Below are 56,860 nucleotides of genomic sequence, written 5' to 3' on the forward strand. Positions count from 1 at the left end.
TGCCGCTTCACGAGCAGATACTTCTCCTGGATCTTCTCGCGCGTCGTATCCTTCGGCGCGGGAAACACGTCCTTGATGACTTTGAAGACGTACGGGAAAGAGGGCAGCGTAAACACGACCATCACGAGCCCCTTGATGCCGGGGGCGACGATGAAGTGATCGCTCGAATGCGACAAATGCTTGAGCAGGTCGCGATAGAAGTTGTTCTTGCCTTGCTTTTGCAGGCCTACCGATGTGTAGATTTCGGCCTTCGGCTTGCCGGGCATGATCGTGCCGAGGAAGTCGACGTAGGCCGAGGGCACATCCATGTCGACGAGAAAATACGAGTGCGAGAAGCTGAAGATGATCAGCAACTGTTCGCGCTTGAGCAAGACCGTATCGAGCGCGAGCAGGCCCGGCTTCACGTGGCGGATCGGCACGGCGAACGGCAACAGATGCTCGCCGTTGATGATGCGGCCGATGATGTAGGCGGCTTTGTTGCGGAAGAACAGCGACGACAGCACATGAACCTGGAAGTTGAACGCTTCCGAAAACTCGCCGAACGTTTCGCGGATCGAATCGAGCAGGCAGGCGGCGTCGCGGTGCAAGTCCTCGAACGGCTGCTCGAGCTGAAAATTCGTGACGATCCGCTCGAGCGTGGCGATCAGGCCTTCCTTGCCCGGGTAGTACGCGCGATAGGTCGGCTTGGCCGCGGGCTCTTCATTCTCGAGATATTCCGTCGAGATGGCAGGCCGCACGAAGATGAAGTCGTTGTTGAAATACGAGCGGTGCAGGATCTTGCAGCAGACCGAATTGAAAAACGTTTCCGCGCATTCGGGCTGCAGATGGTGCGTCAGCAAGCCGATGTAATGGAGCTTGATCTGCTGCCAGACCTCGTCGTCGATATGCTCGGCGTCGTATTCGTCTTCGAGCAGGCGCACGCACTCGTCGACGCGGTCGTCGTAAGAAGCGATGCGATCGCGCGCGAGCTTTTGCAGCGCAAGCCAATCGGCCGCTTCGAACAACGTCTTCGCGCGGACGGCCGCCTTACGGAAATTGCTGTAGTGGTGATTGAAGCCGTCGAGCATCGTTTGAGCGACGTCGAAGCCGATCTGCGACGACAGCAGTTTCGGAAAGTGCTTCATGTTCCCTCTGATGACGCGATGCTGCTGCGTTCGATTCCGCTGTCGGTCGGGAGGTGTCCACGATCTACGCCGTTTTCGGCGAGCATCGACCGGCACTGGGCTTCGTACTGCGCAAGATCTTCGAGCGTCGTCGTCAGATCCTCCAATTGGCGCTCGAGCACCTGACGATGTTCGGCGATCGTCGCGAGGAACGCATGCAGTTGCGGCACCGTGTCGGTCGGCGATTCGTACAGGTCGAGCAGGTCCCGTATCTCCGACAGCGTGAAGCCGAGCCGCTTGCCGCGCAGCGTCAGCTTCAGGCGCGTGCGGTCGCGGCTCGAATAGACGCGCCGCAGACCGCTCGCGCCCTCGCGGCTCGGTGCGAGCAGTCCCTGATCCTCGTAAAAGCGGATGGCGCGGGGTGTGACGTCGAATTCGCGCGCGAGTTCAGTGATCGTGAAGTGCTGGGTCATGGTCATCGCGTCGGATAGAAAGCGTCGGCGGGCGGCCGAGGCGAATGCGGTCTGAGATTTTAACGCGGCCGATCGGTTAGAATCGATGCAGGTTTACGTTATCGTCAACTTTGACAAAGCGCAACTGGCCGATCAAGCGGGTTGCCTGCCGGCTCCGCGCTGTTTTCTCGCTGTTTTGTTTGTTTTGACCGACCGAGATTCTCCCGATGAATGCACTGGAACATCAGCTCGACTATCCGTTCGCCGACACCCTGCCCGAAGCCGGCCGCTTGTATGAAGTGTCGCCCGGCGTCTTTTGGGTCCGCATGCCGCTGCCGTTCGCGCTCGATCACATCAATTTGTGGCTGTTGCGGGACGAACTCGACGGCAGGCAGGGCTGGACGATCGTCGATTGCGGGATCGCCGACGAATCGATCAAGGCACATTGGGAGCGCATCTTCGAGCACGAGCTGGGTGGCCTGCCCGTGTTGCGAACGATAGTGACGCATTGCCACCCTGACCATCTGGGGTTGGCCGATTGGATCTGCCGGGGCGGCGCGCGCGAGCGCTGGAACGTGCGGCTGTGGATCACGCTCGGTGAATACATGCTCGGGCGCGTGATGGCGGCCGGCGACGGTTCGAACGCGGGCGGCGAGGGCGCCGCGCGCCATTTCGCGCGGCACGGGTTGGCCGATCCGGCCTCGATCGACAAGCTGCGCAATCGACGCGACTACTACTCGAAGCTCGTGCCGTCGATGCCGTCGCAGTTTCGTCGGCTGCGCGAAGGCGACCGGGTGCGGATCGGCGCGAACGACTGGCGCATCGTGACCGGATACGGCCATTCGCCCGAGCACGCGGCGCTGCATTGCGAGGCGGCCGGTGTGCTGATTTCCGGCGACATGGTGTTGCCCCGGATCTCGACGAACGTGTCGGTGTTCGATATCGAGCCCGAGGGCAATCCGCTCGCGCTTTATCTGGAATCGCTGGGCCGCTACGAAGGCATGCCAGCCGATACGCTCGTGCTGCCCTCGCACGGCAAGCCGTTTCGCGGGCTGCAAACGCGCATCGCGCAGTTGCGCGCCCATCACGACGCGCGGCTCGCGGAAGTGCGCGAGGCATGCGCCGAGCGGCCGATGAGTGCCGCCGACATCGTCCCGTTGATGTTCAAGCGTGCGCTCGATATCCATCAGATGACGTTCGCGATGGGTGAGGCGCTCGCCCACTTGCACCTGCTTTGGCTCGCGGGCGAGCTGGAACGTCATGAAGACGCGGACGGGGTGGTGCGGTTTGCGCTCGGCCAGGGCGCGGCGCGCGCTACCTCCTGATCGATCGCGCTGCCTCGACGGCCGCCGCGGCATCGAGCATGCCGGCGCCGCATGGCGTATCGGCTGCCGTATTCACGCAATTGGACAGGCGCGGATAAGGTCGAGCCGAGGCCACGAGCTTCTCGCGGAGCGCCTGGGGCGAGAGCGTCGGTTCAACGGCCAGCATCAGCGCGAGCGCGGCCGACACATGCGGCGCGGCCATGCTCGTACCGTTCTTGCCGAGGTAGGTGTCTTCGCCCGGCACGGTGAGCCCTGTATTCGCGGTCGACCAAATACCGACGCCCGGTGCGCCCACGTCGATGCGCGTCCCCGAATTGCTGAATGCCGGTTTGCTTCCGTCGGCATCGACGGCCGCCACGGCGATCGCGCCGCGGCAACTTGCCGGTTCGCCCACTTCGAAGCCGCCGTTACCGGCGGCCGCCACGACACTCGCGCCGCGTGCGAGCACATCGTCGATCGCGGCCTGCATCGCGCGGCTGCACGGCTGCGATGTGCCCAGGCTCACGTTCACGATCCTGGCCGGATGTGGGTTGTCGGGCACGCCCGGCACCGGCAGTCCGACGGCCCAGCGCATGCCGTCGATGACGTCGCTCGCCGGTCCGCCGCATTTGCCGAGCACGCGCACCGGCAGGATCCGCGTATGCCAGAGCCCGCCGGCGCCGCCGATCTCGTTGTTCGCGACTGCGCCGATCGTGCCTGCCACGTGCGTGCCGTGCCATGAACTGTTGCTGGTCCAGAGGTCGGTGCCGTCGCACTGCTGCGATTCTTCGGCGGTGACCCAATCGCCGGGGTCCGAGGCGTCGGCGTCGCGGCCATCGCCGTCGTTGGCATTAAACGGATGGGTGATGAAGTCGTAGCCGGGCAGCAGGTGGGCCGCGAGATCGGGGTGGGGGCGATAGCCCGTATCGGCCACGGCGATCACGACATCGTTCGACCCCGTCGTCAGATCCCAGGCCTTCTCGAAGCGGGCGGCGCCGGTTCCGTCGCGATAGGCCCACTGCTTCGCATAGAGCGGGTCCGTCGGTGCGGATTGGCGATGCAGTTGATAGTCGGGTTCGGCATATTCGACTTCGGGCTGCGCTCGCAACCGGTCGGCGATGACGTTGGCCGTATCGTCGGTCATCGGCGCGCCCAGCATGACGACGTGGGCGGCGCCCGACATCGGGCGTGTGTCGCTGACGAGATCGACGCCGCGCCGCCGCCGCGTTTGCAACTTTTCCGCGTTTTCGTGCAGAACGCGCTCGACGACGCGCTGAGCGAGCGCCGTTCCGGCATCGTGTTCGGCGTGGACCGCGTCCGTCGATTGGGGCGTCGCGGGCGGCTTTACTTTCACGATGAACTGCGAGACGAGTTGGCGAGGCGTGGCTGCGCCGTCCGCGGCCGGCGATTGCGCAGCGTCGGCGTTGTGCATGGTCGGTGCGAGCGAGAGCAACGCGAGGGCAAGACGATTCGAAATGCATCGGGCATGGGTCATGAGCGCTCCTATGTGCTCGTGATGAAAGCAAATAGAAAGCTCGAAGAGCACAAATCATTCCTGACGTTAAGCGCGAACGGACGGCAGCCGGTGCCGACGCGAAAATCCGCGCCGAGGCCGACGTTGACGCGCGAGCCCTCGTCAGCCCATCTCCCCGGCTCGCAGCAGCAACAGCTCTCGCTCGCGCGCGTTCTGGGTCATCGACGCCGCGCGTTGGAATTCCGACCGCGCTTCGTCGTGGCGGCCAAGCTTGGCGAGAAAATCGGCGCGCACGCTCGGTAGCCAGTGATAGCGCGCCAGCGCCGGATCGGCGGCGAGCGCTTCGACGATCGCGAAGCCCGCCTGGGGGCCGAAGGCCATGCCGACAGCCACGGCGCGATTGAGCTCGACGACCGGCGAGGGGTGGACCTGCGCAAGCGCGTCGTAAAGCGCGACGATACGCGCCCAATCCGTGTCCTCGGCGCGGTGCGCGCGCGCGTGGCAGGCCGCCAACGCCGCTTGCAACGCATACGGACCGAGCGCGCCGCCGAGCGCCTCGGCGCGCCCGAGCGCAGCCAGCCCGCGTCGAATCAAAAGGGGATCCCAGCGCAAACGATCCTGATCGGCGAGCAGCACCGGACGGCCGTTTGCGTCGGTGCGCGCATGAAGCCGCGACGCCTGCAGCTCCATCAGCGCGACAAGCCCATGCACTTCGCTGTCCTCGCGCGCCAGCTCAGCCAGAATGCGGCCCACGCGCAGCGCTTCATCGCAGAGCGCGGGCCGTATCCAATCGTCGCCGGCCGTCGCCGCATAGCCTTCGTTGAAAATCAAGTAAATGACTTCGAGCACCGAGGCCATGCGCGCTGCGCGCGCGGCGGCGCGCGGCACCTCGAACGGCACGCGCGCTTCTCGCAGCGTCCGCTTGGCCCGCACGATTCGCTGCGCGATCGTGGCTTCGGGCGCGAGAAACGCACGCGCGATCTCGTGCGTCGCGAGCCCGCCGAGCAAGCGCAGCGTCAGTGTCACGCGCGCATCGGTCGAGAGCACCGGATGACATGCCGTAAAAATGAGGCGCAATAGATCGTCGCCGATGTCGTCGGCGCGCGCCGCATCCAGCGCATCGACAAAATCGGGCACGACGTGCGCTTCGAGCGCATCCAAATCCCGCCCCATGGCTTCGTGCTTCTTTGCGTGAAGCGCATCCTGACGAAGCTTATCGAGCGCACGATGCTTGACCGTCGCCATCAGCCAGGCGCCGGGGTTATCGGGTACACCGTCGCGCGGCCAATGCTCGAGCGCCGCGATCAGCGCATCTTGCGCCAGCTCCTCGGCGATGCCGATGTCGCGCACGAGTCGCGCCCCATGGGCGACCACGCGCGCGGCTTCGATGCGCCAGACGGCTTCGATCGCGCGATGGGTGGGATCAGACATGGCTCAGCGTAGCTGCGCGTCGATTTCGCGGTAGCGTTCCACGCTTTCGCTCGGCCCTAACTCGTCGAGCTCGTAAAGCCGCCGCACTTCGATTTCGCAATCGGTCGTGTCGCCGAACGGTGCGGGAAAGCGTCGCGTCCATTCCAAGGCTTCTTCACGCGAGCGCACCTGGATTAGCGTATAGCCGGCGATAAGCTCCTTCGTCTCGGCGTACGGGCCGTCGACGATCGTGCCTTTGCCGCCCGAGTAACGCACGCGCCAGCCTTCCGAACTCGGCCGCAGCCCATTCGCATCGAGCAGCACCCCTGCTTTCGCGAGTTCTTCATGGAAGACCGTCATCGCGGCCATCAGCTTTTCCTCGGGCATCGCACCCGATTCGCTTTGGGCGTTGGCCCGAATCAAGATCATGAATCGCATCGTTTCGCTCCTCTAAGGTGGGTGGAGACCGCTCATCGCTCTCCTGTCTCTACGACGAACGAAACACGCCGCGTTCGACAACGGCGCATCGAACGTCGGGGAAAACCCTCGGAGCTACGATTCGTAGCAGGGGGCGAGGCGCCGCACTTCGACCGTACACCACTGTGCGGCGGGGCACTCGGCGGCGATCGCGAGCGCCTCGTCTTCGCGCTCGCAATTGAGCAAGTAGAAGCCTCCTACCATTTCCTTGGCTTCCGCAAACGGCCCGTCGATGAAACGGCGTTCGCCGCCGCGCACCTCGACGCGTACGGCTTCCTCGGTGGACGCGAGCGACTGCGACGCGACGAGCAGGCCGCGCGCTTTCAAATCGTCGCCGAAGCGGACCATCGCGTCGTAGGCGGCGTGTCCCGCCTCGAGCGTACGCTCGCTGCGCTGGCCGATCGGCTCCATGATCAACAGCAGGTAAGACATGACGAACTCCAGGAAAAGATGCGCCAGGCGGCGCGACATTCGCCATGAAGGATAGAGCAGCCGCGTCGGCGTTGCTGCGAGGCGAGCACATAGGCGCGCCTGGCGGTGCAAGGTCACGATCGAAATCGCCGGGCAATGCAATGGGCGCGCTCGTTCGTGGTCCCGCTCGCGCCGGCGCTATTCGAACCGTTAGGGCGCAATCGCCTTGGCGTCGGCCTGGCGCAGTGCCGTCATATTGCCGACGAACGCATCGACGATTTGCTGCGCCAGCGCGGCGATGGCCGCATTTCGATCGGCGCGCTCGAACGAGAGCCTGGCCGGAACCACATACGGGCGCCAGTCGTCCGCTGGGATCGACCCGGCGGGCGGCGCGCCCAAGACGGCGAACGGCGTATCGGCGCCATGTTCGAGATCGGCCACAGTGACAGACACGTCGGCGCCGGCAGCTTCTCTTTCGGTCTCGGCGGTGGCCGCATCGGACGCGGCGGCCGTGGCCTCGCTGCGCAGATGAAAGACGCCGCCGAGTAGCCATCCCGTGACGGGCGGTGGCTCGCCGGGGGCAAGATAACGTGCCGCCACACCGGCGTGATTGAGCCGCGCGACGACGGCCTGTGCGACGAGCCCCGCATCTCGGCCCGCCGCATGCGTGTGCAAGGCTGCGCGCAGATGAGCGAGCAAGCCCGAAGGTGGCGCGCCGGCCGGCACGGCGATGAAATGCGTGACGTAGACGGCTTGGGGAATCGCGACCATGGGGGTTGGGCCCTTAGGCGCTGTCGCAATCGGTGCGGCAGGCGCCGTCGTCTCGGCCGAGGGCGCGACGGTCACCTGGCTCACGACCATCGGCGCGACCGAAATCGAAGCGTTTTGCGCCGAATCGAGCGCGGCGTCTTGCGCGCAAGCTGCACTTGCCGCAACAAAAATCGTCAATGCCGCCACAGTGCGGCCGGGATTTCGCATGAGAGTGTTGATCCTGACGGCTGGATGCAGCGTACCGGAAAGCATCTTTTGCCTAAGACAGCAGACGACCGAGCCGCACAGCGAATCCTGGATGTTGACCATGCTGGCCCGCATCGGCGCGAAGGCGCGCAAGCGGTTCCTCACTCGACCGAAACATTGGCGAAGTGCTGCCGGCCGAACGCGCTGACCTTGTAGCCTGCTACGGTATTGCGCGTGATGGCGCTCGCGGTCGGATAGCCGAGCGGAATCCAGAGCGCTTGGTCGTGGATGATCTTCTGCGCCGCTTCGTAGTCTTGCGAGCGTGCAGCTTGATCGGCCGTGGCTCGGCCGTCGGCGATCAGCTTGTCGAGCTTCGCATCGCAATAGCGGGCGAAGTTGATCCCCGATTTGACGCCGTTGCAACTGAACAGCGGCGTCAGATAGTTGTCGGGATCGCCGTTGTCGCCGGCCCAGCCCATGAACAGCATGTCGTGCTGGCCCTGCTTCGCCTGCTTGATCAGTTCGCCCCATTCGATGATTTTGACTTCGGCCTTCACGCCGATCTTGGCGAGATCGGCTTGCAGCAACTCAGCGCCGGCCTTCGGCTTGGGATTGAGCACGCTGCCTTGCGGGCGGACCCAGATCGTCGTCGAGAACCCGTTCGGATAGCCGGCTTGCGCGAGCAGCGTCTTGGCCTTGGCCGGATCGTACGGATAGGCCGCAATGGCCTTGTCGTAGCTCCACGTATTGGACGGGTAGGGATTGGTCGCCGGCGCCGCGGTGTTGTCGAAGACGACTTTCAGATACGTCGCACGATCGAACGCCATGTTGATCGCCTGCCGCACACGCTCGTCGTCGAGCGGCTTGTGTTGCGTATTGAGCGCGACGAACGCGGTCATGAACGCGGGCGTTTGCACGACGGCGAGTGCCTTGTCGCTTTTCGCTTGCGAGACATCGTCCGGTTTCGGCGAAAGCGCGATCTGACATTCGTTCGCCTTGACCTTCTGCATGCGTACCGACGGGTCGGGCGTGATCGCATAGATGAGCCGGTCGACCTTCGGCTTGGGTCCCCAGTAGGTGGGGTTGACGTCGTAACGGATCACGGCGTCTTTCGTGTAGCTTTTGAGCACGAAGGGGCCGGTGCCGATCGGCTTCGCGTTGAGCTCGGCCTGTTTACCGGCTTTGAGCAGTTGATCGGCGTATTGGGCCGAATAGATCGACGCGAAGCCCATCGTCAGCATCGGCAGAAACGTCGCGTTCGGCTCGTTCAGATCGAACTGAACCGTGTGGTCGTCGATCTTTTTGACGGCCTTGACGAGTTTGACGAGCCCCATCGATTGCGCGTGCGGGAAGCCGTTCGCCCCGGCCACCTTGTGCCATGGGTTGGTGTCGTCAAGCATCCGATCGAACGTGAAGACGACGTCGTCGGCGTCCAGCGGGCGCGTCGGCTTGAAGTAGTTGGTGCTTTGGAATGCCACATTGGGACGCAAATGGAACGTGTAGCTGAGCCCGTCGCTGCTCACTTCCCACTTCTCGGCCAGCGACGGCACGACCTTCCTGGCGGCTTCGTCATAGTCGACGAGCGTGTTGAAGATGACGTCGGCCGATGCGTTCGTCGTCACGAGCGAATTGAATTGGACGACGTCGAAGCCGTCGGGGCTCGCCTCGGTGCAAACCGTGAGCGGCTTCGCAAGCGCGAGGGCGGGCAAGACGGCGAACGTGGCGGCGAGCAGTTTGACGCGCATGAGTCCTCCAAGTAAGACGGGGCCGCCTGAGATCGCAACGGTGGCAGGCCGGGCGGTTGAGCTTAGCGCAAGCGCATTGGATCTACAACGAGGCGGCCCGACGCGCAAGCGCCGATCTCACGCTAAATGTTGGGATTTCTTCAACGAGGGCGAGGTGGCTACGATCAGGCATTCGAGCGTCCAAGCGTTCAAGCGTAACGCCCGGCCTCTTCTTCGATCCCCTGCGGCCCGGCCGCTCACCTGGCCTCGGTGGCAAGCAACCGCAGGTAATCGAGTCCCTCGATCGCGCGCGATCCGTACCAGGAGAGCATCTCGCCGTCCACGAGCTGTATGGCCTTGCCGGCGAGCCGTCCATCGGCAGCCAGTTCGACGCAATGCTTCGCGGTGAAGCGGTACGGCTCGGATGCGAGCAAGAACCGCCCCACCGTCGCGAATCCGGGCATGTCGAAGTCGAACGTCGGATAGCGGTCGGCTCCGGCGAAGCCGCCCGTGACGGCCGGCCACGTGCGCCAGTTGACGAGGCTCAGCATGGCCGAGATGTAGGTATCGCGCGCGACGGTCATCCACGGATCGCGCCAGATCACATAAAGCACCTGCTGCTCGGGCCACGATTCAGATGCGATTGCGTCGAGCCGCGAGGACAGTGCATGCGCGAGCGTCTGCGCCTGGGTCTCGCATTTGAAAATCGCGCCGATGAGCTCATAGAGCGCCAGGTTGTCGAGCGGCGTCAGCGGGTGCGTGACGATGACGTTCGGAACGAATTGGGACAGAGCGTCGATGGTCGGCTTTTCGTTTTCGTCGACGTTCACGATTACGTGCGTCGGCGCCAGCGCGCGAACGGCATCGAGCTTGACGGCTTTCGTCCCGCCGACTTTGGGCACCGCCCGCACGGCCTCGCGGGGATGCACGCAAAAGCCGGTGCGCCCGACGATGCGATCGCCGAGTCCCAGCGCGAACAGCAGCTCGGTGATGCTCGGCACAAGCGAAACGATGCGCGCGTGCTCGCCTGCTTGAGGGTGTTCGACGCCTGCAGCATCGACTCGGGACATGGACATGATCGGTATTTCGGCGCGGCAAGGAACGGTTCGATCAGCCGCTAAGCCACGGCTCGCGGCTTGCGCGGCGCTTTCTCGAACAGCCGGTCATACAGCCAGCGGGGCAGGCACGCGAGCAGTGCGGCAACGATCCGCATCGGCCACGGAAACACGGCAAAGCGCACCTTGCGAGCGATCGCGCCGGCGACCTTCTGCGCGAAGCGATCCGCGTCCATCAGGAACGGCATCGGGTAGGGATTATGTGCCGTCATCGGCGTGCGGATGTAGCCTGGCGCGATCGTGACGACAGCCACATCGAACGGGCGCATCTCGACGCGCAGTGATTCGAGATAAGCCAACGCCGCGGCTTTCGATGCGCTGTAGGCGCCCGAGCCCGGCAGCCCGCGTACGCCTGCGACGCTCGCGATGCCGACCAGCGTGCCGCACCGGGCCTCGCTCATTGCTTTCGCGAACGGCTCGAACGTCGCCGCCATGCCGAAGCAGTTCACGTCCATGACTTCGCGAAACGCGGCGAGATCGCCGTGCCCCGTCGCCACGCCCTTGCTGATGCCCGCGTTCGCGATGACGACATCGGGCAGCCCGTGTTCGCCGATGAACTGCGCCGCCGCCCCGGCGATCGCCGCTTCATCGCGCACGTCGGCCTGATAAACCGAGATCGACAGGTGAGAAAAGCGCTGGGCGAATTCGGAGAGCGCATCCAACCGGCGTGCAACGAGGCCGAGCGTCGCACCTTGCCGCGCGTATTCGGCGGCAAGGGCGAGGCCGATGCCGCTCGATGCGCCGGTGATAAACACCTTGAGCGGTGCAGTCATGCCGGTGCGCCGCCGCTTACATTTTCTTCGCGCGAATCTGCGAGATGAGGTAATCGAGCACCTGGATCGTGCCGGGCAGGCTGTCGGTCGCTGCGGGGCCCGTTTCGTACTTGCCTTGCACGGCAAGCGTCGGCACGCCGTCGATCTTGTAGTCCTGGATCAGTTGCTTGTCGCGGCTGATCGCGGTTTGCGTCGAAAACGAGTTATACGCTTCCATGAACTTCTTCGGATCGACGCCCTTCGTCGCGAGGAATTTGGCCTGATCTTCCGGCGTCAGCAGGTAGTTCTTGTTGACATGAATTTCGTGGAAGATGTCCGGCGTCAGCTGCTGCACGAGGCCCAGCGCATCGAGGGCGTGAAGGAGTTTCGAATGCGGGATGAAATCGTCGCGAAAGGCGACGGGCACGCGCTTGAAGACGACGTCGGGTTGCTGCTTCTTGACCCACGCTTCAAGGTACGGATCGAACTCGTTGCAGTGCGGGCAGCCGTACCACATGAATTCGATGACTTCGATCTTGCCGGCCGGGACGTCGGCGGGCTGCGGCGCCTTCAGGACCGTATAGTCCTTGCCGGCCACGGGCGCAGCCGGAGAGGCGTGGGCGGCGCCCGCGCCGACGACGGCGAGGCTGACAGAGAACAACAGCGTGCGGATCAGTTTTTTCATGTTGGATGGGGTACGTGAACGTGGGGCGCCTATCCGGCGTGCCGTGGCGGCTTGCGCACATCGACGGCTGCCGGTTAAGACCGACGCCGCCCGCTCATGGTTCAGCAGCGGACGACGCGGCCCCGCAGCGGCGCTACTGCTTGGCGAAGCGAATCACGGCCGTATCGATGCCGGCGTCGGACAGACGCTGGCGCGTCGCATTCATCTCCTCGAACTTCGAAAACGGTCCGATACGCACCCGGAAGTAAGTCACGCCGCCTGCGTCGCGCTGCGATACCTTCGATTCGAAGCCCTGGAACGCCAGCCGCGCGCGTTGCTGCTCGGCGTCGGCAGCCGTCTTGTAGGCGCCGACTTGCAGGAAGTAGCCTGTGTTGGCCTCGGCCGGCGCGCCCCCTGCACCGTTGTTCGCATGCGTGGCGTTGCCGGCGCCCGGCGTGGCGGCGGGCGGCGCGCCGTTCGCCACTTGCCCCGGCTTCTTCGGCTGCGCCTGGGCTGCGGCGTTCGGTTGCGCCTGCGGCGGCTCGGCGCCCGGAGCGGCGGCGTTGCCGGCAGCGTTGGAGGCGCCCGTAGGCGGCACCTCGACGATTTGCGGTTCCTGCAGCAGGCCGGGCGTTTGCGGTTGCGTGGACGTTTGGCCGGGCGCCGTATTCGGCGGCGGCGTTTGCTGCGCGGACGGGGCGACGGGCTGGCCCGGCGTCTTACCTTGCAGCGCCCGGTTCGGGTCGTACTGCTGTTCGATCGTGCCTGCCTCCGAAGCGCTCGACGGCGCGACCTTCGCGACGAACGGCGTGGGCGCGCGCGTGATATAGAGCGCCACGACGACGGCGATCGCGAGGCCGACGATCAAGCCCAACACGAGGCCGAGGAAAGTCCCCCCGGTTTGCCTGGCGGCCCCGGACGACGACCGATTGCGGGATGGCTTCGACGGGCTGCGTGGCGAAGTACGGCTTGGTTTTGCCATTATCTGAATCACCTGCGAAAAAAACTCGGGGGAGGCGCGTGCTCTGCGCGGATGCCGCGGGGGCGGCATCGCAGCGGCATCGATTATAGCGACGCCGCATGGCGCCGCACGGCGATGGCATGGGGCGTTACATCTTCGCCGGCGCCGAAACGCCGATCATCGCGAGGCCGTTGGCGAGCACTTGGCGCGTGGCCGCCAACAGCGCAATGCGCACATCGCGTTCGGCCTGCACGTCGACGAGCACGCGCTCGGCATTGTAGAACGAGTGAAATTCGCCCGCGAGCTCGCGAAGATAGAACGCAATGGCATGCGGCGCGAGTTCGGACGCCGCGTGCGTCAGCATATCGGGGTATTCGGCGAGCTTGTGCATGAGCGCCATCGCGCGCGTGCTCGTGAGCCCCGACACATCGATCTGCGGCAACGCGGCTTCGTCGCCGCCGAAGCGCGCTTTCCACTCGGACAGGATCGAGCAGATCCGGGCATGCGCATATTGTACGTAGTACACCGGGTTCTCGTCGTTTTGCTTCAGCGCGAGATCGACGTCGAAGACGAATTCGGTATCGGCCTTGCGCGAGATCAGGAAGAAACGCACGGCGTCGCGGCCGCGTTGGATTGTGGCTTCGTCGAGCAGATCGGGTGCGGCTTCTTGTCCCGGCGCGGCGCCGCCCGACCATTCGATCAGGTCGCGCACCGTCACATAGCTGCCGGCGCGCTTGGAGATCTTCACTTCTTGCCCGTTGCGCATCACGGTAACCATCTTGTGCAGCACGTAATCGGGGTAGCCCTTCGGAATGCCGACGCCAAGCGCCTGCAACCCCGCCCGGACGCGGGCGACGGTGCCGTGGTGGTCCGAGCCCTGTACGTTGATGACCTTCGAAAAGCCGCGCTCCCACTTGGTGACGTGATAGGCGACATCGGGCACAAAGTAGGTATAGGTGCCGTCGGACTTGCGCATCACGCGGTCTTTGTCGTCGCCGTAATCGGTCGTGCAGAGCCAGAGCGCTCCTTCATGCTCGAATGTTTTCCCCGTCGCGATCAGCGCGTCGACCGTTTTCGCCACGCGGCCTTCGCTATAAAGCGACGATTCGAGGTAGTACTGGTCGAACTTCACGCCGAAGGCCTGCAGATCCATGTCCTGCTCGTGGCGCAGGTAGGCGACGGCGAATTTGCGGATCGCATCGAGATCGTCGATATCGCCCTTGCCTTTGACGGGCTCGCCGTCTTTGGCCGCGACGGTCTGGCCGGTCATGTAGTCGTGCGCGATGTCGGCAATGTAGTCGCCGTTGTAGGCCGCTTCGGGCCAGCCGGCGTCGCCGGGTTTGAAGCCCTTCGCGCGCGCCTGGGTCGAGGTGGCGAGCGTCTGGATCTGCACACCCGCGTCGTTGTAGTAGAACTCGCGATGGACGGCGTACCCCTGGCTTGCGAGCACGTTGGCGAGCGCATCGCCGAGCGCGGCCTGGCGGCCGTGGCCCAGATGCAGCGGCCCGGTCGGGTTGGCCGAGACGAACTCGACCATCACGCGCTTGCCGGCGCCCTGCGTCGAGAGGCCGAACGCGGCGCCTTCGGCGATGACCGCGCTCACCACGGCCTGCTTCGCTTGCGCGGTCAGGCGCAGATTGATGAAGCCGGGGCCGGCGATTTCGGCCGCTTCGACAAGGCTTTTCGCGGCCGGCTGGGCGAGCAATGCGTCGACGATCCGTTGCGCGAGTTCACGCGGGTTCTTTTGCAGCGGTTTGGCCAATTGCATGGCGATGTTGCACGCTACGTCGCCATGCGCGGCCGCCTTCGGGCGCTCGAGCGAGATGGCGGGCGCATTGGACGTGTTGGCCGCGTCGGCGTTTGCTTCGGCGAGAACTTGCTGGACGCCGGCGGCGAGCAAGGCTTCGAGACTCTGTTTGTGTGCAGGCAGCATGCTGTTTCGATTGGTTCGGCAGTGGCAGTCCGCCGGGCGGACGCGGGTGGTTGGCGCGCGGCGGGAAGGCAACGCCCGTAACGACGACGGGCGCAGGCCGCAAAGGTGCGCGTTTGGGTCTAGGCGGATTTTAGCAGGTGCTAATATGTCTCAATGAGGCGCCCGGCAGGGGCGGCCAGGTCCGCTCGATCCAACGCGATCCATGGCGGGCCGGATGCGCCGGCAGTCGAGGCGGCGGCGCCGTCAAGCGGAAGTAAACAGAACGAAGGAAACGGGTCCATCATGTTGATTACATTCAAGTGTCGCGCCGCGCCGGACGTGGTTATGCTCGAAAATCTGGCTCAATATCTCGTCGGGATCGTGGGCAAGCAACTGGGTGCGCGCGGCGTGATCACGCACGACGAAATGCCCGCGGCCATCTCGAAGCTCGAGGCGGCGATCGTGACCGACAAACAGGAAATCGCCGAGCACGAAGGACACTTCCACGAAGGGGAAGAGGGCCACGAGCGCCACGAACTGCCGATCGGCCTCGCGCAACGCGCTTTCCCATTCCTCGATATGCTGCGCGCCGCCCAGCGCGAAAACGCCGACGTCCTCTGGGGGATCTGACCGGCATCGTCGTCGCGCGTTCGCGCCTCGGTCGAGCGGCAAGGCCGCCGACGCGGCAGCGGCTTTCGTCATACCAAAGCCGCAAAAGGTGCCAGACGCCTCGTTTAACAGCAAGCCCGGTGTGCGCAAGCGCGTACACCGGGCTTTTTGCTGGTCTTTTGCGGTATTGCGCACGAACCGCGCCTCACGTCCCTCGCGCCCAGCGCCGCCGTTCGACCGCGCCTGGCTGTGCCCCTTTTCCGGCGCGCGGCCCCTCCCTGCGGGTCGCGTCGTTCTACAGCAACGGCGCGAGCGCCCGCTCGGCGTCGGCCATGGCCAGCCCGTTGCGGCGTGCGAAATCCTCGACTTGGTCGCGATCGATCTTGCCGACCGAGAAGTAGCGGCTGTCGGGATGGGCGATGTAAAAACCCGAGACGCTTGCGGCCGGCAGCATCGCCAGCGATTCGGTGACCGTCATGCCGACTTCGTCGGCCTTGAGCGTCGCGAACAGGTCGCGCTTGACGAGGTGATCGGGGCAGGCCGGATAACCGGGGGCCGGGCGGATGCCGACGTAGCGCTCGGCGATCAGCGCCTCGTTGTCGAGCGCCTCAGTGCGCGCATAGCCCCAAAACTCGCGGCGTACGCGTGCATGCATGGCTTCGGCGAATGCTTCAGCCAGGCGGTCCGCGAGCGCCTTGAACATGATTGCGCTGTAATCGTCGAGGTCGGCCAGAAACTGCTTCTCTTTGACCTCGACACCCAAGCCGGCCGTCACGGCGAACATGCCGATGTAATCGGCGACGCCCGAGTCTTTCGGTGCGACGAAATCGGCCAGCGAGCGATTGGGCCGCATGACGCCGTCCACGACAGGCCGCACGCTTTGCTGACGCAGGTTGTGCCAGGTCAGCGCCACCTGCGTGCGCGATTCGTCGGTGTAGATTTCGATATCGTCGTCGCCGACCGTATTCGCCGGCAGCAGCGCGATCACCCCGCTTGCCGTCAGCCAACGCCCTTGTATGAGCCGCGCGAGCATCGATTTCGCGTCGGAGAACACGCGTCGTGCCGATTCGCCGACGATCTCGTCATTGAGAATGGCCGGATAGGGTCCGGCCAGGTCCCAAGTCTGAAAGAACGGGCCCCAGTCGATGTACGGTGCGAGTTCGTTCAGATCGTAGTTCTTGAACACGCGCCGGCCGATGAACGCCGGCTTGACGGGGTGATAGGCGGCCCAATCGATCTTGGCCTTGTTCGCGCGCGCCGCAGCCAGCGTGACCATCGGCTGCGCTTTCCGATTGGCGTGCTGCAGGCGAATGCGATCGTAGTCGGCTTTGAGCTCGTCGAGATACCGGGCTGCACCTTCATCCGAGAGCAGGCTTGACGCCACCGAGACCGAGCGCGACGCGTCCGGCACGTAGACCACGGGCCCCTCGTAGTTCGGCGCGATCTTCACTGCCGTATGAACGCGCGAAGTCGTTGCGCCGCCGATCAGGAGCGGGATCTTCTTGATGCGGAAATACTCGTCGCGTTGCATCTCCGACGCGACGTAGGCCATTTCTTCGAGGCTCGGCGTGATGAGGCCCGACAACCCGACGATGTCCGCGCCTTCGACCTTCGCTTTGGCGAGAATCTCGCTGCACGGGACCATGACGCCCATGTTGACGACTTCGAAGTTGTTGCACTGGAGCACGACCGACACGATGTTCTTGCCGATGTCGTGAACGTCGCCCTTGACGGTTGCGATGACGATCTTGCCTTTCGCCCGCACGTCGCCGCCGGCTTCGGCGAGCCGCTTCTTTTCTTCCTCGATGAACGGAATCAGATGCGCGACGGCCTGCTTCATGACGCGTGCGGACTTGACCACCTGCGGCAGGAACATCTTGCCCTGACCGAACAAGTCGCCGACGATGTTCATGCCGTCCATCAGCGGCCCTTCGATCACGTTGATCGGCCGCCCGCCCGCCGCGGCGATCTTCTGGCGCGCCTCTTCGGTATCTTCGACGATGAAGTTCGTGATGCCCAGCACGAGCGCATGGGCGAGCCGCGCCTCGACGGGTTGATTGCGCCATTCGAGGTTCTCTTCCTTCTTCGCGGCGCCCGTCTTGAACTTGTCGGCGATCTCGAGCAGGCGATCGGTGGCATCGGGGCGGCGGTTCAGAATGACGTCTTCGACACGCTCGCGCAGCTCGGGATCGAGATCGGCATAGACGCCGAGCTGCCCCGCGTTGACGATGCCCATGTCCATGCCCGCTTGAATCGCGTGGTAAAGGAACACCGTATGAATCGCTTCGCGCACGGGATCGTTGCCGCGGAACGAGAACGACACGTTGGAGACGCCGCCGCTCACCTTCGCACGCGGCAGGTTCTGCTTGATCCAGCGCGTCGCTTCGATGAAGTCGACGGCGTAGTTGTTGTGCTCGTCGATACCGGTCGCGACAGCGAAAATGTTCGGATCGAAAATGATGTCGTCGGGCTCGAAGCCCACTTCGTCGACGAGGATCCGGTACGAGCGCTGGCAGATCAGCGTCTTGCGCTCGAAGGTATCGGCCTGGCCGGTCTCGTCGAAGGCCATGACGACAGCTGCGGCACCGTAGCGGCGAATGAGTCGCGCGTGATGGCGAAACGCATCTTCGCCTTCCTTCAGCGAGATCGAGTTGACGATGGCCTTGCCTTGGACGCACTTGAGCCCGGCTTCGATCACCTCCCATTTGGACGAGTCGATCATGATCGGCACGCGCGCGATATCGGGCTCGGAGGCAATCAGATTCAGAAAGCGCACCATGGCCGCTTTCGAATCGAGCATCGCCTCGTCCATGTTGATGTCGATGATCTGGGCGCCGTTCTCCACCTGCTGACGCGCCACGGCGAGCGCTTCGTCGAACTGGCCGTTCAGGATCATGCGTGCGAAGGCCTTCGAACCCGTGACGTTCGTGCGTTCGCCGACGTTGATGAAAAGTGCGTCGGCGCCGACGTTAAACGGCTCGAGGCCGGCGAGGCGCATCATGTGTTCGGTCATGGTTGTCTTCGATGGAAAGCGGGATGGCTCGAAGTGGGCAGACTGGCGTGCGCCGCGTCAGGCTGCGTCGCGATAGTTCGCCCACGCACGGGGCTTCACGCCGTTCAGCGCCTTGGCGATCGCCGCGATATGTTCGGGCGTCGTGCCGCAACAGCCGCCCGCGAGATTCACGAGCCCTGCTTGCGCAAATTCCTCGAGCTGTCGCGACGTGTCTTCGGGTGTCTCGTCGAAGCCCGTGTCGCTCATCGGATTGGGCAGGCCCGCGTTCGGGTAGCACGACACGTAGGTATCGCAGAGCTTGGCGAGTTCGGCGATATACGGGCGCATCAGCGCGGCGCCGAGCGCGCAGTTCAAGCCGAACGTCAGCGGCTTCGCATGGCGCAGCGAATTCCAAAACGCTTCGACCGTCTGCCCCGACAAGATGCGACCCGATGCGTCCGTCACCGTGCCCGAAATCATGATCGGCAAGACTTCGCCTGTGTTCTCGAACAATTCGTCGAGCGCGAACAGTGCGGCCTTCGCGTTGAGCGTATCGAAGATCGTTTCGACGAGGAACAAATCCGCGCCGCCGTCGAGCAGGGCTTGTGCTTGCTCGTAGTAGGCCGCGCGCAGTTCGTCGAACGTGACGTTGCGCGCCCCGGGATCGTTGACGTCGGGCGAAATGCTGGCCGTTTTCGGCGTCGGCCCGATCGCACCCGCGACGAAGCGAGGCTTGTCGGGCGTCGAGTATTTGTCGCAGGCTGCGCGCGCGAGCCTCGCTGACTCGAGATTCATCTCCCGCGCCAGCGATTCCATGCCGTAGTCGGCCTGCGCGACCGACGTGGCGCCGAAGGTATTGGTTTCGATAATATCGGCGCCCGCGGCCAGGTACTGCTCGTGGATCTCGCTGATGATCTGCGGCTGCGTGAGCGAGAGCAACTCGTTGTTGCCCTTGACGTCGCGTGCAAAATCCTTGAACCGCTCGCCGCGGTAGCGCGCTTCGTCGAGCTTGTAGCGCTGAATCATCGTGCCCATCGCGCCGTCCAGAATCAGGATGCGCGACGCAAGCAGCGCGGGCAGCTGCGCGCCTCGCGTGTAGTGCGTGCCGGAGGCAGGGGTTCCGGCGGCGGGCGATCCCGCTTGAGCGGCGGCGGACGAATTCATGGCGGGCAAGCGCGGGGCGCGGTTCGGAAAAGAGGGAAAACCGTCATTGTAGCGGCTGCCGGCCAACGCCGCCGGAGGCCGCCGGCCTCGGGACGCTTGGGCCGGACCCAAAACAAAACCCCGTCCGGCAAGCCGGACGGGGTTCGATGGGCGCTGTCGTGCCGCCGTGCGCGCCTGCAGCCAGTTAGTGCAGGACGACCGGTTGTGTCATCAGACTGTCAAATTGGCCAAGGAACTCGTCGACTTCATCGAGTGTGGGTTCTTCTTCGATCAGCTTGCGGACGTGTTCGCGGAATTGGGCCGCCATCGCGCCGTCGATGAAGATCTCGCGCTGCGTGTTCTTATCTACGATTTCGTAGCCACCCGCGTTCATCGCCAGATGGCCAGCCTGCGGCGCGAATTCGACGACACAATAATTGGGGCTGTTGTAGATCATTTGCATGGCGACACTCCTTTATTCCGTTAGGCTCCTGGCCTGTTTCGCCTGGTACGTGGAGCTTGTTGCATGGAATTTCAAGGGTTGGGTCTTAAACGACGCTTAAAACGGGTTCGAACATTGCAACCAAACATTGCCACATTGCCGCTCTGTCCACTGCTTTCATCGTCGACCTCATCGTCCACCTTAAGGTTAGACCTCAACCGGATAAAACGTTCGAACGGTGGCCGAAAACATCGAGGTTCGTCCATGCGCCCCGATTACTCTTGATTACGGCACGCGCGAGCCTTTGGTTTAGGGGTTTTCGCGCGCTCGAATCGGCGTCGTGTCGGCGGTCCCGGTTTCGGACGCATCATCGGCTGTCTTTGTCTCCGAGGACGCATTTTTCGCGCCCGGAGGCACGACCGGGCCGCGCCAGACCAGTTCGAATTGCGAGCCGTTCGGCTCCGTTTGCACAATGCGGGCGGGCAACCAGCCCAGCGACGGTGCGAGCCAGACGTCGATGCGGCGCCGATCGCCGTCATGCCGCGGCAGTCTCATAAAGTGGCGCGCCTCTATAAATCCTTCAGCAGTCCGAATCGATTCGTCGCCGATCGTCTCGATCGGCCACAGTTCCGCACTGTCGTCGTCCGCCACGTAGAACGCGCGCGTGACGCCGCTCTTGTAGGCGTCAGGGTTTCCGCGCACGAGGCTTGCAAGCTGCATGACCATGCTGAACCGATCCTGTGCGCCATCGGGCAGCGACAGCGTCGCGCTCGTGCGCGTGAAGCCGATGCGCCTGGCCGCGCGATCGAAGGTTGTCACGTCTTCGGGGCGGCGGCCGCGCTTTTCGATGTAGTGCTCGGGCGCCAGCCCGAATGCATCGATGCGGCCGCGGCTTTGGTACGAAAAGGTGCCGACGAATGGCAGCGGTACCGAGACGATCATCTCGTAGCTGTCGCGCTCGCTCGCCCAGTGGATCGTGCCCGGCGCATTTTCCACCCCGTTGTAAAAGGTGTTGTAGTGCAAATCCCCCGACGGCGGTACCGAAAACCGTACGCCGGCGCTTGTTATGCTCGCCGCGTCGGCCGGGGCGGCGAGCGCGTTGCTCGCAGCGGAAGCGCTGGCGGCGCTTGCCCCGCCCGGCTTCGTTGCGTTTGCATCGGTTTTGCCGGCTGCCTCGGTTGCAGCGGGTGCGCTCGGGCGCGGCGCAAGCGCATGCAGCACCGGCGCTTGCCGATGCGGCTGGCCTTGCCGGGGGGCGGTGGGGGCGGTGACGGCGCGGCTCGGGCCTGCCTCGCGGGCGATCGGTTGCGGGGCCAAGAGCGCGACCTGGATCGGCGGCCTCACCGAAGCGAGCGCAAAGGTGTCCCGGTGTCGGGCGAACCATACGAATGCGGCGCCGTGGAGCGCAACCGTGGTCGCGAACACCGCGCTCCAGCGCCAGAGGCGCTTGTGCGGTTCGCCGCTGCGCGCAAGAACGGCGCGCGCGGCATCGGAAGCGAATACGTACGACATGGCATCAGGCTCGGGCGTCGACCGGGACGGCGATGCATCGCGCGGTATTTTTGAGCGAAGGGCGGCACGAGAATCGCCATGATGCCTGCAAACGGCGCGCCTTGCCGGCGGCGCTTGCGATTGACTGATGTGGCGCACGCCCGGGACAGCACGGCGTCCCGCTCAGCGCGGCGTCTCGCTGTAGCCGAGTTCGTACGATAGTTTGCGTGCGCAGTCCTTTAACTCGACGGCGATCCGGCCATCCCAGGACAAGTCGAATGCGCCCTCATGTCCGAGTGCAATGAGACCCAGCGCGAGGTCGCCCGCTGCGTCGAACACGGGCATGCAGAAAGCATGGATCGTCGGCAGCAGCATGCCGGCCACGCGCGCCGCGCCGTTCGCACGAATTTCTTCGAGCGCGCTGTCCAGTTGCGCTTCGCTGCGCGGGCCGCTCGCATGGGCCGCGCGACGCGAATCGTCGAGTTCGCGATCGATCATCGCCTGCGTCTTACTGCGCGGCAAATAGGCGGCGAACAGCAGGCCGGTGGCCGAACCCAGCAACGGCATGACGTCGCCGAGCTTGAGCGAGGCTTTGACCGGGTGGCTCGACTCCGTCCAGTGCACGACAGTCGGGCCAAGATTGCCCCATACCGCGATCCCGACCGTAATGTCGAGGCGATCGCGCAAATCGGCGAGCGCAACCCGCGCGAGCTTGACCCCATCAACGCGCGCGAGCCGCGCGAGTCCCAGTTGCAGCGCAAAGCCGCCGAGCTCATAACGTCCCGAGTCCGGATCCTGCGCGACGACGCCAAGCCGCAGGAAGCTGACGAGATAACGATGGGCCTTGGCCGGGCTCATTTGGGCGCGCTTGGCGAGGTCGCGCAACATCATCGCGCGCGGCTCGTTCGTCAGGACTTCGAGCAGGCGGAAGCCCACTTCGATCGATTGGATGCCCGAGCGGACCTTCTCTTCGCCGTCGCCGTCGACGGCGTCGTCGAGCGGATCGCCGAGCGTGGGATCGAACGTGTCGGGGGAAGGGGGTGAGGACGCGGACATGAGAGAGAGCAATACCGACGAAAGGCCAAAAGCGATGGAAGGCTGGGCGCAAAGGATGAAACCACCGATCCTCGGGCGCGGCCGGACGACACGTTGGATGAAGTGGGGCGGCGCCCGGGATTCGCCATCGTAAAATAGATTCCTTCTATCGTCATCACACGGCTTCGATCCTTTACATGAAACTCGCCACGCTCAAAGACGGTTCGCGCGACGGTCAACTGATCGTCGTCTCGCGCGACTTGCGCATGGCCGCGATCGCCGATGCGATTGCGCCGACGCTGCAGCGCGCGCTCGACGACTGGCCCTTCTATGCGCCGCAGCTTGTCGAACTCTACGATGCGCTCAATCAAGGCCGCGCCCGAAACGCTTTCGCATTCGATGCGAACGACTGCATGGCCCCGCTGCCGCGCGCGTTTCAGTGGGCTGACGGCTCCGCCTACGTGAACCATGTCGAGCTCGTGCGCCGCGCGCGCGGCGCCGACATGCCGCCCGAGTTCTGGACCGATCCGCTGATGTACCAGGGCGGCAGCGACGATTTTCTGGGCCCGCGCGAGGACATCGTCTGCGCCTCGGAGGCGTTCGGCATCGACTTCGAGGCTGAAGTGGCTGTCATCACCGCCGACGTGCCGATGGCCGCGACGCCCGAAGCCGCGCTCAAGGCCGTGCGCCTCGTCATGCTCGCCAACGACGTGTCGCTGCGCAATCTGATTCCGGCCGAACTCGCGAAAGGCTTCGGTTTCTTTCAAAGCAAGCCGGCTACCGCGTTTTCGCCTGTGGCCGTGACGCCGGACGAACTCGGCGAATATTGGCGCGAGGGCCGTGTCTCGCGGCCCATGATCGTGCATTGGAACGGGAAGAAGGTCGGGCAGCCCGATGCCGGCGTCGATATGGTGTTCCACTTCGGTCAGCTGATCGCCCATGCCGCCAAGACGCGCAATCTGCGCGCAGGCTCCATCGTCGGTTCGGGCACTGTCTCGAACAAGGACGAGAAACGCGGCTACTGCTGTATCGCCGAGAAGCGCTGCCTGGAGACAATCGCGAACGGCGCGCCGCAAACGGAGTTCATGAAGTACGGCGACACGGTCAAGATCGAGATGTTCGACGAGGCCGGCAAGTCGATCTTCGGCGCCATCGAGCAATCGGTCGCGCCGCTCGAGCGCATCCAGCGATGACGCGGCGCGCGCGCCGGGTTTGGCCCGATGCGGGGCCGTCGGTGCGCGCCTACACTGACACGATCGGGCGGCCCGGGCATTCGGCCTCCCACGCTTTCTCAAGCCTCCTTTTTGCCACGAACACGAGCCGACCGGATGAACGACATCACGCCTCCCGACGATTTGACGGCTTACGCGCACTACCGATCGCTGCGGTTGCGGCGTCATCCGCACGGTGTGCTCGAAATCGTCATGAGCGGCGAAGGGATGAACAAGAGCGGTCTTGCCGCGGCCGACGAGCGCATGCATCGCGAGCTCGCGGAGATCTGGCGCGACGTCGACCGCGATCCGCTTACGCGCGTGGCCGTCATCCGCGGCGAAGGCAAAGGCTTCTCGGCGGGCGGCGACCTTGGCCTCGTCGAACAGATGGCCGATCGCTTCGACGTGCGTTCGCGCGTCTGGCGCGAGGCGCGCGATCTCGTCTATAACGTCATCAATTGCAGCAAGCCGATCGTCTCGGCCATGCACGGGCCCGCGGTCGGGGCCGGGCTCGTCGCCGGGCTCCTGGCCGACATCTCGATTGCGGCCAACGATGCGCGCATCATCGACGGACACACGCGTCTGGGCGTCGCAGCCGGCGATCATGCGGCCATCGTATGGCCGTTGCTGTGCGGGATGGCCAAGGCGAAGTATTACCTGCTGTTGTGCGAGGCGGTGAGCGGAGCCGAAGCCGAGCGCATCGGACTCGTGTCATTGGTCGTCGATCAGGCGGACCTGCTGCCGAAGGCGTTCGAGGTGGCCACGCGGCTCGCGCAAGGTTCGCAAAGCGCGATTCGCTGGACCAAGTACGCGCTGAACAACTGGCTGCGCATGGCCGGACCGACGTTCGATACGTCGCTCGCGCTCGAATTCATGGGCTTCTCGGGGCCGGACGTGCGCGAAGGCATTCGTTCGCTGCGCGAACGTCGCGCACCTGATTTCCCGGGCGGCGACGAACTTTCCTGACGCCTTGCGCGTCTCTACGACTTTTCCTGTTCACCCCATCGAAAGGAGCAATCGATGACCGATACCGCCGGCGACAAGCCTTTCCCGGGTTTCCCGGGTTTTCCGCCCGCCGAAATGCTCGACAAGATGTGGGACATGATGCGCCTGACGCCGTTCGGCGCAGCCTTTCCCGGCACGCAGCCCGGCGCCGCGCAAGGTTTTCCTTCCCCGCTCACGGCCATGTCGGACATGATGTCGCCGCTGATGAGCGTGGAGGATCTCGATAAGCGCATCACCGACATGCGCGCCGTCGAGCAATGGCTCAAGCTCAATCTGAACATGCTGCAATCGGCCATCCAGGCGCTGGAGGTGCAGCGCGCGACACTGGCGACGCTACGCGCATTCGGTGCGTTCGCGCAGGCGTCGATGACGCAGCCGGCCGAAGGCGCGAGCCCTGCGAATGCACCTTCGAGCGCGTTTTCGTCATGGGGCGCGTCGCCCGGTTCGGCGCACGCCGGGAGCGGTGCGGGGGCGAGCGCTGGCGCTGACGCCAGCGCCAACGAGAACAAGAACGCCGATTCGGCCGGCGATGCCGAGTCGCCCGGCTCGTCGGCCGGCGAGGCCGGAAACCCCGCGTTCGATCCGTCCGGCTGGTGGAACATGTTGCAGTCTCAGTTCAATCAGCTCGCGGCGTTCGCCATGACGCAGCCGGGCGCGCAGGCCGGTGCGAACGGCGGGGGCGACGCTGAATCCGAGGCCGAATCGCCGAAGAAGCGCGCAAGCGCCGGCGCGCACGGCGGCAGGCGCGCTGCCTCTGGCGCTGCGGGCGCGGGCGCCGCGAGCGCCAAGCCGGCGGCCAAGCGCGCGAGCACGGGCAAGAGCAGTGCCAAACCTGCCGGCGGGCCGGGCAGCGGCGTTCGGCGCGGAGAAAAATGAGCCGCGTTCGTTACTACGCCGTTGGCCGCCAGGCGCGAAGCCCGCTCCCGGCGCGCTCGCCGCGCGGGGCGCGTTGGATCGTTCTCTTTGACGACGGCTCGCCGTGCGACTCGCGCTGGTTCTGATGGGGGGCGGCGCACGCGCCGCATACCAGGTCGGTGCGCTCAAGGCGCTGGCGCAGATTTCGCGCGAGCTGGCGCCGGGCCGGCGGGGCACGCCGTTCACGATCGTCTGCGGCACGTCGGCAGGCGCGATCAACGCTGCCTCGATCGCTTGCCATGCGGACGACTTCGCGGTCGGCGCGGGGCGACTCATCGACTTCTGGTCGAACATTCACGCGCAGCAGGTCTATCGTACCGATTGGGGCGGCGTGGCAGCGGCCGGGGCGCGCTGGTTGGCGGCGATGTCGTTCGGCTGGGCCGTGCGGCGCGCGCCGCGAGCGCTATTTGACAATCATCCGCTTGCCGACCTGTTGCACGAAGCGCTCGACTTCACGCGGATCGGGGAAATGCTCGACGGGCATGCGCTGCACGCGCTGTCGATCACGGCGCTCAGCTACTCGAGCGGTCGGCATCTGACGTTCTACCAGGCGGCAGAGCCGATTCAATCGTGGCGGCGGGCGCAGCGCGGGGCGCGCATGGTGGCATTGACGCCGGCGCATCTGCTCGCTTCGGCGGCGATCCCCTATCTTTTTCCGGCCGTGCCGCTCGAACTCGACGGCTGCATCGAGTATTTCGGCGACGGCTCGATACGCCAAACGGCGCCGCTGAGTCCGGCGATTCACTTCGGCGCGCATCGCATCATCGTGCTGGGCGCGTCGACGCCGCGTCCCGAGGTGCCCGCGGCGGCCGGGATCGAGCGCGGCTACCCGTCGCTCGCGCAGATCGGCCAGCAGGTTCTGGCCAGCGTCTTTCTCGACTCGATCGGCGCCGACATCGAGCGGATCGAGAACATCAACCGCATGATTTCCTACCTGCCCGAGCATGTGGAGCCCGAGAGCAGCTGGCGCCACGTCGAGGTGCTGCCGATCGCGCCCAGCGAGCGCATCGAAATTCTGGCGGCGCGGCATTTGAAGCGTCTGCCGCTTTCCGTGCGAGGTCTGCTTGGCGCGGTCGGCGGCAATCGCGCGGCGGGCGCGTCATTTGCCAGCTACCTGCTGTTCGAGGCGGAGTTCGCCGCCGAACTGATCAACCTCGGTTTTCGAGACGCGCTTGCGCAACGCGAGCAGCTGACCGAGTGGATCGGCGCGACGATGGCGGAGGAGGAGGCGGTTGCCGCCTATCCGGCGGCGGGCTCGAATGCACGCGCAGCGGCCGGCGAGACGACCCGGAACATCGGCTGAGCGAGCACGGCGGGGCGTTGCGGCGGCGCGTCGGGGCCGGCCGAAGGCCCGGCGCAGTAAGCGGCGCATGCTATCATTTCAAAGATTTCGATCCGTGGGCGGATAGCAGAAAACCCGGCAGGAACTGCGGTTGGAACTGCGGTAGGAACCCACGCCAAAAAACATGATCGCGGCCGGTCGTTGCATTGCCGTCCGCCATACCCCAAAAGGCTCGGCGCGCGGTCAGCCAGCGCGCTCGATGGTAGCCCGGGGCGGCCGATGCGGGTAGACGCCTTCACGCGCAAGTGCACTGCTGCGTGGCGGCTTTGAGGTCGATCAATAAACGGGCGCGATGACCTGGTAAGATCGTCGGTTTTCGTCGCCGCGGCGAGCTTGCCGTGCAAGCGCGATAATAGTCATACGAGTTGCAATGGTAGACCAGGGGCGGGACTTATGAACACCATGCTGTATCCGGAACTTTACAAATCGCTCGAATCGGTTCGATGGGACATGGAGAAGGACATTCCCTGGGACAAGTTCGACGCCTCGCTGCTGACCGACGAGCAGGCGACGACGATCAAGATGAACGCCATCACCGAATGGTCGGCGCTGCCGGCTACGGAGATGTTCCTGCGCGACAACCATCACGACAGCGATTTTTCGGCGTTCATGAGCGTTTGGTTCTTCGAGGAACAAAAGCATTCGCTGGTGTTGATGGAGTATCTGCGCCGTTTTCGGCCTGAGATGGTGCCCACCGAGGCCGAACTGCACGCAGTTCGCTTCGAATTCGATCCGGCGCCGCCGCTCGAAACGCTGATGCTCCACTTTTGCGGCGAAATCCGCCTGAATCACTGGTATCGCCGTGCGGCTGAATGGCACACCGAGCCCGTCATCAAGCACATCTACGAAACGATCTCGCGCGACGAAGCGCGCCATGGCGGCGCTTATCTGCGCTACATGAAGAAGGCGTTGACGAACTTCGGCGATGTCGCGCGCGCCGCCTTCGCGAAGATCGGCGTGCTGATGGCGTCGGCGCGTCGCACGGAAAAGCCGTTGCATCCCACGAACCTGCACGTCAATCGCGATCTCTTCCCGCGTGACACGATTCAATCGCGGCTGCCCGATCCCGAATGGCTCGAACGTTGGCTCGACGAGCAAATCCGTTTCGACGATGGCTGGGAGAAGAAGGTCGTCGAACGCATTCTTCACAATCTGTCGCTGCTGTTCGAGCGCACGTTCACGACGGCCCAGGAACTCAACCGCTATCGCAAGGAAGTGGCGGCGCGTGTGCAGCCGCCGGGTTCTGCTGAGCACCAGGCGGCTTGACCGGCATGTCCGCGGTAGCGTTCGAGCGCAAGATCGTCACGCGCGAAGCACTGGTTGCCAGACGCGCAACGTTGGCGGGGCCCGTGGTCTTCACGAACGGCGTTTTCGACATCCTTCACCGTGGGCACGTGACTTACCTCGCGCGCGCCAAGGCGCTCGGCGCGTCTCTGATCGTCGGGGTCAACAGCGACGCGTCGGTCCGCATGCTCGGCAAGGGGGAGGACCGGCCGATCAATCGCGAGGACGATCGGATGGCGCTGCTCGCGGCGCTCGAAAGCGTTGATTGGGTGGTCCTATTCGAGGAGCGTACGCCCGTCGAACTGATCGCGGCCGTCCGCCCCGACGTGCTCGTCAAAGGCGGCGATTACGACATGGACACGTTGCCCGAATCGGCGCTTGTTCGCGGTTGGGGTGGGCGCGCGCTGGCAATTGCATTCGAGCATCAGCGCTCCACCACGGCATTGCTCGAAAAAGTCCGCTCGCAGGCGGGGGCGACGGAGTCGGGCCACTGAGGCTGTCGCCAAGGTTCCCGCTGAGGCGCTTTCTTGGCGCCGCTGCGTAGCCCTTGCTGCGCGGGCACCCAGCCAGCACCTAGTCGCCGAGCGGCGCGGCTGCCACCTTCGGGACCGGATCCGGCCCGCCGATGACCGGTTGCTCGGCCGCTTCCGCCTCCGAGATCGGCCGGGTCTTCAGCCACTCGGGATGGACCTGGCGCTCGAGATGGTGAGGCTCACGGGGCCCCGATGCCGGTAATGGGCCTGCCATGCCACTCGCCAAAGCCAAGGCGACCAGGTTGGCGAGAAACAAAATGGCGATCAGCCAACGCAACATCGTTCCATCTCCTCTTTGACCCGGTTATCCCCGCGCCGCATTGTCGTCGATCGCGATCAGCGCGAGGCCCGACAGCACGAGCATATCGTGCCGCGTGTGCGGCACACTGAGCGCGCCAGCCACCGGCTCGGCCGCGCCGCCGCCGAGTACGAGGCGCACATCCATTCCCCAGGCGCGGCAAAGCTCGCGCCACGCCCGTTCGATGAGCCCGGCCTGGGCCAGCAGCGATCCTGCCGTGATGGCGTGCCGTGTATCGGTGGCGAACCAGTGACGCGCGAGCGCATCGCCAGCGGCCGCGTCGGCTTCGAGCGTAGGCAACTGCGCCGTATGCTCGCCGAGCGAACGCATCATCAACGACCACCCCGGCGCGATCATGCCGCCGACGAAGTGGCCGTCGGCGGTCAGCGCTTCCAGCGTCGTCGCCGTGCCGAGCGTGGCGATCAGAAGCGGCTGCGCGGGAAACGCCGCGTGGGCGCCGATGAGGCCGGCCCAACGGTCGCTGCCGAGGCGCTCCGGCGTTGCGTAGCCATTGACGACGCCGCACTGCTGCGCGCAAGCGCGCACGAACGTTCGAGACAGTCCCGGCCAGCATGCGTCGAGCCACCCCTGGATCCGGTTGACGACAGCTTCTCCCGCGACATTCGAAATCCAGGCACCGCGTGGCGTGGGCAGCGTGGCCCAATCGGCGGGAACATTCGCCGCGTTGGCCGCATCGGCCGCAGGCACGTCTCGCGCGCGAGATCGATCCCCGTCAGGACCTTGTGGACCACCGGCATCCGGTTGTTCGGGCGCATGCGCAACAAAGCCGCTGCGTACGAGCGCGCCGGCCGCATCGGCAAGTGCCCATTTCACGCGGCTGTTGCCTGCATCGATCAGCAAATACGGCGCATCGCCCGTCATGGCGCGTCTGCCGCGAGCCGCAGCGAGACGTCGCCCGTCGCAATCGCCCGCACGCCCGAGTCGGTCAGCAGCAGCAATTGCCCCGAGCTGTCGACGCCCGTGGCGATGCCGCGCGCGAATTCGACGCCTTTCTCGAGCAGCACGACGTCCCGGTTCGTATGGGCGTGACAGGCATTCCAGCGGTCGACGAACGCGGCGAAGCCTTGCTTGCCGAAGCGGTCGATCATCTCCGTCAGCGCTTTTACCACGACGGCCAGCGTGTCGGTCAGGTTCGCATTCGGCAGCACCTGTGAGAGCGCCGCGGGCGCCGCCGCCCGGGTGCCAGCGGGCAACGTTGCGGCTGCGGCGCCCAGTTCGGCTTCGAGCGCCGGGTCGCGGCGCACGTTGATGCCCACGCCGATCACGACCGCGCTAGCCGTGTCCGTGCTCCAGGCGGTCTCGATGAGGATGCCGGCCACTTTGCCGCCGTCGAGCAGCACGTCGTTGGGCCACTTCAGCGCAAACCGGGAGGCTTCGCCGGGCGCGAGGCGAGCGAGACCATCGACGACGGCCACGCCGGTGGCGAGGCTCAGTCCGGCCAGACCCGCAAGCGGCCGCGGCAAGACGCAGGCGAACGAGAACGTGAGCGCATGCCCGGGCGTCGTGCGCCAACTGCGGCCCTGACGTCCGCGCCCCGCCGTCTGCCGGTAGGCGGCGCGCACGGCATGGACGCCGAATGCGACGCGCTCGCGCGGCAGCGCCTTCATTCGCGCCATGAGGTCGGTGTTCGTCGAAGCCGTTTCGTCGACGATTTCGAGCGCCTCGGGCGGGATCGCGCCGGCGCCCCCGGCGCGCGCACGGTCGCGGTCGATGCGCCAGTCGTCCGGACGGCCGTTGCCTGCCGGGTCCGGGCTCGAAGGAGGAAGGAGGGTATCGGTCATGGTCGTATTGTAGTGAAGCCCGCGCGAGGTGGCGCGCAAAGCAGGCTTCGCAGCTTTGTACCCCGGCTGGCCTGGGTTTCTCTTTGTGAACGGTATCGGCGTGCCGACCGCTACAATGGGCGCAATTGCATTCAACGTGTGGACATCGCCTTCCTTGGACTTCGAAACTCCGCCCCGCTTGCGGATCGAAAAGAGCAGCAGGGGGCCCCTGGTCAAGCTGTCCGGACAGTGGACCGCGCTCGCGCTGGCCCGCGATCGGGCTCGCGCGGGCGCGACTTCGCGCTTGGCCGCCCTGGCGCGCAGCGCGCCGGCGCAATGGGATTTATCGGCCGTCGAACGCATGGACCATGTCGGCGGACAGGCGCTCTGGCGCGTCTGGGGCCGAAAACTGCCGGACGAGGTGGCGCTGACCGACACCCAGCGCGACATCTTCGCGCGGATCGCATTGCTCGAGACGCAACGAGAAACACCGGAGGCGCTCGAGCGCATCGGCTTCGTCACGGCGCTGGGCCGCTCGGTGCTCGGCTTTGCCGATCACGCCTACGGCGGCATGGCGATGTTCGGCCGCTTCGTGCTCGATACGCTCGCCGTGCTGCGCCGTCCGGCGCGCGCGCCGTGGACCGAGATTTCGGCGAACGTCTACAACGCAGGCGCCAAAGCGCTGCCGATCACGGCGCTCGTCGCGTTCCTGATCGGCATCGTGCTCAGCTATTTGTCTGCGCAGCAGCTGCGGCTGTTCGGCGCAAACCAGTACATCGTCAACATTCTCGGGCTGTCCGTGATTCGCGAGCTGGGGCCGGTGCTGTCGGCCATCCTCGTCGCCGGACGGTCGGGATCGGCCATCACTGCGCAGATCGGCGTCATGCGCGTGACCGAGGAACTCGACGCCATGCTCGTGATGGGCATCCCGCACGGCTTGCGGCTCGTGCTGCCGCGTGTGATCGCGCTATCGGTGGCGATGCCGCTGCTCGTCATGTGGACCAACATCATCGCGTTGGCCGGCGGCGCGCTCGCAGCGCAACTCGTGCTCGGCATCGACATGGTCTACTTCGCGCGTGCGTTGCCGAGCGTCGTGCCGATCGCCAATCTCTGGATCGGGCTTGGCAAGGGCGTCGCATTCGGCATGCTGATCGCGCTCGTTGCGTGCCACTTCGGTTTTCGGATCAAGCCCAATTCGCAGAGCCTCGGCGTAGGGACGACCGCGTCGGTCGTCTCGTCGATCACCGTCGTCATCCTGGCCGACGCGATCTTCGCCATCCTGTTTCAGAACGTCGGTTTATGAAACCCGCGACATGACTGCGCCTCTTTCCGCCGCTGTGCGCAACCGTCCGCCGCCCGTGATCGCCGAGCGCGTGATCGAGGTGCGCGATCTGACCAAGCGCTACGGCCCGATGATCGTGCATGAGCACCTCGACTTCGAGGTGCGGCGCGGCGAAATCGTCTCGGTCGTCGGCGGCTCGGGCTCGGGCAAGACGTCGCTGATCCGCCAGATTCTCGGGCTCGAGGCGCCCACGTCGGGCACGATCGAAGTGTTCGGGCGCGATACGTCGACAATCGACGAGGCCACGGTACGCGTCATGCGCAGCCGTATGGGCATGCTGTTTCAGCAAGGGGCGCTGTTTTCGTCGATGTCGGTCTTCGACAACATCGCGCAGCCGATCCGCGAGCTCGGCCGCGTGCCGGCCCCGCTGCTGCAGGATATCGTCATGCTCAAGCTCGAGATGGTGGGGCTGCCCTGCAAGCACGCGTCGAAGATGCCGGCTGCGCTGTCGGGCGGGATGATCAAGCGCGTCGGTATCGCGCGGGCGCTCGCGCTCGAACCGGAGCTGTTGTTTCTCGATGAGCCGACCGCGGGGCTCGATCCGCAGGCGTCGGAGGATTTCGTCGAACTGATCGCTACGCTTCATCGCGCGCTCGACTTGACCGTGGTGATGGTCACGCACGATCTCGACACGATGACGGCGCTGTCGACGCGGGTGGCCGTCATTGCCGATCGACGCGTGCTCGTCGCTGCGCCGATCGAGGACGCGGCTGCGGTGGACCATCCGTTCATCCGCGAGTTTTTCCTCGGCCGACGCGGCCGCCGTGCGCTGCAGGCGCTGCCGCCCGAGCGCCGGGCGCGGTTGCCGGCGGCTGCGCTCGCGTCCGCGTCCGCCGAAGTGCAGATATGACGTGAGCGAGCGCCGCATATCGACGCATCGCGCAACGAAGGGAACCCAAGCGAATGGAAAACAAATCGCATGCATTCTGGGCTGGGCTGTTCACGATCGGACTTGGCGCCGCCATTGCGCTCGCCGTGTTCTGGTTCAACTTCGACCGCACGGTGCGCATACCGTATGACCTGATTTCGCACACGAACGTGACGGGGCTTTCGACCGATGCCGACGTGCGCTATCGCGGTCTCGCGGTCGGCAAGGTGCAGTCGATCCGGTTCGATCACGCTCATCCGGGCACGATCGTGATCCGCATTCTGGTCGACAAGAATGCGCCGATCACGCGCTCGACATTCGCCAGTCTCGGCTTGCAAGGGGTGACCGGCATCGCGTTCGTGCAGCTCGACGATACGGGCACCGACCTGACGCCCGTGCCGACCTCGAACAAGCAGGTCGCGCAATTGCCGATGCGGCCCGGTTTGTTCGATCAGTTGCAACAGCGGGGCGACGCGCTGCTCAGCGAACTGCAAAACGTCGCGGCGCGCGCCGACGCATTGCTGTCGGATCAATCGCGCCTCCAGCTGATGGCAACGGCGGCGAGTCTGCAGCACGCGGCCGATGCCGTCACGACGCTGGCGCAATCGGCCGCGCCGGCCGCCGCGCAACTGCCGGCTGCGATGAACGAACTGACGCGCACGCTCGCTTCGACGAACGCGCTCGTCGCGACGCTGTCGTCGTCCAATGGCCCGCTTGTCGCGAACCTGAACAAGATCGGCGTAGCGGCCGATCGCGCCGGCGGCGCCCTTGCGACGATGGATGCGTCGGTGCAGGAGATGACCGCGCGCATCGACTACGAGACGCTGCCGCGCGTGAATGCGCTCGCGACCGACATGAGCGGCGCGGCACGCTCGTTCGATCGCGCCGCCAACACCTTCAGCACGAGCCCGGGGAGCGTGTTGTTCGGCGTGGCGCGCGCGCGTCCCGGACCCGGCGAGCCGGGCTTCGCGTGGCCCACCGGTGCGGCCGCCGACGAGCATCGTTGAATCGAAGAAGAAGCAAACAGGAAGCGAACCTCATGGCATGTTCAATCGATACGACCACGCGGGCAAAAGCGGACCGACCGCAGCTCCCGGCGGTGGCTGATTTTCATCATCGCGATCGCGCAGATTGCTGCGACGGTTCGATGCGCTCGATGCGCTCGACATCTTCGCTTCGTTCCTTACATCGTTCTTCGCTGCCGACGCGGATGTTCACCCGCATGCTGACGGCGGTGTGCGTCCTGGTGGGCGGCGCGGGTTGGCTCGGATCGATCGGCGGTTGCACGCTCGGTTTGCCCGCGGCAGTCTCGAACATCCGCTATGACCTGGGACCTTCGCCGGAGCCGTCAGCGCCTTATTCAGGGGATCTGCCCACGTTGCGACTGTTCGACGTGCGGGCGCCGCGCGCGCTCGAGACCGACGACATCCTGTACCGCATGAATTACGCGGACCCGCGACGCAGCGCGGCCTATGCGAACAGTCACTGGACGATGCGGCCCGCGCAGTTGTTGACCGAGCGGGTGCGGCATGCCCTTGCTGCGCACGGGGAAGTCGTCGGCGGCGGGCAGGCGGTGCAGGCGCCGTTGTTGACGATCGATCTGGAGCAGTTCGAGCAGGTGTTCGATGGCGAGGGACAGAGCCACGGCGCCTTGACGGCGAGGGCGACGCTCACGCGCGACGGCAAGGTGCTCGCGCAGCAGACGTTTCTGGCGCGCGCGCCCGCGAGCATGCCGGACGCGGCTGGCGGCGTGCATGCGCTGGCCGCCGCCAGCGACGACTTCGTGGCCCAGCTCGTGGCGTGGCTCGGCATGCAGACGGGCACGCCCGCGAGGTAAGGCCGCGCAGCCGATATAACGGGCAGTCATGCGACCGGCTGGGCAGCCTTGCGCAGACATTGCGCATGGCGCGGGGCGACGTGTCCGTCCGTTGCGCACACTCCGGGCCCGCGGGGCTTGTGCGCCGATCTGCGCCGCTCGCTATAATCGGCGCGGCTTCTCGATCCCATCCATGCCGGATGCTGCTGCTTGACATGCGGTGCTCACGCGGCAACGCGCGAATGCGCCGGCCGGCACAATTTCCGAACCGAAGACCATGGACTCCTTCTACAAGTACCACGTCTTTTTCTGCCTCAATCAGCGCGAGCCCGATGCCGAGCGCCCCAGTTGCGGCCGCCGCTGTGACGCCGAAAAAATGCTCGATCACACCAAAAAGCGTGTGAAGAAGCTCGGCCTCGCGGGCCCCGGCAACGTGCGCATCAACAAGGCCGGCTGCCTCGATCGATGCGAGCAGGGGCCGGCCGTCGTCATTTATCCCGAAGGCACCTGGTACACCTACTTCGACGAAGCCGACCTCGATGAAATCGTCGAATCGCACTTGAAGGAGGGCAGGATCGTCGAGCGGTTGCTCATCGATCAGCCCAATTGAGTCACCGGGTCCCCGCCGCACCATGAACGTTCACACGAAGAAATATCTGATCGACGGTCCCGTCGGCAAAATCGAAGTCGCGCTCGATGCGCCCGAGGGCGAACCGCGCGGCATCGCGCTCGTTGCGCATCCGCATCCGCTGTTCGGCGGGTCGATGGACAACAAGGTCGCGCAGACGCTCGCCCGCACGCTCGTGCAGCTCGGCTACGTCACCTATCGCTCGAACTTTCGCGGCGTGGGACAGACAGAGGGCCAGCACGACGAAGGCGTGGGCGAGCGCGACGACTTGCTCGCGCTGCTCGCGCATATGCGCGAGCAGCCGCAGCATGCGAGGCTGCCGCTCGTATTGGCGGGTTTCTCGTTCGGCACGGCCGTGATTTCGCATGTCGCGCGCATGCTCGCGGAGCGGGGCGAGCAGGTCGAGCGCATGATCTTCGTCGGCACGGCCGCGAGTCGCTTCGACGTTGCGACCGTGCCCGAGAACACGCTCGTCATTCACGGCGAACAGGACGAAACCGTGCCGATCGGGTCCGTATTCGACTGGGCGCGGCCGCAGGAGCTGCCGGTTGTCGTCATTCCGGGCGCGGAACACTTTCTGCATCGCAAGCTGCATATTCTGAAGCGGATCGTGCTCGACGCCTGGCGCTGATGCCGCGCCCGGTGCGATTGGACTGACGATTACCGGCGACAGGGGGGCGTGCGCACCGTCAAAAAGCGCGTTTTCGTGCAGAAGCGCCGCGTATAATGGGCGAAATTTTTTTCGCGCGCCGTCTCGTCGCTGCGTGGCTGCCGATGTGAGGCATCGGGGGCCGCGTCGTGGCAACGCCATGGGCGCACGGAGCGATCGACGCGAACCGAATCGCGCGCCATGAGTCAAACCGGCGCCGCGCAGGTTGCGTCGCCCGTTCATCGTGCGTCGCGACGGGCGGCGAGAACCGCCAGCCGGCGGCAGGCACTTCCCGCGGGCACGCACTGCGCGCGTCACATTTCTGCACGAATCGATCTATGCGTTCTTCCTCTTTCGGCTTCCCGTCGCTTACCTCGTCTCTCGTTTCTTCATCGTTTCACCGTTCGGCTCCAGCCGCCGCATTGATCGCCGCGACGCTCGTCGCAGCGGCGGCCTATGCGCCGCCGGCGTCGGCCCAGGTGCCGCCGCCGGCGGTTACCGCGCGCTCGTGGGTGCTCGTCGATGCGACGAGCAATCAGGTGCTCGCGTCGGGCAATGCCGACGAGCGCGTCGAGCCCGCGTCGCTGACCAAGCTGATGACGGCCTACCTCGTCTTCGAAGCATTGCAGACGAAGAAGATCTCGATGGATCAGGTGGTCATGCCGAGCCTCGCCGTGCGCCGCGTGAAAAACGACGAATCGCGCATGTTCATCGAGGCGGAGAAGCCCGTCACGGTTCACGACCTCGTCTACGGCATGATCGTGCAGTCGGGTAACGATGCCGCCATCGCGCTGGCCGAACTTGTCGGAGGCAGCGAGGCGCATTTCGTCGAGATGATGAACACCGAAGCGCAGCGGCTCGGCATGAAGGGCACGCACTACGCCGACGTGAACGGCATGCCTTCGCCGGGGCACTACACGACGGCCGGCGATCTTGCGATTCTCTCCGCGCATCTGATTCGCGACTATCCCGAGTACTACAGCATCTTCTCGGTCAAGGAGTTCACGTACAACAAGATCAAGCAGCCGAACCGCAACCGGCTGCTGTGGCTCGACCCGACCGTCGATGGCCTGAAGACGGGCCACACGCAGGCGGCCGGCTACTGCCTCATCGCGTCGGCGAAACGCTCGCTGCCGGGCGTGCCCGATGCGTCGCGCCGCCTCGTCAGCGTGGTGATGGGCGAGGAAAAGGAGCACGAGCGCGTGCAGGACAGCATGAAGATGCTGAACTACGGCTATAGCGCTTACGACACCGTCCGCCTGTTCAAAGCGAACCAGGCCGTGCAGACGCCGCGCGTCTACAAAGGGGTGGCGGACAAGGTGCAGGTCGGTGTGAAGAGCGATCAGTACATCACCGTGCCGCGCGGCATGGGCGATAAGATCAAGCCGCAGTTCGCGCTGACCGAACCGCTCGTCGCGCCGATCGCGAATGGCCAGCAACTGGGCACGGTGCAGATCGTGGCCGACGGCAAGACGCTCACGCAGTTCCCGGTCGTCGCGTTGCAAGCCGTGCCGCAGGCGGGCATCGGCGGGCGCATCTGGGATTCGCTCTTGCTCATGTTCGGCAAGAAGAAGTGACGGAGGCGTGAGATGAGCCCGGTGAACGAATCCCTGTTCGAATTCCCTTGCGATTTCCCGATCAAGGTCATGGGAAAGTCGCATCCCGACTTCACCGAAACGATCATCGCCGTCGTGCAACAGTTCGATGCGGGTTTCGACGTTGCGCGCATCGAAACCCGGCCGTCGAGCGGCGGCAACTACGTCGGCTTGACGGTGACGGTCCGCGCGCTGAGCCGCGAGCATCTCGACGACATCTATCGCGCCCTCACCGGGCATCCGATGGTGTCGGTGGTGCTATGAACTGAGCGCGAAAGCGCTCCACTTCCTCCATCAGCCAGGTGCGAAACGCCTGCACCCGCGCGCTGGCGAGCAACGGCGGCGGGCAGACGAACCAGTAGGCGAACGGGCTCGGCGCGTCGATGTCGAACAGGCGCACGAGCCGGCCGCTGGCCAGTTCCTCCGTCGCGATCGAGCGCCGCAGCATGGCGATCCCCTGCCCATCCATTGCCGCTTGCAGCAGGTTCGACGAATCCTGATAAAGCACGCCGCGTCGCGGCTCGGGGATACCTTTGAGCCCCGCCGCCTTGAACCAGATCGCCCACATTTGATCGTCGGAGCGCAGGAGCCGCGGCGAGGCCGCCAGTTCGGCCGGCGTCTTCGGCAGCGCGCCGGGATGGTAGGTCGGTGCGCAGACGGGAAACGCCACCTCGTCGAGCAGCCGTTCGACATGAAGATCGGGATAGTCGCCCGCGCCGAAGCGAATGCCGACGTCGACGTCATCGCGCGTGAAGTCGGTCAGGGCATTCGTCGACAGCAACTCGACGTCCACTTCGGGATGCCGCTCGATGAAGCGACCGATGCGCGGAGTCATCCAGCGTGCCGAGAACGACGACAGCGACGAGACGACCAGCCGTCGTGCACGCTGACCTTCGCGCACCTCCCGCGTGGCGTCGGCAAGCGCCATGAGCGCCGATCGCACATCCTTCGCATAGCGGCAGCCGGCGTCGCTCAGCCGCACGCGCTTGCCCTCGCGCAGGAACAACGACGTGCCGAGCTCCTCTTCGAGCGCGCGGATTTGATGACTGACAGCGCCATGCGTGACGAACAGCTCGTCGGCCGCGCGCGAAAAGCTCTCGTGGCGGGCGGCGGCTTCGAATGTCTTCAGCGCATTGAGCGCGGGAAGTTGTCGTAGGTCCATAGCGGTGAATGGGCGTGTTCTGTTAGTTTTTCTCACATAAGCGTGAGAATTGATCGTTTTGCCGTAAAGCTTGCTGCGCCTACGATTCTAGTCACGGAGCAACCTTTTGGTGGATACGATCATGCGACAAATTTCTTCAAGCTTCACGTTCGAAATCGTCCCCGGCGAAACCGTGCCGATGATGGTCGCGCACAGTACGCGCGTCTCGGTGCATGGGGCGCCGCTCTGGGTGACGCGCAGCAACGACGTCGAGGACTACTGGCTTGCGCCGGGGCGTTCGTTGCGTCTGCGGCGGGGCGAACGGCTCTGGCTCAGCGTCGACGGGGCGAGCCCGGCCTGTGTCGCGTTCGTTGCGCCGCTGCCGCGGACGGCCGTCTTTGCCGATCTGGTTCAGTCGATGACCGACTGGTGGGCGGCCCGCTTCGGCGGATGGCGCACGGTTTGAGGATGCGGCGGCCATGCGGGCACGAGCCCCGAGTGGCCTAAGCCGTTGATTTCGCTCAAGCGATCGTGGAACGGCTCGGGCGAGCCGGTCCCGATTCCGGTAAACTGCGGCAATCATGTGCGCCGCATCGTCTTTTTCGTCCGTCTCTTCGCTGCCCGTCGGTTCGGGCGCGGCCACGCCGGACGCGGCGCCAGGCTGCGCCGCTGTCGTCGAGGCGCCCGCGGCCGCCGGACCGTCTCCGATCGTCCGGTGGCGTGGGCGCGAGCCTTACGAGGCCGCCTTCGACGCCATGCGTGCCTTCACCGAAGCTCGGACGGCCGACACGCCCGACGAAATCTGGCTCGTCGAACATCCTCCCGTGTTTACGCTTGGCCAGGCGGGCGACCCGGCCCATCTGCTGGCGGCCGATCCGGCCATTCCGCTCGTCAAAGTCGACCGCGGTGGGCAGATCACTTATCACGGACCGGGGCAGGTCGTCGCCTATCTGCTGCTCGATCTGCGCCGCCGCAAGCTGTTCGTGCGCGATCTCGTGGTGCGAATCGAGCAGGCGGTGATCGACACCCTTGCGGCGTATAATCTCGCCGGCGAACGCCGGGCTGGCGCACCGGGCATTTATGTCGCGCCGGGGTCAGCGGCGCACGGGCATGAGGGCGCGAAGATTGCCGCGCTGGGCCTGAAAATCCGCAATGGATGCAGCTATCACGGCGTGAGCCTCAATGTAGAGATGGATCTACGGCCGTTTCTCGCGATCAATCCCTGCGGCTATGCGGGGCTCGAAACGGTCGACATGGCGACGCTGGGCGTCGCCGCCGGCTGGCAGGATGTGGCCGAAACTTTGGCGGCGCGGCTCGCCGCGAACCTCGACGGTGCTACCGAGCATCGCTCATCGACTGGATCACCGAATGACTGACGTTACCGCTCAACCGAGCGGCGCACCCGACGCGCCGCAAGCCGCTCCCGCGCCCTACGATGCCACCGCCAAGCAAAAGGCGCAGGCCAAGACGGCGCGCATTCCGATCAAGGTCGTGCCGATCGAGAAGCTGAAGAAGCCCGAATGGATTCGCGTCCGGGCGGCGACGGGCAGCTCGCGTTTCTCGGAGATCAAGCAGATCCTGCGCGAGCACAACCTGCATACGGTGTGCGAAGAGGCGAGTTGCCCGAACATCGGCGAATGCTTCGGCAAGGGCACGGCCACGTTCATGATCATGGGTGACAAATGCACGCGCCGCTGCCCGTTCTGCGATGTGGGCCACGGCCGTCCCGATCCGCTCGATGCCGATGAGCCTTTGAATCTGGCTCGCACGATCGCGGCGCTCAAGCTCAAATATGTCGTCATCACGAGCGTCGATCGCGACGATTTGCGCGACGGCGGCGCGGCTCACTTCGTCGAATGTATCAAGCACGTGCGCGAGCATTCGCCGCTCACGCGCATCGAAATTCTCACGCCGGACTTCCGCGGCCGCCTCGATCGTGCGCTCGGCATCCTGAACGCAGCGCCGCCCGATGTCATGAACCACAACCTCGAAACGGTACCGCGGTTGTATAAGGAAGCGCGTCCGGGTTCGGACTACGCGCATTCGCTCAAGTTGCTGAAGGACTTCAAGGCGCTTCATCCTGACGTGGCGACGAAGTCGGGCCTCATGGTGGGCCTCGGTGAAACCGAGGAGGAGATCCTGCAGGTGATGCGCGATCTGCGCGCGCATGATGTCGACATGCTGACGATCGGCCAGTACCTGCAACCGTCGGAGCATCACCTGCCCGTGCGCGCTTACGTGCATCCGGACACGTTCAAGATGTATGAGGAAGAGGCCTACAAGATGGGCTTCACGCATGCGGCCGTGGGCGCCATGGTGCGTTCGAGCTACCACGCCGATCAGCAAGCCCATGATGCCGGGGTGGTTTGACGGCTTTGGTGGGAACGGCTGTCGCTGATACGCGATAGCCGTTTTGCGATTTCGCGATGCTGCGCTGCGGCGCGATCGGTCTTGGCGACCGATCGCGCCGCATTCGTTTGTGCGCGCGCAATCAAAGCAATGCCGCGTGCTCGCATAGTCGCGCGGCAGCAAAAAAACAGACGAATTCATCGCTCCGAAAAGCCGGACGCCCGCAGTCCGGATTTCCGGAAACCCGGATTTCAGCCGCTCGCCCTGGCTAATAACTTCAATAAAATCAAAGACTAACGAGAGATCTCACCCTGGCATCGACCTTGCAATCGCTTGGCCCGCGAACGGCCGCCTTTGGCCTATCGACTCTTTTTCCAAGCTGGGAGACACCGATGCGTCCTTTGAAAAAACCCTTTTACCGAATTCTCTATCTGCAGGTGCTTGCCGCGATCATCGCCGGCATCCTGCTCGGTCACTTTTCGAGCGCGCTCGCCATCGACATGAAGCCGCTCGGGGACGCATTCATCAAACTCGTGAAAATGGTCATCGGCCCGATCATTTTCTGTACGGTTGTCTCCGGTATCGCCGGCATGGAGGACATGAAGAAGGTCGGTCGCGTCGGCGGCAAGGCGTTGCTCTACTTCGAAGTGATCTCGACTTTCGCCCTCGTGCTCGGCCTCATCGCCACGCACGTGCTGAAGCCGGGCGCCGGCTTCAACGTCGACGTCAATTCGCTTGACGGCAAAGCCGTGGCCTCTTATGCGGCGAAAGCGCATGGCCAGAGCGCGGTCGACTTCTTCATGCACATCATTCCGCACACGATGATCGATGCGTTCGCGCAGGGCGAGATTCTGCAGATCCTGCTCGTCGCGCTGCTGTTCGGTAGCGTGCTCGCGACGATCGGCGAGCGTGGCAAGCCCGTCACCGATTTCATCGACAGCGTCTCGCAAGTGCTGTTCGGCATCGTGCGCATCGTGACGAAGCTCGCCCCCATCGGTGCGTTCGGCGCGATGGCGTTCACGATCGGCAAGTACGGCCTCGGCTCGCTGCTGCCGCTCATGAAGCTGATCGGCACCTTCTATCTGACCTCGATCGTGTTCGTGCTTGTCGTGCTGGGCACCGTCGCACGCCTCGTCGGCTTCAACATCGTGCGCTTCATCGCCTACATCAAGGAAGAGATGCTGATCGTGCTTGGCACGAGCTCGTCCGAAGCCGCACTCCCGCAACTGATGGCCAAGCTCGAGAAGCTCGGCTGCTCGCGCTCCGTCGTCGGTCTCGTCGTGCCCACGGGTTACTCGTTCAATCTCGACGGCACCAACATCTACATGACGATGGCCGTGCTGTTCATTGCTCAGGCGACGAACACCGACCTCACGCTCATGCAGCAACTCACGCTGATCGCGGTCGCCATGCTGACCTCCAAGGGCGCGAGCGGCGTGACAGGCGCCGGATTCATCACGCTCGCGGCGACGCTTGCCGTGGTCCCGACGATTCCGCTTGCGGGTATGGTGCTGATTCTCGGCATCGATCGCTTCATGAGCGAATGCCGTGCGCTGACGAACCTCGTCGGCAACGGCGTGGCTACTGTCGTCGTCTCCGCCTGGGAGAAGGAGCTCGACCGCTCGAAGCTGCGCGCCGCGCTGGGCCGCAATGGCAGCGCGGGGGAAGCCGAAGCGCAGACGAACGTGGCAGGCGTCTAAGCAGGCCGACATTGTGTGGCACGGCCGGCCGGGCGCGATCGGCTGTGCCACAATAGCTCACTCGCTCAAGCCCGGAATTGCCCACCGTGACGCGCCGTCTCATTGTCGTTCTTGCGCTCGCCGCGGCGCTCGTCGCGCTGTGCAGCGCGACGTGGCATCTTGCCTGGCGGCGCGGGATCGGCGCTTTGCAGCAGCAAGCCACCGTGCGGGCCGACCGTAACGTCAGTGCATTGGCCGACACGCTCGAGCGCTATGAATCGCTGTCCTATCTCGTCGCCAGTCAACCGGTTGTCGGCGAGGCGCTCGAAACCGGCGCGCCCGATGCCATCGAGCGCGCCAATCGGTACCTCTCGGACGCGAACGCACACGCGCACGCCGACGTTACCTACATCATCCGCGCCGACGGCCTCTGCCTGTCGGCCAGCAACTGGGACCGCGCCGACAGCTTCGCGGGGTCGCAGTACCGCTTTCGGCCGTACTTTGTCGACGCGATGGGCGCGCACGTCGGCCGCTTTTTCGGCATCGGCACGGTCTCGCACGTGCCTGGCTACTACATCTCCCAACCCGTCTATCGAGGCGGCCGGATCGTCGGCGTGGCGGTGCTCAAGCTCAATCTCGAATGGTTTGCGGGCGCCGATGCGAACGAGCCTGTGTTTGTCGTCGACAAGCACGGGGTGATCTTCCTGTCGTCGGTGCCGGCGTGGAAGTACCGCACGGTGCGCGACTTGCCGCGCGAAGTCACCGCAGCCATCGAAGAGACGCGCCAATACGCTCAGCAGTCGATTTCGAAGCTGCCGATCACGCCGGTGCGCGCGCTCAATGCGTCGGAGGCGCGCGTTGTGCGCGTCGGCTCGCGACGGTTCTCGCCATATTACCTGCTGACGCAGCGCGGCCTCGGTGTGCCCGACTGGCAGTTGATGACGCTCGCGCCGGTCGACCCGGTTCTCGACGACGCGCGCAATGCGACGGCCGCTGTCGGGTTCGGGTTCGTCTCGCTTTGCTTGCTGGCGTTTTATTGGCGCATGCGACGGGCGCGTTTGCGCGAGATGATGAAGGGGCGCACGTTGTTGCAAAAGGCCTATGCGGAACTGAATCAGCGCGTCGAAGAACGCACGGCAGATTTGCAGGCCGCGAACGCGCAGTTGCAGACCGAAGTAGCCGAGCGCACGCGCGCCGAGAACGAACTGCGCGCGGCGCACGCCGAGCTGCTGCAAACGAGCAAGCTCGCGGCGCTCGGTCAGATGGCCGCCGGCATTACGCATGAGCTCAATCAGCCGCTGACGGCACTGCGCACGTTCTCCGACAACACGCGCGTGCTGATCGAGCGCGGCGCGCTGGCCGACGCGCGCGAGAACCTGGAGGCGATCGGCGCATTGACCGATCGCATGGGCAAGATCACGAATCAGCTGAAGCTGTTCGTCGGCCGCGCGCAGACGCACAATGCGCGCTCGCCGGTCGCACGAGCGCTGCGCAACGCGCTGCAATTGCTGCAAAAGCGGCTGCAACCGGTATCGCTGCAACTGCGCATACGCGAGGTCCGGACGTTGGCCGATCCTCGATCGCAACCGGCGCCGATCGATGCTGGCGGCTACCGGCCGTTCGATGTGACAGCCGAGCACGCCTCGTTGATTGCATATTGCGACGACCTGCGGCTCGAACAGGCGCTCATCAATCTGATTGGCAATGCGCTCGACGCGCTCGATACGGTCGCAAGCCCCCGGCTTTGTATCGACGTCGATGTCGCCGACGAAGCACTGGCGATCGCGGTGCGCGACAATGGCCCGGGGATTGCCGCCGATGTCCTGCCCCGGCTGTTCGAGCCTTTTTTCACGACGAAGCAGACCGGCAAAGGGCTGGGGCTCGGTCTTGCGATCGCCTCGTCGATCGCGCGCGATTGCGGTGGCTCGCTTGGCGCGCACAACGATGCGGGCGGCGGCGCGGTGTTTGTGCTGACGCTGCGCCGTGCGACAACCCTTGCGCCTCAACCTGACCCTGCTGCGCCGCGCTGAGGCGGCTTCCTCTTCAACGCTTACGAATGATTCGGATCGATATGAACGCGACGGCGGCGACGGACAACCCGCAGGTGATCTTCATCGAAGACGACGAACTCGTGCGGCGCGCAAGCGTGCAGAGCTTGCAACTCGCAGGGCTCACCGTGGCGGGGTTCGACTCGGTTGAAGCGGCGCGCCACGTGTTGGAGGCGCCCTTCGATGAATTCGCCGGCGTGATCGTCAGCGACATTCGATTGCCCGGCGCGAGCGGCCTCGATCTGCTCGCGGAGTGTCGCGAGCGCGCGCCTGATGTGCCCGTGGTGCTCGTCACGGGGCACGGCGACATTTCGATGGCGGTTCAGGCGATGCGCGACGGCGCCTACGACTTCGTCGAGAAGCCGTTCGCGGCGGAGCGGCTCATCGACACTGTGCGCCGCGCACTCGAACGTCGTCGGCTACTGCTGGAGAACGTCGCGTTGCGGCGCGAACTCGCCGCTCGCGATGCACTGGTGCCGCGCATCATCGGGCGTAGCGCCGCCATCGACGAGGTACGCCGCCTGATCGTCAACGTTGCGCCGACCGACGCGTCGGTGCTCATCATCGGCGATACCGGCACGGGCAAAGAACTCGTGGCTCGCAGCTTGCATGAACTCTCGGCGCGCAAGGCGGGGGCGTTCGTCGCCATCAATTGCGGCGCGCTGCCCGAGTCGATGTTCGAGTCGGAAATGTTCGGCTATGAAGCGGGTGCTTTCACGGGCGCAATGAAGCGTCGCATCGGCAAGTTCGAGCACGCATCGGGCGGCACCGTCTTTCTCGACGAGATCGAGAGCATGCCGCCCGCGCTGCAGGTAAAGCTGCTGCGTGTGCTGCAAGAGGGCACGCTCGAACGTTTGGGATCGAATCAGCCGGTGCGCGTCGATCTGCGCATCGTCGCGGCGGCCAAGGGCGATATGCAGGCGCTCGTGTCGTCGGGCGTATTTCGGCGCGATCTGCTTTACCGCCTCGATGTCGTGACGATCGCGCTGCCGGCGCTTGCGGAGCGACGTGAAGACATCGTGCCGTTGATCGAACACTTCGTGCTCGATGCCGCGGTGCGCTACGGCCGGCCGGCGCCGATGCTGACGACGCGCCAACGCGCCGATCTCATGGCGCGCGACTGGCCCGGGAACGTCCGCGAGCTGCGCAATGCCGCCGATCGGCTCGTGCTCGGCATCCAGCCCGCGCCAAGCGGCCGTGCCGGTGAAGCGGCGCCGGCGCGATCGCTGAAGGAACGGGTCGAGCAATTCGAGCGGGCGGCAATCGCCGAAGCGCTCGAACGGCATGACGGAGCCGTTTCGAGCGCGGCCGACGAACTGCAGATCGGCAAGGCGACGCTTTACGAGAAGATCAAACGATACGGCCTCGCCGAACGTGGCGAGGCCGGGAAGGATTCAAATCAGGAAGCATGAAGCCTGAGGCCTGAGGCCGCGCAGACCGTGCGTCTCGCGCGCCTGCGCCATGCGCGGTGTCAGGCCGAGCCGAGCGCCTTTTGCAGCAGCTGATCGAGTTCGGCGAACTGCGGCTCGCCGACGTAACGCTTCAGAATCGTGCCGTTCTTGTCGACGACGAATGTCGTCGGCGTCATTTGCACGTTGCCGAATGCTTTGGCGGCGCTGCCGTCGTCCATGGCCACCTTGAACGGCAACTGCCGCGTTTGCGCGTAGTTGACCACGTACATCGGCGCGTCGTACTTCATGGCGACGGCGACGAATTCGAGCCCACGCCCCTTGAAGCGGTTGTAGGTATCGACCATCTGCGGCATCTCTTTGATGCAGGTTTCGCAGTCGGTCGCCCAGAAGTTGACGAGATACACCTTACCCTTCAGATCCGCCGTCGACAGCTTCTGGCTGGACAGCAGCGTGAAGGTGGCATCGGGCACATGCTGGCTGCTGCCGAAGGCGAAGTAGCCGGCGATGGCGATAGCGACCGCTGCGGCGGCGAGCGCGACGTAGCGCACGGGGCTCGCGCGGCGGGCGGGGGAAGCGGGAGTCTGGCTCATGAGTACGACCTCTTGCTGGGCAATCGCGACCGGCTGAAGTCAAGGGGCCACATCAAGGGAAGGCGGCCCGCAGTGCGATTCGGCGCCGCTATTTTAGCCTTAATTGCCCGGTGTGGAGGTTGGGGGGCCGACGCGCAATGCGAAGGCCGGCGGCAGCGGGCGTCGATGAAGGATAATGCCGTTCTCGTGCTGTTGCCCCGTTTCGATCGTTCTCACTTTTCCCGTATGCGTTTTTGTCACCGTGGCTGGCCTCTCAGCCTGCGTTCGACGTTGCCGCGCTCCTTCGCTGCGGCGTTCCTGTCACCTTTGCGCGCACACTGCGCGGCTCCGCGGGCAGTGCTTCGACTGCTCGCATGCGCCGCATTCCTTGCGGCGTGTTCGCCGGCCTATAACTGGCGCACGGTCGCCGACCCCGCGGAGGGCTACGAGATCGATTTGCCGGCGAAGCCGACGGTCGACGAGCGCAGCGTCGATATCGCCGGTCGTCCGCTGCCAATGCACGTTCGCGCGGCGCACACGCAAGGCGCCGTCTTTGCGATTGCGGCGATCGATCTACCGCGCGACGACGCACAACTGCAGCAGTCGGTGATCGACGCATTGCGCAGCGCCCTTGCACGCAACCTGGGCACGTCGCCGCTCGAGCGTGCCGTCCAGGTGCCGCTGTCGGCCGGCGCGACGGCGCCCGGAATCGAGATCGTCGCAACGGGCGCGGCCGGTCCAGCGCACGAGCAACGCACGATCCACGCCTGGATCGTAGGACGAGGACGGCATGTGTATCAGGCCGCCATCGTTGCGGCGCATGCGCCGCCGCAAGAGCAGTCGGATCAATTCTTCGGCTCTTTGAAAGTCCGGTAACGAATGGACGGCGCAACGACGACTGCGGCAAATCGCCACGGCCGGTGATGCGCGGTGGCGGGCGATTCATTGAAATTTCGCCGCGCCAGGCGCGGCGCATCCTCGGATTTTTGGTAGGTTTGTGCTCTATCCACAGCGGATGTGGATAACTCTGTTGAGAACTTGGGGCGAGCCGTACCAATTGCCAACGTGAAATGAGTGGTGCGACCCAATCCGGCAATTCCAAAAATTCAAATACCCTTAAAAATCAACCTGCTGTACCACAACGCTCGTGTGATGCCTTCAAACGGTCGTCAGGTTGGGGCGCTGTCGCATTTGTGTATAAGTCAAGTCTTGACAGCGCTTTTTTGTGCCTATCCAGCGGGAAAGACGCGCCGATATTGGACTGCCTCGGCGATCTGGCCGGCATTGGGCATCATGTCACCGGCAAGATCGGCGATCGAGCGAGCGACCTTCAACACGCGGTAGTAGGCGCGCGCCGACCAGCGAAAACGTTCGCTCGCTTCGCGCAGCAGCGCTTCGCTCGCGGCGTCCAAACGGCAGACATCGTCGGTTTCGCGTCCGGTCAGCTCGCGATTCGTCTTGCCTTGCCGCGCCATTTGCCGCTCACGCGCAGCGGCCACGCGTGCTGCGACAGCCATGCTCGGCTCGCCCTTTTCGCCCTTTTCGCCGGTGCGCACGCTCAATTCGGCGGGTGTCAGGGCCGGCAGTTCGATCTGAATGTCGATCCGGTCGACGAGCGGCCCCGACAATTTGCGCAGATAGCGCGTGGCGACTTCGGGCGTGCAGCGGCAACGGCCGCCCGGATCGCCGCGCCAGCCGCACGGGCATGGGTTCATCGCTGCGACGAGCTGGCAGGCGGCCGGGAAGTCGACCTGCAGCGCGGCGCGCGAGACCGTGATTCGCCCTGCTTCCAGCGGCTCCCGGAGCATTTCCAGCACATGACGATCGAACTCCGGCAGTTCATCGAGAAACAGGACGCCGAGATGCGCGAGCGTGATTTCGCCCGGCTGCGGCGGGTTGCGACCACCGACGAGCGCCGCCGCACTCGAAGAATGATGGGGCGCGCGGAACGGCCGTTGCCGCCACTGCGTCGGTGAGAAACCGAGTGCGCTGGCCGAAAGCAGGGCGGCCGAGCTGAGCGCCTCGTCGTCCGTCATGGGCGGCAACAGGGCCGGCAGCCGCGCTGCGAGCATCGACTTGCCGGCGCCGGGCGGGCCGACCATGAGCACATGATGGCCGCCGGCCGCAGCCACTTCGAGCGCACGACGGGCGCCATGCTGGCCGATCACGTCCGCCATGTCGGGTCCGGGAGCCGGCGCCGCCCTCTGCCCGGGCGCGGGCGGCGCAATGGGGGTGAGCCGCGCCTGTCCGTCTCCGCGCAGATGGGCGCAGAGTTCCGGCAAACCGGCCGCCCCGAATACCGCGACGCCCGGCACGAGTGCCGCCTCCGCGGCGCTCGATGCAGGCAGATACAGTTGCGGTAGATCGTCGAGCGCAGCCGGTTCAGCGCGAGCGGAACGACCGCCGGCCTGCGCGCCGCCCGCGCCCCTTGTGCCAACGTGAGCCGCCGCCGGTGACGAAGCCGCCCGACCGCTACGCGCGGTTCCGCAAGCCATCGCGAACGCGCCACGCATCGGCCGCAGTGCGCCGGTGAGCGAGAGTTCACCGGCGAATTCGCGTTCGCCGAGCGCACCAGCGGGGATTTGTCCACTGGCCGCGAGGATGCCCAGGGCGATAGGCAGGTCGAAGCGGCCCGACTCTTTGGGCAGATCAGCCGGCGCCAGATTGACGGTGATACGGCGGACGGGAAATTCGAAGCCGCAGTTTTGCAGCGCGGCGCGCACGCGCTCGCGGCTCTCGCGCACTTCGAGGTCGGGCAGACCGACGATAGAAAACGACGGCAGCCCGTTGGCGAGATGAACTTCGACGGTAACTTCAGGCGCGCGGCCGGCGGCCGGCGCGCGCGAGCGCACCACGGCAAGCGACATGGATTCTCCTTGGAAACGGGCCGCAAAGCGGGCAGCCCATTGAGATGGCGAGGGCTCGGAGCGCGCTGCTATTGCATGGGTACGGAGCGGTTGCGATTGGCCCGGGCTCAGCGCCTCGTGCTGGAAAAGCACTGTAGCAATGGCAGATGCAGCTAGCCAGCCATCGGCTCCATGGTTGGCCGTCTGGCCGATGCCGATAGCCGTTTTCGAATCGCCGGTCGAGTCGTCGGTCGGGGCGCCGTCCGAATCGCCATTCGAATCGGCGCACATTTCGTTTCGTCCTGCCCCGCATCATTGCCGGCCCGAAACGGTCGCTCCTGCTCGACCAGTACAACGGCCGGGGATTCACCCGCGAATGACGCTGTACCGCATCTGGAAAACGAGATTGGTCATCACCTTCCAGCGCAAAAAAGCGAAAGGCCGCTCGAAAGCGGCCTTCTAAGCGGACGAATCGACGCGCCCGGGGACGAACAGCTGGCCCGGTGCCCCAGCTGATCTAACGAGCAAGGGCAATCTGCTATCGAGCGTTTGCGCGGCTTGAAGCGAATGGGGCTCTTGGCAAAGCGGTCCGCACCATAACCGGGCAGCGGCGATATGCGCATTGGCCGCTTCGGCGCGCGGCAACGCTTGCGGCCGGCCATTCAACCCGGAGTGCGTCGCCAGAAGCGCCCCGAAAGCGGTTCGTGGCTCAGGGCTCCTGCACGGCAGCCAAACGCTGCTCCAACTCGGCCACACGACGCTCCAACTCTTCGAGCCGTGTGCGCGTTCTGAGCAGCACCTGGGTTTGGGTATCGAATTCCTCGCGCGTCACGAGATCAAGCTTCGAGAAGCCTTGCGAGAGCATGGCTTTGACGTTGCGCTCAACGTCTTTGGCCGGCGAGTGCTTGAGCAGATCGCTCATGCGATTCTGGAAATCCTGAAAAAAATCAGTCGGTTGCTTCATGGTGGTTCCCCTTCTTTGCACAAAAGATGTGCAGCCTTTTCTGCCGATTTGCGCTGGTGGCGCACGAACGAGCGATGTTGGTGCGTGACGGGCGCGCGCTTGTGCGACGTGGCGCGCCATTGGTGCGTACCCGGATCCCGCGCGTGCGGACACTCTAGCAACGAACGGAAGGCCGCGCCAGCGTAGCGGCCCGTCAGAACACGTTGGCGCCTTCTTTCCAGCCCTTATGCAAGGCGCCCCGGCATTGCCTGCACGGCACATGGCACGGCAGTTGCTTTTTGTGGCCGCACGAATCGGGGGCTCGCGCCCGGGGCGGATCGAGCGATCGACCAAGGCGCAGCAACACAGTTTTCGCAACGAAAAGAGGACTTTCATGAAACTCATTACCGCAATCATCAAGCCGTTCAAGCTCGATGAAGCGCGCGAGGCGTTGTCGGCGATCGGCGTGTCCGGCATCACGGTCACCGAAGTGAAAGGCTTCGGGCGCCAGAAAGGACACACCGAGCTGTATCGCGGCGCCGAGTACGTCGTCGACTTTCTGCCGAAGGTGAAGATCGAGGCGGCTGTCTCCGACGACATCGTCGAGCAGGCCATCGAAGCCATCGAACGCGCCGCGCGCACGGGCAAGATCGGCGACGGCAAGATCTTCGTCACGCCGATCGAGCAGGTGATTCGCATTCGCACCGGGGAAACGGGCGCCGACGCCCTGTGATCAGACATTCGATATTCGAAGATTCGAAGACATAGCGACATAGAGGAAACCGAAGATGCGCAAACTACTGATGTCATTGGCGATGGCTGCCTCGCTGCTTGCGGGCGGCGTCGGAGCCGCATTCGCCGACGACGCTTCGTCAGCCCCGGCGGCCGCTACGGCCGCCTCCACACCCGCCGCCGCGGCTCAAGCGAGCGCAGCTTCGGCCGCCGCCGCGCCGGACGCATCGGCAGCCGCCGCTGCCGCCGCGCCGGCCGCACCGACCGCCCCGTTCTCGGTCGATTCGTCGAAGATCAATTCCGGCGACACGGCCTGGATGCTGACCTCGACCGCGCTCGTGCTGTTCATGACGATTCCTGGCCTCGCGCTGTTCTATGGCGGCATGGTCCGCAAGAAGAACGTGCTGGCCACGGTGATGCAAAGCTTCGCGATCACCTGCGTCGTCACGGTGCTTTGGACCGTGATCGGCTATAGCCTCGCCTTCACGCCGGGCAATGCGTTCATCGGCGGCTTCTCGCGGGTGCTGCTTGCCGGAATGAGCTATATCAAGGGCGACAAGGCCACGACCCTGACGGTGAGCCACCTTGCACCGACGATCCCCGAGACGGTCTACTTCGTCTATCAGATGACGTTCGCGATCATCACGCCCGCGCTGATCACGGGCGCCTTCGCGGATCGCATGAAATTCTCGGCGATGCTCGTGTTCATGTCGTTGTGGTCGCTGATCGTCTACTCGCCGATCGCCCACATGGTCTGGGAACCGACGGGCTGGCTCTTCTCCGCCGGCATTCTCGATTTCGCGGGCGGCACGGTCGTTCATATCAACGCCGGTATCGCCGGTCTGGTGTGCGCACTGGTGCTCGGCAAGCGCGTCGGCTACGGTCGCGAGGCGATGGCTCCGCACAACCTCGTGCTGACGCTGATGGGCGCGGCGATGTTGTGGGTGGGCTGGTTCGGCTTCAACGCAGGTTCGGCCGTCGCGGCCGATGGCCGCGCGGGTTTCGCCATGCTGACGACGCAAGTGGCCACGGCCTGCGCGGCGCTCGGCTGGATGTTTGTCGAATGGATCGCCAAGGGTAAGCCGTCGGCACTCGGCATCGCATCGGGCGCCGTCGCCGGACTCGTGGCGATCACGCCGGCTTCGGGCTTTGTCGGCGTGGGCGGCTCGCTCGCGATCGGCTTCATCGCTGGTGCTGTCTGCTTCTGGTCGGCCACGTGGCTCAAGATGAAGCTCGGCTATGACGATTCGCTCGATTGCTTCGGCGTGCATGGCGTGGGCGGCATCATCGGCGCGCTGTTGACGGGCGTCTTCGCCGTGAAGGACATCGGCGGGGCCGACGGCAGCCTGATTCTGCAGGCCAAGGGCGTGCTCACGACGGTCATCTACAGCGGCGTGATCAGCTACGTCCTGCTCAAGGTCATCGATCTCGTGATCGGCCTGCGCGTGGCCGAAGAAGAAGAGCGCGAAGGGCTCGACGTCGTGCTGCACGGCGAGCACGTCGAATAATCGCCGGACTGCGGGCGCGCCGTTGCGGTCGACGCCCGCGGCCGCCCGTCGGACAAAAAACGTAGCACAGCGACTTTCCCCGCCTCTCGGCGGGGTTTTTTCCAGGTAGGCCGTTCAAGCCGGCTGCCGTCTCCGACCCTACGCTCTATCGGGTCAATAGAAATCGCCGCAAGCGGATGCTCTTGCGATCGGCGAAACCATCCCCAACTCGATAGCCCGGCCCGGCGATGACCGGCGCTGAGTGGCGTTCAATTGCGCCGCGACCGAGAGTGCAAGGCCGGAACGCGGGCAATTGCTCTACAATCTTTTTCTCCCCTGTCGATCGAGTATTCAATGGTTCCGCACCTAGTTACGGCGTTAAACGGTCCTCTGCTCGATTTGGAGCGGAAGATTCTCGATGCCACGCCGGCGATCGAGCGGTGGTTCCGGCTCGAATGGCAGGAGCACACGCCGCCTTTCTATTGTTCGGTCGACTTGCGCAATGCGGGCTTCAAGCTCGCGCCGGTCGACACGAACCTGTTTCCCGGCGGCTTCAACAATCTGCCGAACGAAGTCTTGCCGCTGGCCGTTCAGGCGGCGATGGCGTCGATCGAGAAGATCTGCCCGGATGCGAAGAACCTCCTCGTGATTCCCGAGCGGCATACCCGCAACGCCTTCTATCTGGAGAACGTCGCGCGTCTGGCCATGATCATGCGTCAGGCCGGTTTGAACGTTCGCTTCGGCACGCTCGATGAAAACATCGTCGGCCCCGTCACGATTGCGCTGGCGGACGGGCAAAAGATCGTCCTCGAACCGCTCGAGCGCACGCCGCGACGGCTTGGCCTGAAGAACTTCGATCCCTGCTCGATTCTGCTCAATACGGATTTGTCAGGGGGTTTGCCGCCCGTGCTCGAAAATCTGCACGAGCAGTACGTGTTGCCGCCGCTCCATGCGGGCTGGGCCGTGCGGCGCAAGTCGACGCACTTTTCGTGCTATGACGATGTCGCCAAGAAGTTCGCCAAGCTCGTCGAGATCGATCCGTGGATGGTCAATCCGTACTTCGCGCACGTCGAAGACGTCGACTTCGAGGCGCGCACCGGCGAAGAGGCGCTGGCCGAAGCGATCGATGCCGTCATCAAGAAAATCGCACGCAAATATCGCGAGTACGGTATCGGCGAGAAACCGTATGTCGTCATCAAGTCCGATGCGGGCACCGACGGCCGTGGCGTCATGACCGTGCACGATGCATCCGAAGTGGCGAATCTGACGAAGGGCGAGCGCTCGCGCATGTCGGCCACCAAGGATGGGCTGCAAGTGCATGATGTCATCGTGCAAGAGGGCGTCTATACGTTCGAGCGGATCGGCGAAGAAGTGGCCGAACCCGTCGTCTACATGATCGATCGTTACGTGGTGGGCGGCTTCTATCGCGTCCACGGCAGCCGCGAGCGCGATCAGAACCTGAACGCGCCCGGCATGCATTTCGTGCCGCTCGGCTTCGAGCACACGGCTTTGCCGGATGCGCATGCCAAGCCCGGCGCGGCGCCGCCGAACCGCTTTTATATGTACGGCGTCGTCGCGCGGCTGGCGCTGCTGGCCGCGTCGGTCGAACTCGAGAAGACGGACCCCGAAGCGATTCAGGTCTGATTCGCTTCGCGAAGCTGCGCGTTCGGGCAGCCGGACGCGCGACGTCACGCATTCAACGCACACAGGAGCCCGCACGCGGGCCGCAGGGGTTTCATGGATATTCTTTTCATCGCCGATCCGCTTGCGCACTTCAAGATCTACAAGGATTCGACTTACGCGATGATGGCGGAAGCCGCGCGCCGCGGGCACGTCATCTACACGTGCGAGCCGAAGCACCTGGCGTGGGTGTCGGCCCGCGTCGAAGCGACGGTGCGCCGCGTCGACATCGTCGGCGACACGGCTGACTTGCGGCGTCATCCGTGGCACGAGAGCGGTCCACACGAACATCGGAAGATGACATCGTTCGGCGCGATCATCATGCGCAAGGATCCGCCGTTCGACATGGAGTACGTGACGTCGACCTGGCTCCTGGAACTGGCGGAGCGCGAGGGTGCGCGCGTGTTCAACAAGCCGCAGACGATCCGCGACCATTCGGAGAAGCTCGCGATCGGCGAATTCGCGCAGTTCGTTGCGCCGACGCTGGTCACGCGCGATGCGGCCCGGCTGCGTGCGTTCCACGCCGAGCACGGCGACGTGATCCTCAAGCCGCTCGACGGCATGGGTGGAATGGGCGTGTTCCGCGTCACGCGCGATGGCATGAATCTCGGCTCGATCATCGAAGTGCTGAGCCACGATGGGGCGCGCTCGGTGATGGCGCAAAAGTTCATCCCCGAAATCGCTGCCGGCGACAAGCGCATCTTGCTGATCGGCGGCAAGAGCGTGCCGTATTCGCTTGCCCGGATTCCGCAAGGCGGCGAAGTGCGGGGCAATCTGGCGGCGGGTGGGCTTGGCGTCGCGCAGCCGCTCAGTGCGCGCGACCGCGAAATCGCCGATACGCTTGCGCCGGTGCTCGCAGCGCGTGGCCTGCTGCTGGTCGGCCTGGATGTGATCGGCGACTGGCTGACCGAAGTCAACGTGACGAGCCCCACTTGCTTTCGCGAAATCATGGAGCAGACGGGCTTCGACGTGGCGGGAATGTTCGTCGACGCCCTCGAGCAGGCGGTCGCCTGATCGATCAGCGCGTCGCAAGGCGGGGCAATCGGGGGAAAACCGGCCTGCTACAATGGCCGTCTCCTGATACGGATCGCCTGCAGGGTGCGAGGGTGCGCGCGATGCGGGCCACGCCGCCGTGTCGGCAGCCGCCCCGGCCCCGTGCCCGGCCCTCGCGGCGCTTTTCGGTGCAGATGATATGAAAGACCCCCAAACCCGCTCCGCTTGTCGCCCCGAAAGGGGGACGCCGTCCGCTCTGGGCGGCCCGGCGCGCAGTGATACGAATCGACCTCCGAAGTTCGTCCCGCTTGCTGCTCCGAGCAAGCGGGCGGTTCCGGCGGGCTTGCGCGGCGCTTATTGACATGGCCGGCATCCTGATCATCGCGCACGCGCCGCTCGCTTCGGCGTTGCGAGACTGCGTCGCGCATATTTACGGCGGATTGCCTGCACGGATCGGCGCGATCGATGTACTGCCCGACAGCGATCCGTCCGAAATCGTCGCGCTCGCTCACAGCGAAATCGAACGCCTGCGCGAGGAAAACGGCGCGCTCGTGTTGACCGACATGTTTGGCGCGACACCCGCCAATATCGCGAGCCGGCTTTCTGCACTGCCGGGCGTGCGCGTATTGGCCGGCGTCAATTTGCCGATGCTCGTGCGAGGCGTGTGCTATCGCGCCTGCGAACTCGACACGCTGGTCGAAAAGGCGCTCGCGGGCGCCACCAAGGGCATCCACGCGATCGGGCCGCTGGTTGCACCGGCACCTCCGGTTGGAAAAAGTGCCGACGAGCCCGAATGCGTGTCGCCGGGGGTGCCGATCGTGCCGCCGGCTGGCAGCGCCACTGCCCCGACCGGCTCCAGTGCAAGCGATGCGGCGAGTGCGTCGGCCAATGCGCCGAATTCGTCGAATGCGAGCGGCACGGTCAACTGATACGGATTTTTCTTTCTTCGCCTCTCAGGACGAGCACATGCTTCAAAAAGAAACGACAATCGTCAACAAGTTGGGTTTGCATGCACGTGCGTCGGCCAAGCTGACGCAGCTCGCCGCGAATTATCAATCGGAAATATGGATGACCCGGAACGGGCGTCGTATCAATGCCAAAAGCATCATGGGCGTCATGATGTTGGCAGCCGGGATTGGCAGCACCGTCACAATCGAGACCGAGGGTCCCGACGAACAAGATGCGATGGACGCACTGCTCAAGCTGATCGCCGATAAGTTCGGCGAGGGTCAATAAGCGGCCGATGGCTGATGCGCCGGTTGCGGCGTATCTCCCGATTCGATTGC

At 64.9% G+C, this 56,860-nt stretch carries 53 protein-coding genes and 1 pseudogene (1 of these 54 only partly in view); 29 read left to right on the top strand and 25 right to left on the bottom strand.

Features of this window, described 5'->3' with window-relative positions; all coding sequences use genetic code 11:
• Positions 1-1,124 carry the 5' portion of a bifunctional isocitrate dehydrogenase kinase/phosphatase gene (aceK, locus tag C0Z19_RS10500; protein WP_102609758.1) on the bottom strand. The gene continues 736 nt to the left of window position 1, outside the view, so only the first 1,124 of its 1,860 coding nucleotides appear in the window; it begins with the start codon at positions 1,122-1,124; its stop codon lies beyond the left edge, outside the window.
• Positions 1,121-1,576, bottom strand: coding sequence for a MerR family transcriptional regulator (locus C0Z19_RS10505; protein WP_102609845.1), 456 nt, complete (start codon positions 1,574-1,576; stop codon positions 1,121-1,123). Before C0Z19_RS10505 ends, aceK begins: the two co-directional genes overlap by 4 nt.
• A 206-nt stretch (positions 1,577-1,782) precedes the next feature.
• On the opposite strand from C0Z19_RS10505, the gene C0Z19_RS10510 reads away from it, so the two are divergent.
• The gene (locus C0Z19_RS10510) at positions 1,783-2,880 is read left to right on the top strand and encodes an MBL fold metallo-hydrolase (protein ID WP_102609759.1); all 1,098 of its coding nucleotides are present in this window, start codon (positions 1,783-1,785) and stop codon (positions 2,878-2,880) included.
• On the opposite strand, the gene C0Z19_RS10515 is transcribed toward C0Z19_RS10510, so the two are convergent.
• The 11 genes from C0Z19_RS10515 to argS form a co-directional block, all read right to left on the bottom strand.
• Entirely contained in the window at positions 2,870-4,354 is a 1,485-nt protein-coding gene (locus C0Z19_RS10515) for a S8 family serine peptidase (RefSeq protein WP_102609760.1), read from the bottom strand. The two genes, C0Z19_RS10510 and C0Z19_RS10515, sit on opposite strands and share 11 nt — an antisense overlap.
• Positions 4,355-4,495: 141 nt before the next feature.
• Positions 4,496-5,764: an RNA polymerase sigma factor gene (locus C0Z19_RS10520; RefSeq protein WP_102609761.1), complete on the bottom strand. Its 1,269-nt coding sequence runs from the start codon at positions 5,762-5,764 to the stop codon at positions 4,496-4,498.
• A gap of 3 nt (positions 5,765-5,767) precedes the next feature.
• Positions 5,768-6,181, bottom strand: coding sequence for a YciI family protein (locus C0Z19_RS10525; protein WP_102609762.1), 414 nt, complete (start codon positions 6,179-6,181; stop codon positions 5,768-5,770).
• 114 nt (positions 6,182-6,295) lie between these two features.
• Positions 6,296-6,652 carry a YciI family protein gene (locus C0Z19_RS10530; protein WP_102609846.1) on the bottom strand — a complete coding sequence of 119 codons (357 nt, stop codon included), beginning with the start codon at positions 6,650-6,652 and terminating at the stop codon, positions 6,296-6,298.
• Positions 6,653-6,841: 189 nt separating this feature from the next.
• Positions 6,842-7,609: a hypothetical protein gene (locus tag C0Z19_RS10535; protein ID WP_146012039.1), complete on the bottom strand. Its 768-nt coding sequence runs from the start codon at positions 7,607-7,609 to the stop codon at positions 6,842-6,844.
• Positions 7,610-7,749: 140 nt separating this feature from the next.
• Positions 7,750-9,333: an ABC transporter substrate-binding protein gene (locus C0Z19_RS10540; protein WP_102609764.1), complete on the bottom strand. Its 1,584-nt coding sequence runs from the start codon at positions 9,331-9,333 to the stop codon at positions 7,750-7,752.
• Between the two features lie 236 nt (positions 9,334-9,569).
• Positions 9,570-10,388: a helical backbone metal receptor gene (locus C0Z19_RS10545; protein WP_102609765.1), complete on the bottom strand. Its 819-nt coding sequence runs from the start codon at positions 10,386-10,388 to the stop codon at positions 9,570-9,572.
• Positions 10,389-10,429: 41 nt separating this feature from the next.
• Complete coding sequence (locus tag C0Z19_RS10550; protein ID WP_102609766.1) at positions 10,430-11,200, bottom strand: SDR family oxidoreductase; 771 nt, start codon at positions 11,198-11,200, stop codon at positions 10,430-10,432.
• A 16-nt stretch (positions 11,201-11,216) separates the two neighbouring features.
• Entirely contained in the window at positions 11,217-11,864 is a 648-nt protein-coding gene (locus C0Z19_RS10555) for a thiol:disulfide interchange protein DsbA/DsbL (protein WP_102609767.1), read from the bottom strand.
• Positions 11,865-11,997: 133 nt separating this feature from the next.
• On the bottom strand, positions 11,998-12,825 hold the full coding sequence (locus tag C0Z19_RS10560; protein WP_102609768.1) for an SPOR domain-containing protein: 828 nt from the start codon (positions 12,823-12,825) through the stop codon (positions 11,998-12,000).
• Positions 12,826-12,952: 127 nt separating this feature from the next.
• Positions 12,953-14,737 carry an arginine--tRNA ligase gene (gene argS, locus C0Z19_RS10565; protein WP_102609769.1) on the bottom strand — a complete coding sequence of 595 codons (1,785 nt, stop codon included), beginning with the start codon at positions 14,735-14,737 and terminating at the stop codon, positions 12,953-12,955.
• A gap of 282 nt (positions 14,738-15,019) precedes the next feature.
• Between argS and C0Z19_RS10570 the strand changes: the two genes are divergently transcribed.
• Positions 15,020-15,346 carry a DUF1840 domain-containing protein gene (locus tag C0Z19_RS10570; protein ID WP_102609770.1) on the top strand — a complete coding sequence of 109 codons (327 nt, stop codon included), beginning with the start codon at positions 15,020-15,022 and terminating at the stop codon, positions 15,344-15,346.
• 274 nt (positions 15,347-15,620) lie between these two features.
• On the opposite strand, the pseudogene metH reads toward C0Z19_RS10570, so the two are convergent.
• The 5 genes and pseudogenes from metH to C0Z19_RS10590 form a co-directional block, all read right to left on the bottom strand.
• Positions 15,621-18,347: pseudogene (metH, locus tag C0Z19_RS10575) on the bottom strand (methionine synthase); the annotation flags it as partial.
• A 48-nt stretch (positions 18,348-18,395) separates the two neighbouring features.
• The gene (locus C0Z19_RS28680) at positions 18,396-19,481 is read right to left on the bottom strand and encodes a homocysteine S-methyltransferase family protein (protein ID WP_233196084.1); all 1,086 of its coding nucleotides are present in this window, start codon (positions 19,479-19,481) and stop codon (positions 18,396-18,398) included.
• Between the two features lie 184 nt (positions 19,482-19,665).
• Positions 19,666-19,923, bottom strand: coding sequence for a BTH_I0359 family protein (locus C0Z19_RS10580; protein WP_102609771.1), 258 nt, complete (start codon positions 19,921-19,923; stop codon positions 19,666-19,668).
• A gap of 288 nt (positions 19,924-20,211) precedes the next feature.
• Positions 20,212-21,414 carry a DUF3108 domain-containing protein gene (locus C0Z19_RS10585; RefSeq protein WP_102609772.1) on the bottom strand — a complete coding sequence of 401 codons (1,203 nt, stop codon included), beginning with the start codon at positions 21,412-21,414 and terminating at the stop codon, positions 20,212-20,214.
• A gap of 162 nt (positions 21,415-21,576) precedes the next feature.
• Complete coding sequence (locus C0Z19_RS10590; protein ID WP_102609773.1) at positions 21,577-22,449, bottom strand: IclR family transcriptional regulator; 873 nt, start codon at positions 22,447-22,449, stop codon at positions 21,577-21,579.
• Positions 22,450-22,625: 176 nt separating this feature from the next.
• Between C0Z19_RS10590 and C0Z19_RS10595 the strand changes: the two genes are divergently transcribed.
• The 6 genes from C0Z19_RS10595 to rfaE2 all read left to right on the top strand — a co-directional run bounded on the left by C0Z19_RS10595 (position 22,626) and on the right by rfaE2 (position 28,679).
• Positions 22,626-23,621, top strand: coding sequence for a fumarylacetoacetate hydrolase family protein (locus tag C0Z19_RS10595; protein WP_102609774.1), 996 nt, complete (start codon positions 22,626-22,628; stop codon positions 23,619-23,621).
• 135 nt (positions 23,622-23,756) lie between these two features.
• Complete coding sequence (locus C0Z19_RS10600; RefSeq protein WP_102609775.1) at positions 23,757-24,605, top strand: enoyl-CoA hydratase/isomerase family protein; 849 nt, start codon at positions 23,757-23,759, stop codon at positions 24,603-24,605.
• Between the two features lie 54 nt (positions 24,606-24,659).
• Positions 24,660-25,520 (top strand): PhaM family polyhydroxyalkanoate granule multifunctional regulatory protein, encoded by an 861-nt coding sequence (locus tag C0Z19_RS10605; RefSeq protein ID WP_102609776.1) that lies wholly within the window; start codon positions 24,660-24,662, stop codon positions 25,518-25,520.
• 103 nt (positions 25,521-25,623) lie between these two features.
• Entirely contained in the window at positions 25,624-26,862 is a 1,239-nt protein-coding gene (locus tag C0Z19_RS10610; protein ID WP_102609777.1) for a patatin-like phospholipase family protein, read from the top strand.
• A gap of 432 nt (positions 26,863-27,294) precedes the next feature.
• A complete protein-coding gene (locus C0Z19_RS10615) occupies positions 27,295-28,167 on the top strand; it encodes a ferritin family protein (RefSeq protein WP_102609778.1) in 873 nt (290 codons plus the stop codon).
• Between the two features lie 5 nt (positions 28,168-28,172).
• On the top strand, positions 28,173-28,679 hold the full coding sequence (gene rfaE2, locus C0Z19_RS10620; RefSeq protein WP_102609779.1) for a D-glycero-beta-D-manno-heptose 1-phosphate adenylyltransferase: 507 nt from the start codon (positions 28,173-28,175) through the stop codon (positions 28,677-28,679).
• Positions 28,680-28,758: 79 nt separating this feature from the next.
• Here rfaE2 and C0Z19_RS10625 read toward each other — a convergent pair whose 3' ends face one another.
• From C0Z19_RS10625 to C0Z19_RS10635, 3 genes are read right to left on the bottom strand one after another with little or no spacing between them, the layout of a single operon-like run.
• Positions 28,759-28,998, bottom strand: coding sequence for a hypothetical protein (locus C0Z19_RS10625; protein ID WP_102609780.1), 240 nt, complete (start codon positions 28,996-28,998; stop codon positions 28,759-28,761).
• 24 nt (positions 28,999-29,022) lie between these two features.
• Positions 29,023-29,898, bottom strand: a complete 876-nt coding sequence (locus tag C0Z19_RS10630; protein ID WP_102609781.1) for a type III pantothenate kinase — start codon at positions 29,896-29,898, stop codon at positions 29,023-29,025.
• Positions 29,895-30,818 (bottom strand): biotin--[acetyl-CoA-carboxylase] ligase, encoded by a 924-nt coding sequence (locus C0Z19_RS10635; protein WP_102609847.1) that lies wholly within the window; start codon positions 30,816-30,818, stop codon positions 29,895-29,897. The genes C0Z19_RS10630 and C0Z19_RS10635 overlap by 4 nt, the downstream gene beginning before the upstream one ends.
• Positions 30,819-30,972: 154 nt before the next feature.
• Between C0Z19_RS10635 and C0Z19_RS10640 the strand changes: the two genes are divergently transcribed.
• The 8 genes from C0Z19_RS10640 to C0Z19_RS10680 all read left to right on the top strand — a co-directional run bounded on the left by C0Z19_RS10640 (position 30,973) and on the right by C0Z19_RS10680 (position 37,959).
• Positions 30,973-32,100, top strand: a complete 1,128-nt coding sequence (locus tag C0Z19_RS10640; protein ID WP_102609848.1) for an MlaE family ABC transporter permease — start codon at positions 30,973-30,975, stop codon at positions 32,098-32,100.
• A 10-nt stretch (positions 32,101-32,110) separates the two neighbouring features.
• Positions 32,111-32,989, top strand: a complete 879-nt coding sequence (locus C0Z19_RS10645; protein WP_102609782.1) for an ABC transporter ATP-binding protein — start codon at positions 32,111-32,113, stop codon at positions 32,987-32,989.
• A 53-nt stretch (positions 32,990-33,042) separates the two neighbouring features.
• A complete protein-coding gene (locus C0Z19_RS10650; RefSeq protein ID WP_102609783.1) occupies positions 33,043-34,014 on the top strand; it encodes an MlaD family protein in 972 nt (323 codons plus the stop codon).
• A gap of 203 nt (positions 34,015-34,217) precedes the next feature.
• Complete coding sequence (locus tag C0Z19_RS10655) at positions 34,218-34,844, top strand: ABC-type transport auxiliary lipoprotein family protein (RefSeq protein WP_102609849.1); 627 nt, start codon at positions 34,218-34,220, stop codon at positions 34,842-34,844.
• 256 nt (positions 34,845-35,100) lie between these two features.
• The gene (locus C0Z19_RS10660) at positions 35,101-35,433 is read left to right on the top strand and encodes a (2Fe-2S) ferredoxin domain-containing protein (protein ID WP_102609850.1); all 333 of its coding nucleotides are present in this window, start codon (positions 35,101-35,103) and stop codon (positions 35,431-35,433) included.
• Positions 35,434-35,455: 22 nt separating this feature from the next.
• A complete protein-coding gene (locus tag C0Z19_RS10665) occupies positions 35,456-36,082 on the top strand; it encodes an alpha/beta hydrolase (protein ID WP_102609784.1) in 627 nt (208 codons plus the stop codon).
• A gap of 356 nt (positions 36,083-36,438) precedes the next feature.
• Positions 36,439-37,677 (top strand): D-alanyl-D-alanine carboxypeptidase family protein, encoded by a 1,239-nt coding sequence (locus tag C0Z19_RS10675; RefSeq protein WP_102609786.1) that lies wholly within the window; start codon positions 36,439-36,441, stop codon positions 37,675-37,677.
• Positions 37,678-37,689: 12 nt separating this feature from the next.
• The gene (locus tag C0Z19_RS10680) at positions 37,690-37,959 is read left to right on the top strand and encodes a DUF493 family protein (RefSeq protein ID WP_102609787.1); all 270 of its coding nucleotides are present in this window, start codon (positions 37,690-37,692) and stop codon (positions 37,957-37,959) included.
• On the opposite strand, the gene C0Z19_RS10685 is transcribed toward C0Z19_RS10680, so the two are convergent.
• Entirely contained in the window at positions 37,925-38,857 is a 933-nt protein-coding gene (locus C0Z19_RS10685; protein WP_102609788.1) for a transcriptional regulator GcvA, read from the bottom strand. The genes C0Z19_RS10680 and C0Z19_RS10685 overlap by 35 nt on opposite strands.
• 121 nt (positions 38,858-38,978) lie before the next feature.
• Here C0Z19_RS10685 and C0Z19_RS10690 point away from each other — a divergent pair, with 121 nt between their 5' ends.
• From C0Z19_RS10690 to C0Z19_RS10715, 6 genes are all read left to right on the top strand, one after another.
• Positions 38,979-39,302, top strand: a complete 324-nt coding sequence (locus tag C0Z19_RS10690; RefSeq protein ID WP_102609851.1) for a DUF2917 domain-containing protein — start codon at positions 38,979-38,981, stop codon at positions 39,300-39,302.
• A gap of 115 nt (positions 39,303-39,417) precedes the next feature.
• A complete protein-coding gene (gene lipB / locus C0Z19_RS10695; RefSeq protein WP_102609789.1) occupies positions 39,418-40,212 on the top strand; it encodes a lipoyl(octanoyl) transferase LipB in 795 nt (264 codons plus the stop codon).
• Positions 40,205-41,206, top strand: a complete 1,002-nt coding sequence (gene lipA, locus C0Z19_RS10700; RefSeq protein ID WP_102609790.1) for a lipoyl synthase — start codon at positions 40,205-40,207, stop codon at positions 41,204-41,206. The genes lipB and lipA overlap by 8 nt, the downstream gene beginning before the upstream one ends.
• A gap of 371 nt (positions 41,207-41,577) precedes the next feature.
• The gene (locus C0Z19_RS10705) at positions 41,578-42,885 is read left to right on the top strand and encodes a dicarboxylate/amino acid:cation symporter (RefSeq protein ID WP_175084027.1); all 1,308 of its coding nucleotides are present in this window, start codon (positions 41,578-41,580) and stop codon (positions 42,883-42,885) included.
• 86 nt (positions 42,886-42,971) lie between these two features.
• The gene (locus C0Z19_RS10710) at positions 42,972-44,894 is read left to right on the top strand and encodes a sensor histidine kinase (RefSeq protein ID WP_102609791.1); all 1,923 of its coding nucleotides are present in this window, start codon (positions 42,972-42,974) and stop codon (positions 44,892-44,894) included.
• 26 nt (positions 44,895-44,920) lie between these two features.
• Positions 44,921-46,324 (top strand): sigma-54-dependent transcriptional regulator, encoded by a 1,404-nt coding sequence (locus C0Z19_RS10715; RefSeq protein WP_269844837.1) that lies wholly within the window; start codon positions 44,921-44,923, stop codon positions 46,322-46,324.
• A gap of 59 nt (positions 46,325-46,383) precedes the next feature.
• On the opposite strand, the gene C0Z19_RS10720 is transcribed toward C0Z19_RS10715, so the two are convergent.
• Positions 46,384-46,914, bottom strand: coding sequence for a TlpA disulfide reductase family protein (locus C0Z19_RS10720; protein WP_102609792.1), 531 nt, complete (start codon positions 46,912-46,914; stop codon positions 46,384-46,386).
• A gap of 336 nt (positions 46,915-47,250) precedes the next feature.
• Between C0Z19_RS10720 and C0Z19_RS10725 the strand changes: the two genes are divergently transcribed.
• The gene (locus C0Z19_RS10725; RefSeq protein WP_102609854.1) at positions 47,251-47,769 is read left to right on the top strand and encodes a hypothetical protein; all 519 of its coding nucleotides are present in this window, start codon (positions 47,251-47,253) and stop codon (positions 47,767-47,769) included.
• Between the two features lie 353 nt (positions 47,770-48,122).
• Here the strand turns inward: C0Z19_RS10725 and C0Z19_RS10730 are convergent, their stop codons facing one another.
• Both C0Z19_RS10730 and C0Z19_RS10735 read right to left on the bottom strand, forming a co-directional pair.
• Positions 48,123-49,760, bottom strand: a complete 1,638-nt coding sequence (locus C0Z19_RS10730; protein WP_102609855.1) for a YifB family Mg chelatase-like AAA ATPase — start codon at positions 49,758-49,760, stop codon at positions 48,123-48,125.
• Positions 49,761-50,448: 688 nt separating this feature from the next.
• Complete coding sequence (locus tag C0Z19_RS10735) at positions 50,449-50,703, bottom strand: accessory factor UbiK family protein (RefSeq protein WP_102609793.1); 255 nt, start codon at positions 50,701-50,703, stop codon at positions 50,449-50,451.
• A 373-nt stretch (positions 50,704-51,076) separates the two neighbouring features.
• Between C0Z19_RS10735 and C0Z19_RS10740 the strand changes: the two genes are divergently transcribed.
• From C0Z19_RS10740 to C0Z19_RS10765, 6 genes are all read left to right on the top strand, one after another.
• Positions 51,077-51,415, top strand: a complete 339-nt coding sequence (locus tag C0Z19_RS10740) for a P-II family nitrogen regulator (protein WP_027795982.1) — start codon at positions 51,077-51,079, stop codon at positions 51,413-51,415.
• A gap of 55 nt (positions 51,416-51,470) precedes the next feature.
• Positions 51,471-52,922 (top strand): ammonium transporter, encoded by a 1,452-nt coding sequence (locus C0Z19_RS10745; RefSeq protein ID WP_102609794.1) that lies wholly within the window; start codon positions 51,471-51,473, stop codon positions 52,920-52,922.
• 333 nt (positions 52,923-53,255) lie between these two features.
• Complete coding sequence (gene gshA, locus C0Z19_RS10750) at positions 53,256-54,545, top strand: glutamate--cysteine ligase (protein WP_102609795.1); 1,290 nt, start codon at positions 53,256-53,258, stop codon at positions 54,543-54,545.
• 93 nt (positions 54,546-54,638) lie between these two features.
• Positions 54,639-55,595: a glutathione synthase gene (gshB, locus tag C0Z19_RS10755; protein WP_102609796.1), complete on the top strand. Its 957-nt coding sequence runs from the start codon at positions 54,639-54,641 to the stop codon at positions 55,593-55,595.
• Positions 55,596-55,936: 341 nt separating this feature from the next.
• On the top strand, positions 55,937-56,503 hold the full coding sequence (locus C0Z19_RS10760; protein ID WP_102609797.1) for a PTS sugar transporter subunit IIA: 567 nt from the start codon (positions 55,937-55,939) through the stop codon (positions 56,501-56,503).
• Between the two features lie 37 nt (positions 56,504-56,540).
• Positions 56,541-56,810 (top strand): HPr family phosphocarrier protein, encoded by a 270-nt coding sequence (locus C0Z19_RS10765; RefSeq protein ID WP_102609798.1) that lies wholly within the window; start codon positions 56,541-56,543, stop codon positions 56,808-56,810.
• Positions 56,811-56,860: the final 50 nt, after the last annotated feature.

The organism is Trinickia soli (assembly GCF_002879855.1).
Lineage (GTDB): Bacteria > Pseudomonadota > Gammaproteobacteria > Burkholderiales > Burkholderiaceae > Trinickia > Trinickia soli.

Coding starts and splice junctions, on each gene's coding strand:
- C0Z19_RS10560 (WP_102609768.1), bottom strand. CDS start 12,825: ATGGCAAAACCAAGCCGTACTTCGCCACGCAGCCCGTCGAAGCCATCC.
- C0Z19_RS10630 (WP_102609781.1), bottom strand. CDS start 29,898: ATGACGGGCGATGCGCCGTATTTGCTGATCGATGCAGGCAACAGCCGC.
- C0Z19_RS10625 (WP_102609780.1), bottom strand. CDS start 28,998: ATGTTGCGTTGGCTGATCGCCATTTTGTTTCTCGCCAACCTGGTCGCC.
- C0Z19_RS10745 (WP_102609794.1), top strand. CDS start 51,471: ATGCGCAAACTACTGATGTCATTGGCGATGGCTGCCTCGCTGCTTGCG.
- C0Z19_RS10585 (WP_102609772.1), bottom strand. CDS start 21,414: ATGTCGTACGTATTCGCTTCCGATGCCGCGCGCGCCGTTCTTGCGCGC.
- lipA (WP_102609790.1), top strand. CDS start 40,205: ATGACTGACGTTACCGCTCAACCGAGCGGCGCACCCGACGCGCCGCAA.
- C0Z19_RS10515 (WP_102609760.1), bottom strand. CDS start 4,354: ATGACCCATGCCCGATGCATTTCGAATCGTCTTGCCCTCGCGTTGCTC.
- C0Z19_RS10535 (WP_146012039.1), bottom strand. CDS start 7,609: ATGCGAAATCCCGGCCGCACTGTGGCGGCATTGACGATTTTTGTTGCG.
- C0Z19_RS10680 (WP_102609787.1), top strand. CDS start 37,690: ATGAGCCCGGTGAACGAATCCCTGTTCGAATTCCCTTGCGATTTCCCG.
- C0Z19_RS10760 (WP_102609797.1), top strand. CDS start 55,937: ATGGCCGGCATCCTGATCATCGCGCACGCGCCGCTCGCTTCGGCGTTG.
- C0Z19_RS10605 (WP_102609776.1), top strand. CDS start 24,660: ATGACCGATACCGCCGGCGACAAGCCTTTCCCGGGTTTCCCGGGTTTT.
- C0Z19_RS10600 (WP_102609775.1), top strand. CDS start 23,757: ATGAACGACATCACGCCTCCCGACGATTTGACGGCTTACGCGCACTAC.
- C0Z19_RS10720 (WP_102609792.1), bottom strand. CDS start 46,914: ATGAGCCAGACTCCCGCTTCCCCCGCCCGCCGCGCGAGCCCCGTGCGC.
- C0Z19_RS10530 (WP_102609846.1), bottom strand. CDS start 6,652: ATGTCTTACCTGCTGTTGATCATGGAGCCGATCGGCCAGCGCAGCGAG.
- C0Z19_RS10505 (WP_102609845.1), bottom strand. CDS start 1,576: ATGACCCAGCACTTCACGATCACTGAACTCGCGCGCGAATTCGACGTC.
- C0Z19_RS10520 (WP_102609761.1), bottom strand. CDS start 5,764: ATGTCTGATCCCACCCATCGCGCGATCGAAGCCGTCTGGCGCATCGAA.
- C0Z19_RS10650 (WP_102609783.1), top strand. CDS start 33,043: ATGGAAAACAAATCGCATGCATTCTGGGCTGGGCTGTTCACGATCGGA.
- C0Z19_RS10645 (WP_102609782.1), top strand. CDS start 32,111: ATGACTGCGCCTCTTTCCGCCGCTGTGCGCAACCGTCCGCCGCCCGTG.
- C0Z19_RS10675 (WP_102609786.1), top strand. CDS start 36,439: ATGCGTTCTTCCTCTTTCGGCTTCCCGTCGCTTACCTCGTCTCTCGTT.
- C0Z19_RS10570 (WP_102609770.1), top strand. CDS start 15,020: ATGTTGATTACATTCAAGTGTCGCGCCGCGCCGGACGTGGTTATGCTC.
- C0Z19_RS10545 (WP_102609765.1), bottom strand. CDS start 10,388: ATGTCCATGTCCCGAGTCGATGCTGCAGGCGTCGAACACCCTCAAGCA.
- C0Z19_RS10580 (WP_102609771.1), bottom strand. CDS start 19,923: ATGCAAATGATCTACAACAGCCCCAATTATTGTGTCGTCGAATTCGCG.
- C0Z19_RS10740 (WP_027795982.1), top strand. CDS start 51,077: ATGAAACTCATTACCGCAATCATCAAGCCGTTCAAGCTCGATGAAGCG.
- C0Z19_RS10555 (WP_102609767.1), bottom strand. CDS start 11,864: ATGAAAAAACTGATCCGCACGCTGTTGTTCTCTGTCAGCCTCGCCGTC.
- C0Z19_RS10590 (WP_102609773.1), bottom strand. CDS start 22,449: ATGTCCGCGTCCTCACCCCCTTCCCCCGACACGTTCGATCCCACGCTC.
- C0Z19_RS10765 (WP_102609798.1), top strand. CDS start 56,541: ATGCTTCAAAAAGAAACGACAATCGTCAACAAGTTGGGTTTGCATGCA.
- C0Z19_RS10595 (WP_102609774.1), top strand. CDS start 22,626: ATGAAACTCGCCACGCTCAAAGACGGTTCGCGCGACGGTCAACTGATC.
- C0Z19_RS10730 (WP_102609855.1), bottom strand. CDS start 49,760: ATGTCGCTTGCCGTGGTGCGCTCGCGCGCGCCGGCCGCCGGCCGCGCG.
- C0Z19_RS10705 (WP_175084027.1), top strand. CDS start 41,578: ATGCGTCCTTTGAAAAAACCCTTTTACCGAATTCTCTATCTGCAGGTG.
- C0Z19_RS10735 (WP_102609793.1), bottom strand. CDS start 50,703: ATGAAGCAACCGACTGATTTTTTTCAGGATTTCCAGAATCGCATGAGC.
- C0Z19_RS10550 (WP_102609766.1), bottom strand. CDS start 11,200: ATGACTGCACCGCTCAAGGTGTTTATCACCGGCGCATCGAGCGGCATC.
- C0Z19_RS10615 (WP_102609778.1), top strand. CDS start 27,295: ATGAACACCATGCTGTATCCGGAACTTTACAAATCGCTCGAATCGGTT.
- C0Z19_RS10635 (WP_102609847.1), bottom strand. CDS start 30,818: ATGACCGATACCCTCCTTCCTCCTTCGAGCCCGGACCCGGCAGGCAAC.
- C0Z19_RS10655 (WP_102609849.1), top strand. CDS start 34,218: ATGTTCACCCGCATGCTGACGGCGGTGTGCGTCCTGGTGGGCGGCGCG.
- C0Z19_RS28680 (WP_233196084.1), bottom strand. CDS start 19,481: ATGAATTCGTCCGCCGCCGCTCAAGCGGGATCGCCCGCCGCCGGAACC.
- C0Z19_RS10685 (WP_102609788.1), bottom strand. CDS start 38,857: ATGGACCTACGACAACTTCCCGCGCTCAATGCGCTGAAGACATTCGAA.
- C0Z19_RS10510 (WP_102609759.1), top strand. CDS start 1,783: ATGAATGCACTGGAACATCAGCTCGACTATCCGTTCGCCGACACCCTG.
- C0Z19_RS10525 (WP_102609762.1), bottom strand. CDS start 6,181: ATGCGATTCATGATCTTGATTCGGGCCAACGCCCAAAGCGAATCGGGT.
- argS (WP_102609769.1), bottom strand. CDS start 14,737: ATGCTGCCTGCACACAAACAGAGTCTCGAAGCCTTGCTCGCCGCCGGC.
- C0Z19_RS10715 (WP_269844837.1), top strand. CDS start 44,921: ATGATTCGGATCGATATGAACGCGACGGCGGCGACGGACAACCCGCAG.
- C0Z19_RS10660 (WP_102609850.1), top strand. CDS start 35,101: ATGGACTCCTTCTACAAGTACCACGTCTTTTTCTGCCTCAATCAGCGC.
- gshB (WP_102609796.1), top strand. CDS start 54,639: ATGGATATTCTTTTCATCGCCGATCCGCTTGCGCACTTCAAGATCTAC.
- rfaE2 (WP_102609779.1), top strand. CDS start 28,173: ATGTCCGCGGTAGCGTTCGAGCGCAAGATCGTCACGCGCGAAGCACTG.
- C0Z19_RS10665 (WP_102609784.1), top strand. CDS start 35,456: ATGAACGTTCACACGAAGAAATATCTGATCGACGGTCCCGTCGGCAAA.
- C0Z19_RS10690 (WP_102609851.1), top strand. CDS start 38,979: ATGCGACAAATTTCTTCAAGCTTCACGTTCGAAATCGTCCCCGGCGAA.
- lipB (WP_102609789.1), top strand. CDS start 39,418: ATGTGCGCCGCATCGTCTTTTTCGTCCGTCTCTTCGCTGCCCGTCGGT.
- gshA (WP_102609795.1), top strand. CDS start 53,256: ATGGTTCCGCACCTAGTTACGGCGTTAAACGGTCCTCTGCTCGATTTG.
- C0Z19_RS10540 (WP_102609764.1), bottom strand. CDS start 9,333: ATGCGCGTCAAACTGCTCGCCGCCACGTTCGCCGTCTTGCCCGCCCTC.